The sequence below is a fragment of the Pseudarthrobacter naphthalenicus genome (genome assembly GCF_029076445.1).
GTDB classification, from domain to species: Bacteria; Actinomycetota; Actinomycetes; order Actinomycetales; family Micrococcaceae; genus Arthrobacter; species Arthrobacter naphthalenicus.
This window is the reverse complement of sequence record NZ_JARESG010000006.1, coordinates 113173-169089: the sequence shown is the minus strand read 5'-3', so window position 1 is coordinate 169089 and position 55917 is coordinate 113173. Positions and strand designations below refer to the sequence as shown.

The following is a 55917-nucleotide window of genomic DNA, read 5'->3' as shown; positions in this document are numbered from 1 at the left end:
TCCCCGCTTCAGGGCGGCCTCCTCGGCGGGGTGCTGAAGAAGGAACGCGCCGGCGTCCGGCGCATGGAGGGGCGGGCCCTGGAGACGCTGAAGAGCCATCGGGAACAGATCCAGCAGTTCGAAGACTTCGCGGACGAGCTGGGACACGAACCCGGGGACGTCGCCCTTGCCTGGCTGCTCCACCAGCCCGGCGTAACCGCACCGATCGTGGGTCCGCGGACGCAGGAACAGCTCGACGCCGCCATCCGTGCTTTGGATGTCAGGCTCGATGACGCAGCACTCAAGAAACTCGATGTGATCTTCCCGGGCCACCGACCCGCTCCGGAGGATTACGCGTGGTGACGGCATTTGGCCCTAACGCCGGTACTGCGGCACCACGGAACCTCCTCTTCCTCGGCGGCACCGGGGTAATCAGCGCGGCAGCGGCCCAACACGCCGTCGTGCTCGGCCACCGCGTGACAATCCTCAACCGCGGGACAGTCCGGCAAACCGGTGCCCGACGGCGCGGAAGTGCTGCAGGCAGACATCCGCGACCCGGAGGCTGTACGGGGCGCACTTGCCGGACGGACGTTCGACTCCGTCGCCGACTTCATCACCTTCACCCCGGACCAGGCGCGGGCCAGCGTGGAGCTCTTCCGCGGCCGGACCGGCCAATACGTCTTCATCAGCACAGCATCGGCATACCAAAAGCCGCCCGCCCGGCTGCCGATCCTGGAATCCACGCCGTTGAAGAACCCGTTCTGGCAGTATTCACGGGACAAAATCGCCTGCGAGGACGTGCTGTTCGAGGCGTACCGTTCCGCTGACTTTCCGGTCACTGTGGTGCGCCCCTCCCATACGTATGACCGCACCCGGATTGGCCTGATCGGCGGCTGGACAGACATCCACCGCATGCGCGCCGGCCGGCCGGTCGTGGTGCACGGCGATGGCACCTCCCTTTGGACATTGACGCACGCGCGGGACTTCGCGAAGGCTTTCCTGGGGCTGCTGGGGAGGCCGGAGGCGGTGGGTGACAGCTACACCATCACCTCCGACGAATACCTGCCCTGGGACCGGATCTACGGCCTGTTTGCCCGTGCGGCCGGGGTTTCCGAGCTGGAACTCGTCCACATCGCTTCAGAAACCATTGCCGCGCAGAGCACCGCATACAGTCCTCACCTTGGGCCGAGCCTGCTCGGGGACCGGGCCCACTCGGTGGTGTTCGACAACAGCAAGATCAAGGCCCTGGTTCCGGGCTACACGGCCACCATCCCCTTTGCGGACGGCGCCCGGGAGATCGTCAATTGGTACGACACCCATCCTGAACTTCAGGTGGTGGACCACAAATTCATGGAGTTGAGTGACCGCCTGGTCCGGTGGTCGCGGAGCGCGGGCTAGGCCTTTTCCACCCGCGCTCCGGGCCCGTTCGGGCGCTGCGCAACTGCCTGTTTGCGGGCAGACTGGGGTGATGACAATTTCACCGCTCATCACGCTCAATGACGGCCACTCCATCCCGCAATTGGGGCTCGGCACCTGGCCGCTGGACGACCGCCAGGTGGCGACCGCCGTCGTGCATGCCCTGGAGGCCGGGTACCGGCACATCGACACCGCCGTGAAATACGGCAACGAGGAGGGCGTGGGGAACGGCATCCGCGCCAGCGGAATCGACCGTGGCGAACTGTTCATTACCACCAAGCTGGACGGGGAGTTCCAGGGCCAGGACCGGGCTGTGGCGGGGCTTGAGGGGTCACTGAGCCGCTTGGGGTTGGACTATGTGGACCTGCTGCTTATCCACTGGCCGCTCCCCGGACGCGACGAATTTGTCTCCACCTGGAAGACGTTTGAACGGCTGCAGGCCGAGGGGAAAGCCCGGTCCATCGGCGTCTCCAACTTCAAGCCAGCCCACTTGGAACGGCTTCTGGCCGAGACGGACGTTGTGCCGGCCGTAAACCAGATTCAGCTGAGCCCGGCCGTCACCCGCACAGCTGATCGCGAATTCGATTCGCGGCACGGGATCGTCACCGAGTCCTATAGCCCGCTGGGAGGTTCCGGAGCAAGCCTCTTACAGGCGCCCATTTTGACTCAACTGGGTGAGAAGTATGGCAAAACACCTGCCCAGGTGGTGTTGCGGTGGCATATTGAGCAAGGACTTGTAGTTATTCCAAAATCGGCTAATTCCGAGCGCATGCGGCAGAACCTGGAGGTCTTTGACTTCGCCCTGAGCCCGCAGGATCTAGCGGAACTTGCGGACCTGGACGAAGGTCCGGGAGCCGGGAATGATTCAGACCGGACAGGGCACTAAACGGCCCTGAACGGGCCCTCCACCGGGATCCGGAGTGGCGAAAAGAAACTAAGCATGATTAGTATTGAGGCAGAGGGATGAAGCGTACCCGGGATCCGGGCACCTCCCTGACTTAGGAAGAGGGAACGACAAAAATGGGCTTCTTTGGATTTCTGATTCTTGGCCTTATTGCCGGTGCTATCGCTAAGGCGATCCTTCCCGGCCGGCAGGGTGGCGGCATTTTCATCACCTTGCTGCTCGGTGTAGTCGGAGCGTTCCTCGGCGGCTGGCTTGGTGGCCTGCTCTTCAATGCGCCGCTGCAGGATTTCTTCTCGATCCAGACCTGGCTGCTCGCGATCGTCGGTTCGATCATCGTGCTGCTGATCTACGGCCTGGTCACGAAGCGCAGCGCTCGCAGCTAACTTCGTTACCGGCCTGAAAACCGGCCCCGGGACACCTCCCTGGGCCGGTTTTCTTTCCCCCGGCTATTCAAGCCGGAGCGTGACACCTTCTTATCGGGCAGGAGTTCATCATGAAATCGAAACTTCTTTTGGGCATTGGCATTGCAGCAGGCTACGTCTTGGGATCCCGGTCCGGACGGGCAGCTTACGACAAACTCAAGTCAAGGGCGGCGGGCATCTGGGACAGTAAGCCCGTCCAGGACAAGGTCAGCGCCGCCACGGAGGCCATCAAGGAAAAGGCTCCCGGGGTTGCCGACCAACTTGGCGAGGCGGCCCGCCGTGCGGGCACCATGATCGGGTCCGCGGCTCACCATGATGCGTCCGGCAACGGCAAGGCAAAGACGTCCGACGCCGGCGCCCCACAGAGTGCGTCCGGCACCGCCGGGGACCAGACCGGCGCCGCCGGGGACCAGACCAGCGCCGCCGGGGACCACATCCCCGCCCACAGCACGCACCCTGAAACGGTGAACCTGGGCACCTCTGATGTTGAATCGGACCCGGCCCTCAACGACAACCAGGGCCAGGACTGGTCCGATGAGGGTGGCGCCACTCCTGCCGGCGCAGCCACGAACGTTGACCACCGGCGGGAGTGACCTGTGTCTTTCTGACGGGTACGGAACGGCTCCGCCGCCGCAGGGGAACAATGGCCTGCGGGAACTGTGCTAAAACTAATTGACCTTGCTGGCCGTCGCGATCCTTGGGGGACGCGGCGGCCGGTGGCGTCTCAGGTGATGGCAACCACCGGGGCCTAACGGGCCGGCCGGGATATTCGGGGGTACGCATGAGCACTTCAGGCAACATTCCGGCTGCACCCCCGGGGTGGTACACGGATCCTGCCGGCACTGGACGGCTCCGCTGGTGGGACGGTTTCGCTTGGACCGACCAGTTCAGCACACCCGCCCAGCCGGTCCTTCAGGGATGGCCGGCCGCTACCAGCCCCTACGCGGGGACCAACCCCTACACCCAGGCTGGTTATCCCGGCGGTCCTCATGCGAACGTCGGTTTTACCTCTGAGCGTCCGCTCCTCAGGCGTGACGCCCCCGTCTACAACCCGCTGATTTGGGTCATCACCCTGCTGCCCCTGCTGTCCACGGTTCTTCTGCTGCTCTGGACCCCGGAATTCAGATTCATCCGAGTGGGTCGGCAGCAGACGCTGGACCCTTGGTCGCTTTTCACTCCGGCCTATTTCCTGCTCCTTTTCTCGGGCTTTGCCGCCTACGCGGCTTCAATTGTGCTTGCGTGGTTCGACTCGCAAGGGCTCACCAGGGACGGCGTTGTCAGGCCGTTCCATTGGGCATGGAGCTTCCTCAGCAGCGCCGTGTATGTCATCGGACGCTCCGTCATCATGGCGAAGGTAGCCCGGGGGCGGGGACTGGTGCCCATCTGGGTCCTGATCGCCGTTTTCGTCCTCAATATCGTGGTGACGAACATCAAGATGTCCGCCCTGATGTCGTCGATGATCGAAACCATTCCGGCCTGAGCCTTCAGCCGTGGCCTCCGGACAGCTCCAACCGGCGAAGGCTCTGGGATCACTGAACAAGGGCCGGTACAAATCAGCTGACCCTCGGGAGCTGCGCGGGAAGGTTCGACGCCGGCAATAATGTCAGACCCCTACGGCAGAGTATTCCTATGGAGGCTTTGACGGAGCGGCTCATGGGGAATGGCGGCAGCGCCGCCGTTCCGGCGCCCGTGAGCTTGGCGACCGCCATCGCCGTAGTCAGTGCCGCGCTGGCTGCGGTTCCGGGGCAACTGGCCATGGCGGACTACGCCGAGGCCGCCGAATTCGCCGCCCAGGCCGAGGAGCTCTCACGGTCCGTGGACTACCTCCAGATTCTCGCCGCCGGAACTGTGGACCGCACTCGCACCCAGGCCATCATTTCCGCCGCAACAACCCGGGCTGCCAGGACCTGGGTTACAGGCTGGGATAACGGCACCGAAACCCTGAATGAAACCGACGCAGCGTGGCCCGCCATCGGCCCCGCCCTGCCTGCTGCCGCCATACCGGTCCCCACATCGCCTGCCGATGACGGTTGCAAAACTACCGCCGAGTTCCTGCGAGTCCGGCTGCGGATCGGGCTCGGCGAAGCCAAACGGCGGCTCCACCTCGCCCATGCCATCCTGCCCGAAACCACGCTCACCGGGGACCGGATTGCGCCGGCACACGAACACCTCGCCGCAGCTTTTGCACCCGCCAGCACCGCAGAAGCCAGCACCGAAGACGTCAACCAACTCGCCGCGCCGGCAAGCCCCGGGCCGGTATTGTCCTCGCGGACCGGAACCATCATCAGCGCCACCCTGGACCGCCTTAAGCACCACACCACCGCCGAGACCCTCCACCGGATCGAACACGACCTAACCCGGACAGCCGCTACTGCCGACCCGGATTTCGTCGCCCGAGTCGCCCGGCGCTGGGCCGATACCCTCGATGCCGATGGCACCGAACCCACCGAAGAAGCACTTCGCCACACCCAGGGCGTATTCATCCGTCGGCCCCGCCACGGCCTTCATCACCTCGAAATCTTCGCCACCACTGACCAATACGAATATTTCGCCACCATCATGAACGCAGCCACCAACCCCCGCACCCGCCAATCTGCGCCCGACCACGCGGCCAGCGGCAATGATGCAGCTAACGTTGGAGGCGGCCAGGAAGATGCCGGGGCACGTGCAGGCGGCAGCGCGTGGGAGGGCAGCGGCCCGGACCTTGACCGGCGCACCCGCTCCCAGAAACAACTCGACGGGATCGTCACCGCCTTCAAGGCAGCGCTCACCACGGACAAATTGCCCACAGCCGGCGGAAACCGACCCCAGATCCTCGCCACCATCAACTACCAGGACCTCCTCCCCCACATCCCGTCCGCCGCTGGCCCTGGCGCCGGAGCCAGCCCCGCATCCGGCCCGGGCATCACCCCGGGCGCCGGCCAAGGCACCGGTCAAGGCACCGGTCAAGGCACCGGGAGTTATGTCTTCACCGGGCCTGTGGCAGCGGCCACCATCAGAAAACTTGCCTGCGACGCCGATGTCATCCCCGTACTCCTCGGCACCCACGGGGAAATCCTGGACCTTGGCCGCAGGAACCGGCTCTTTACTGCCGCGCAACGCCTCGCCCTCACCGCTCGCGACCAAGGCTGTGCCTTCCCCAACTGCACCATCCCCGCCCCATGGTGCGAAGCCCACCACATCACCTACTGGTCACAAGACGGACCAACCAATGTCAGCAACGGCGTACTCCTGTGTTCCCATCACCACCACCTCATCCACAAAGAACAGTGGACCATCCAAGCCGGCCACGGCACCCCCTGGTTCACACCGCCACGCCACATCGACCCGGCTCAAAGACCCCGACAAAACCAGTACTTCAAACCGCCCCCGCCGCCGCCCCGGCAACGCGAATAAGCAGGGTCGAGCAGGGGTAACTCCGTTGCCGCGCCGGCATGGGCCCCTGCCGGCGCAATCCTGCAAACTGTTAAACGCAAACGGTTAGACGCGAACTGAGTAACCGGGAGCAGCGCTTAGCCTTTTCGGCCGACCGCTACGGTGCCGTCGAGTTCTTCTGACCTGACAATGCGGACGGCGAGTCCGGCAGCGGACATGATGGATGCTGTGTCTCCGGCCTGGCGATCACTTGTTTCAATGATGAGATGCCCTCCGGCCCGCAGCCACTCCGAGGCCCCCTCTGCCACCCGGCGATGAAGATCGAGGCCGTCCGCGCCGCCGTCGAGCGATAGCAGAGGCTCGTAGTCCCGTGCCTCGCGGGGCATGGTAGCGATCTCAGCCGTCGGAACATACGGGGCATTCGCTGTCAGTACGGAAATTTTGCCCCTGAGGGAAGCAGGAAGGGCGTCGTAGAGATCACCCTGGTGAACTGCCCCACCCACTTTCGCAACGTTGCGGGCCGCACACGCTACGGCAGCCGGGTCAACATCCGCACCATGCAGTTCGAGCCGTTCAAGCCTGGACGCGATGGCAGCGCCGGCCGCACCGGACCCGCAGCACAGATCAACAACAACAGCGGCTCGTGCGGGAATCTGCTGCCTCGTCACCCGAGCAGGGGACCCGTGAACCGCATCCTTGGACAAGAGCGCCACGGCTTCGTTGACCATGAGTTCGGTGCGGCGCCGTGGAACGAAAACGCCGGCGTCGAGTTCAATCCTCAGGCCAGCAAATTCTGCCCACCCCACAATGTACTCGAGCGGATAGCCGGACACCCGACGCTCCACGAGAGCGGCAACGTCAGCGGGAGACCCCCCGGCGGCCACCAGGAGCCGGGCCTCATCCTCGGCAAATACACAGCCGGCCGTCCGCAGCCGGTCCTCGATGGCCGCAACGGACACTGCACTGGAAGCGGATTCACAGCCCACAGAGCCTGCCATGGCAACCCTTCTCAACTCAGGACTCAGGACTATGCCCAAGATCGGAAATGAGTCGGCGGACGGCATCCTCGGCGGTGGGAGGCGTCCCGAAGAACTGCTGTTGCAGGGTGGTGTCGGCAACATAGCGCCCGGTCTGGAACCAGTCGATCATGGCTTCCATGTCTTTGGCCATCGGGTTGACCGGGGCCAGCACTGTCCCTGCGGCCCGCAGCAAACCGGCGGGCACCGAACGGACGCGAATGGTCTTGCCAGTGAGCCGTCCCGCAATGTCTGCAATTTCCTGCATGCTTACCGCGCGGTCCCAGCCGATATCGACGCGCCGGCCTTCCATCCCGGGAATATCGACGGCGGCGGCGAGATAATCTGCCAAATGCGCAGTGTGCACAAACGTCAACGGGATCCGGGCCGAACCGAACCAGATGAGCCGCCGCTTGTCGATGGGGTCCCCGCCGAAGCGGGTGACCTGGTCCAGGAAAGCACCCGGACGAAGCGCCACGAACGGAACACCGAGGTGCTCCAGACGGTCCTCCGCGAGTTTCTTGTGCCAGAAGTGCGGCACCTGAGGAGTCTGGTCGCAGGTGAGGATGCTGGTGAGGACGAACCGCCGTATCCCCGAGCGGCTAGCCGCCTCCACAAGGTTGGTGTTGCCTTCACTGTCGGTGGCACTGGTATCACCCTTGCGGTGCCGGGTGTACCCGGCCGCCGTGGTGATGACGGCGTCGGCGCCCTCCATGGCCCGCGACAGCGACGCCGGATCCATCATGTCGCCGCGGGCAACCTGTGCGCCGGCTGCTTCCACCCGGGAGGCGTCTGACCCCGGCCGCACCAGAGCCCGGACTTTTTTACCGCGGCCGAGGAGCTCTTTGACAACCTGGCTCCCCAGCATGCCGGTCCCGCCCACCACCAGTACTGGTCCGTCGCCCATGTGCTTCCTCCCGTGCAGCCGCCGAAGGACTTTCCGGCCGGTTGCTCACATTCTCGCCCCGGCCCGGGGCTGGCCGCCAGCCCCCAGCGGTACCGGGCCCTACCTGCCCAATGACTCCGACACTGCGGCGAGGAGCGAGTTGAACCTGGCGTTGCCTGGGAGGTCATCGATGAACACGGGCTTGCCGGCCGGGTCACCCAGCGGAACCTGCCAGTTCGGATAGAGCGCTTCGGTGGTGCCGGGCTGGTTCTGCACGCGCCGCTCCCCCACCGCGTCAACCAACGCGACGCCGAGCAGTATCGACGGCGTCTGGGCAAGGAGGCGGTGCAGCGCCTCGATGGTGCGCTCCTCGCTCCCGTGGTCGTCGCCAACGCCGCCGTCAGGCAGCAGCCCGCGTTCGCGCAGCAACCCCATCATCTTCTCGAGGGTGGCATCATGGTCCGCCCGTTCCTCGGCTTCGGACCGTTCCAGCAGCCCCAGCCTGCTCCGGAGCGCCACATGGTCCCCTGCAAGATAGCCGGCTGTGGGCGGCAGGTCGTGGGTGTTGACGCTGGCGAGCGCCTGCGTACGGTACCGCTCCGGCGGCAGCGGAGAGTCGCCGTCGTTCTCGAACCAGAGAATGGACGTGCCCAGGATGCCGCGGTCAGCGAGGTAGTCGCGCACCCACGGTTCGAACGTCCCCAGGTCCTCCCCGATCACCACGGCCCCGGCGCGCTGGGCCTCCAAGGCCAGGATGCCGATCAGGGCGTTGTGGTCGTACGTGACGTAGGCGCCGTCCCGCGGTGAGTTTCCGGCCGGCACCCACCAGAGGCGGAAGAGTCCCAGGATGTGGTCCACACGGATGCCGCCGGCATGCCGGAGCACGGTGGAGAGCATGTTGCGGAACGGTGCGTAGCCAGCCTCCGCGAGGCGTGCAGGGTGCCAGGGCGGCTGGTTCCAGTCCTGGCCCTGCTGGTTGTACATGTCCGGCGGCGCACCAACACTGACCCCGGGCGCCAGGACACCACGGAGCGTCCACGCGTCGGCACTGCTCAGGTCAACACCCACGGCCAGATCGTGCACCACGCCCAGCCGCATGCCCGCCCGGCGCGCGGTCTGCTGCGCGTATTCGAGCTGTTCGTCGCAGATCCACTGCAGCCAGCGGTGGAATCCGATCCGGTGGGCTAGCTTTTCCCTGAGCGCCTCGGCCGCCGGTGACCCCACAGCGCAGTCAGGGTCCATCCACAGCGGGTCCTCCGGCGCAAGGTCTTCCCGAATGGCCGACCAGAGAGCAAAATCGTCCAGGCCCGGCCCGGAACTCCTGCAGAATTCTTCAAACGCTGCCTGCCGGGCCGGCGAGCGGCGGGCGTGGTAGAGCAGTTCCAGGGTCTGGAGCTTCGCCGCGAACACGGCGTTCCGGTCAAGCCGTTCGGCGTCGGCGTTCAGGCCCTGGACCTGCTCCTGGAGCCTGTCAATCGTGGCGCGTTTGCGCGGCTTCAGGTAGGCGAGTTCGGGTATGGCTTCCACCCGGATGTACAGCGGGTTGAAGAAGCGGCGTGTTGATGGTGAATACGGCGAGGGCTGGACCGGCGGGACGGGCTCCGCCGCGTGCAGGGGATTGACCAGGACATAATCCGCGCCGCGTTCACCACTGAGGGCCGCCAGGTCCGCCAAGTCCGCCAAGTCACCGATGCCCCAGGAACGTTTCGACCGGACCGAGTACAGCTGCGTGGACAGGCCCCAGCCGCGTCGCTCCACCAAGGAATCGGCAGTGTTCAGCCGCGCCGGGACGACCACCAGCGCGCACTCGGCTGTGATGCCGTCGGACTCGGCGTGCAGCGTGTGCCAGCCAAGCGGCAGTCCCTCCGGTACGGCGAACGTCGCCCGGCCGGTGGGCACACTGTCCACATCGCGCGGCGGGACCCACACATCCTGCTGGACCGCCTCCACGGGCTCGCCCGCACCCGATTCGGGCAGCACGGTCACCTTCGCGGTGGCACCGTCCGGGACGTGGACGGGGACCAGCGGAGTTTCGCCGTGTTGGAGTACGACGGCGGGGGGCAGCATCCGGCGCCACGGCGCCAGTTCGGCCTCGGCCAGGGCAGCTTCGATCAGTTCGTTCGTGTCCGCCCTGACGCCCAGCGCGGCGAGGACTTTGACCAGGGTGCCGGGGGCGACACTGTGCGGCAGTCCGTCCCAGCCGTGGAAGGACGTGCCGACACCATGGGCGTCCGCCAGACGCCGGAGGAGGTCCCGGTCCACAGACGCAGGCTCGGCCGTATCACCGGCGCCCGGGGGACGCTGGGTTCCGGAGAACTGAGCGTACTGCTGGTCTGGAGCCTTCATGGATGTCCGCCTCGTCTGGTGGGATGGGCCTGAACTTACATTGCGTCCTGTTTGACCGGGGGCTTCCTCGGCCCCGGACAACTATCGGTTCCGATTATTGCAGGAGGACGCGGCTTACCCCGGGCAGCGTCCTTGCCGAGCCCGGAACCCGAACGGCTTCCCGGCGTCGGGAACCCTGCGTTGGTGGCCCGTCCGCGCCAAAAATCACGGGCGGCCTGGCGGCTTGGGTGTGATGATCCGGGCGATGGAACCGGCGGCGGCCATCACCGCATTCCGCGGAGCTGCGCCGGTATCCAGCATGGCGAATTGACCCATAAGCCGCGAGGACAGCACCAGCCGTTGTGTTCGTTTCCTGCGGGCTTTGTTATACGCGGCGAGGCCCGCTTCGACAGACGGTGCCAGCGCCACGCACTGTCCCAGCGTTGCCCCGTCAATTATGGCTTCGCAGGCACCCCGGCCGAGGAAAGGCGCCATGGCGTGGGCAGCATCCCCGACCAGTACTGTCCGGCCCCTGAAGAGAGAGGCCAGCTTTGGGGTCTCGAAAAGTCCGTGATGCAAAATCGTGTCCTCGTCGATCTGGTCCAGTAAATGGCGCACACCCTGGTGCCAGGAACCGAAGTACCTCTGAAGGTGCGGAAGGTGGGGTCCTGCAAAGGTCTGGCCGGAGCGAAGGCTGGCGTACCAGTTGGTGCTTTGGGGGCCTGCCGGTGTGATGCCAAACAGTGCGCCCGGGGCCCACGTCTCACCGTATTCCGGGACCGATGCCTGAACTGTTCCGCGCCAGGCAACGGCCCCGAGCGGACGCGCAGCGAACCGGGCACCAAAAATTTCCTGCCGGGTGCGGCTGAAGGTGCCGTCCGCGCCGACGACGAGGTCGGCGTCACTGATCTGTCCGGATTCAAGCACGTGGGTACTGAAGGTGATGTCCACGTCCTGGGCGAGGGCGGCGAGCAAGGCCGGCCGGGAGACCAGATGCAGTTCAGCTCCGCCGGGGACTGTGAGGAGCGTGCGTCCGGACGGCGTCCACAGCCGGGTGGAGGTATTTGCAGCAGCAATGTGCGCCCAGCCATCGGTCCGGCGTGATGCTTCCATGACCCCGAGGCGCCCCAGTGCCTCCAGCGCCGCTGGCCACATTCCCAGCATGGTGCCCGAGGCGGGCAGTCCGGGGCTCTGTTCGAGGACCACCACCGACCAGCCATGGCGTTTGAGCGCCCGCGCTGCGCTGAGGCCACCGATGCCCGCGCCGATAATGACGGCTGCCTGCTTCACCCCCTCAGACTACAGAACAGGCGGCACCGCTCGGCTCGGCCAGCATGTACGGACCAAGCCCCGGCCAAAGCACGGCCGCCAGTCAGCCCTTGGCAGCTTTTGCCGCTGCCTTCGCTGCCTGCTTGCTGGCCCGCACTTTTACAAGGGACTCCGGGTCCACGATGTCTGCGACCGAAAGGAACGAATCCTGCTCGCCGTAGTGCCCGGCCGCCTCGCGCCAGCCCGGCGCCTTCAGGCCGCATTGCTTGCCGAGGAGGGCGAGAAAGATCTTTGCCTTCTGCTCCCCGAAACCGGGCAAGGCCTGCAGGCGGCGCAACACTTCCTTGCCGTCGGGATCGCCCTTGGTCCAAATCTGCGTGGCGTCACCGCTCCAGTCGTGCTGGACAGCCTCAGCGAGGGCCTGGACCCGGGCCGCCATGGAACCGGGGAACCGGTGTACCGCCGGCCGTTCCTTGAAAACCTCGACGAAAGCTTGCGGCTCGTAGGCGGCAACGGCCGCCGGCTCGATCGAGCCGATGCGTGAGCGGATCTTTTCAGGGCCCGCGAAGGCGGATTCCATTGTCACCTGCTGGTCCAGCAGCATCCCGGTCAGCAGGGCGAACGCGTCGTCCGTGAGCAATTGGTCAGAAGCAGGGTCACCGGTGATGTGCAGTTCCATGGGCTTTATCTTTCCACCTCCTGCTGTCTGCGTCATGGACGGGCCGTTCTGCGGTAATTGGGCGCCGCCGGTGTTGCAGGGCCAAGTACTACCTAATCTCAAATTCGAGTACCGATTACCCGTTTGCCTACGCCCATGCGCCAACTACCTTCGATCTAGAGCCAAAGACTCGCTACCGCACGGGGTTGGATGTCTCACTAGGGGGTGTGAGAAGGAATGAATACAGGACTTTGCAGCCACGTTTTCCCGGACCTTCAGGGCCGGGAAGTAAGCGGGGCCGGCGACGAGGAGGTCTTCGAGACCAAGGCCTCTCCCCCAGCCGTCGCCGGCCCTCTGACCGCCGGGTTCCGGCCGTCCTTACCCGGGTTCACCACACTCCACATGCACGGATGGCCCGCTGACCCCTTCCAGGGGAGCGGTGCACCCGCACGGCGGCAACGCAGGAGCCGGCCGTGAAGTATTCAACAACATCCCAGGTTTCCGCCTCTCACGCCCCGGCGGGCAGGCGCCCCGCACAGCCCCACCAGATCCAGCAGCACACGGCCGGACATGCTGCCCCGGTTCCCAACCAATCGCCGCCACCAACCGGACAAACCAACGCCGCCCCGGCACACGCGGGCACCGAGGGATTCATCCCGGATTTGGCCACCGGGGCCAAGACGCTGTCCGACTCGCTCGAAATCCTGGCCAGGACGGCGTCCGCCACCCTGAGCGGGCTCATGGATTCGCCGGTGGAAAGCGCCGCGCTCCTCAACAGGGCCAAGAGCGCCACAACCACCGCCGGCACCAGCGAGCTGACTGCCAGGTTGGCCAGGCTGGAGCAGGAAGTGCGTGAAGGGCCGCTGACGGAAGCCATCACGGGTAACGGCACCGTGGCCATGAACCACGTCGCGTCCGATTTCCGGTGGTCGCGCTACCGGCCGCAGCTTCAGGACGCCGGCTTCAACAGTGTTCTTGGGGTGCGGCTCCGGCTGGACGAGGGTGCCACAGCGGCCCTCGCCTTTTTTTCCCCCGCCGCCCAGGCGTTCCCGCTCCAGATCATCACCGAGGCCCATGCTTTCGCGGACCTCGCTGCTCGTGGGCTCAGGCTTGTCCTGGAACTGCACTCCACCAGTATCAGGGCATCGGACCTGCAATCAGCGCTTGAAAGCCGGACCTCCATCGATATCGCCTGCGGAGTGATCATGGCCCAGAACCGGTGCTCCTACGACGACGCGATTGCAATCATCGCCAAGGCGTCAAGCCACCGGAACGTCAAGCTGCGTAAGGTGGCAGAGGGGATTCTGGAGAAGCTGCCCGGCGGAGCGCCGCGCACCCACTTCGAACACTAGGTCAGCGCTCGGTGCATTGGGGGACAACGTTGCTTCGGATTTGTGCGCTTGCGGCCGCGGCAGTACTCGCCGTCCTGGCCACCTTCCAGTTGACACTCATTGCGGGCGCCCCCTTTGGCCAACTGGCCTGGGGCGGCCAACACAAGGTCCTACCGCCCAAACTACGGCTGGGCAGCGCAGCCTCCATCGCCCTCTATGGATTCTTCGCCTACATCGCGCTGGCCCTCGCACTGCTCTACCTCGGGCTGTCGATCGGCTGAACCACTTAGCCCTACGACGGGTTAAAAATGAAGCAGGCCAGGGGCTTGATGCCTCTGGCCTGCTACGTGGGTGGGCCCTGTGGGGATCGAACCCACGACCCACGGATTAAAAGTCCGATGCTCTACCAACTGAGCTAAAGGCCCCAGCCGACCGTCAAGTAACCGATCAGCCCAGTCCATTTCTGGACGATAAATACTCTACCCCACCCACGGAGCCGGTTTGACCCGAAAGGTGCGTGCCGCCGTCGTGCGTTCCTTTTTTGGCCGGATCAGGCAGTCCCGGCCGTGGGCAGCCGCGTCGACGGGCTCTCGATTTCCGCGGCGGCACAGGAGTAGCGTTGGGGCATGAGCGAGCAAGCAGGACCCAGTCAGTACGGCGGCGCCAACCGGCATCATAAGCCCAAGCCGTTCGCGCCCATCGACTTCGAGCCGTTCGCCGGAGGGCCGGACCCCGCCCGCGTCTCCGAGGCCGCCCACCTTGCCGCCCAGGCACTGGTGCGCCACGGACGCGACAGCGACGACCCCGTCATCACCGAGCGGCTGGTGAAGCTGACGGACGAACAGGGCCTGGAGGCCATCGCGGAGATGTGGGCCGAAAGCCCGGCGCGCTCTTTGCCGGGCGCGTTGTGGCGGCTTTACGCGCTGCGGGCAGCCACCGTGCAGGACCCGGAGCGTATCTCCGTTTACTTCCGCGCGGGCAAGGACACGGCACAGGTCTCGCACGTGGTGGCGGGGGCTGCCGAACCGCCCGGTGCCGACGAAATGCGGACCATGGCGGACGCGATTCTTTCGGGCGCGTTCGACGGCGAGTTCGACGTCGCGCTGGAGCGTTCCGCCGCGTTCTGCCGCGTGGTTGCGCTCGGCCAGGCCACCCTCGCCGACGGCGCGGAGCACGGGAACGAGGCCCATGCCAGCAAGCTCACGCGCAACTCGCACCAGCTCGTCAAGACCGCCGAGGATCTCGAGCACGCAGCGAATGCGTGGCGGCTGGGCGAACTCGACTGAACCAGCGGCCCCGATCTGTCAATGTTGACTTGGGCCGGGCAACGTAGAACACTGAAACTGGTGCCGAGCCGCGAAACCCCCGGGCTTCAACATTTAGCCGCCTAGAGCGGCCTACCGCCGAGAGGCGTATCCGGTTCGGCACCATTTTCTTGCGCGTTTACAGGCCGCAGGCAGCAGCCCGGTAGACTCGAGACCAGTTGCAGGCCTGCGTCAAGTCACAGTGGGCGGCCCCAGTCCCAGTACAACGCCCGGAGACCGAAACTCAACGTGAAGCTGCGCCTTTTCCCCCAGGAGCCCGCCGGGCTGGTCCTGCTGTCCCAAATGGCCCAGCAGATAGTGCACGCCAGCGCCACCATGGCAGAGATCCTGGGAGTGCCGGCCTCCGAGCACGCCAACCTCGTGGACGACATGCACAACCACGAGGCGAAATCGGCCGAGCTGCACTTCGCCCTCCTGACCCACATGCGCACAAGTTTCGTGAACCCGCTCCCCCGTGAGGACATGTACGCGCTGTCCCGCTACCTGAACGAGGCCCTCGAAAAGTTGGACGGCGCCGCCGAACTCGTGTCCCTCTACAAGCTGGACCGGTTGCCCAAACGTGCCGCGGACCAGCTGGAGGTCATCAGTAGGCAGGCCGAGCTCACCGTGGACGCCATGCGCCGGCTGAACAACCTTGATGACCTCGAAGACTACTGGATCGAGATCCTCAGGCTGGCCAAACGGGCAGAGCGGACCCACCGGGTCTGGGTGGCGGACATGATTAAGGACATGAAGTGGGCGCAGTACTCCCGCAACCGGGATGTCGCCAACCAGCTCGTTGAAGTCACCAAGGACATGCGCCGGATCGCCACCCAGGTAGGCAGCATCATCGTCAAGGAATCCTGACGTGACAGCAGTGATCTTCGGCGCCGTGGTCCTGCTGACCGCAGCGTTCGCCTTCCTCAATGGCTTCAGGGACGTCTCCACCTCGGTAGCGCTTGCCGTGCGGACCCGCGCCCTCACCCCCACGGTTGCGGTCCTCCTGGCCGCCCTTTTCAACCTGATAGGTGCTCTGCTCAGCGCCAGCGTTGTGGTGGCCATCAGCCACACCTGGATTCATCTGCCGGCAGGGACCAGTGGCCTGAGCATCCTCCTGGCGGGCGTAGGGAGCGCCTGCGCGTGGGGTCTGCTGATGTGGTGGCGGGGTATCCCGGCGTCTTCCACGCATGCCCTGGTCGGCGGGCTGGGCGGGGCAGGTCTCGCAAGCCTCGCCGTGGGGGGAATGGGCGTAGGTGGCGTTGACCGGTCCCTGCTGTTCCAGGTGGTCCTTCCGCTGCTGCTCTCCCCCGTCGTCGCCTACGTGGGCGCGTACCTGGCCGTATTCCCCGCAACCTGGGCCGCCCGCTACGCCCAGCCCAACGTCATCAACCAGCGCTTCCGCCGCAGCCAGGCCATCGCCGCCGGAGCCGTCGCGTTCGGCCACGGGCTGCAGGACGGCCAGCGGGTGGGCGCGGTCCTCCTGCTGGCCCTTGCGGCCGCCGGTTATGCCGACGGCGACAGCATCCCGCTGTGGGTGGCGCTGCTGTCCGCGATCATGATGGCAGCCGGAACCCTCTTTGGCGGCTGGCGGATCTCGTACACCCTGGGTTACAGGATCACCCGGATCGACCCACTGCGGGGTTCGGTGTCCCAGACCTTCAGCGCCATCATGCTGCTTGTCGGAGCCATCGCGTTGCAGTGGCCCCTTTCCACGACCCACACGGTGACGGCATCCGCCCTGGGTGCAGGGGAAAACCAGCACTTCGCGGTGACCAACCGGAAACTGGTCCTGGAGATCCTCGGCCTGTGGGTGCTGACGCCGGTGGCGGCCGCCGCCATGGCGTTTGTCTTCGCCCTGGCCCTGTCACCGCTGAACGGCGTTTGAAGCCGGCCCCGGGTTAAACCACAATCGACTGCCCCAACAGGGCCCTTCTGAGCGGTCAGGAGGGCTTGATGGAGCAGTCGATGGAGCGCCGGTGGGTGGGCCCACAGCCGTAGGGGTCCCCTAGCGAGCTTGCGAGCTTGGGGAACGGCTGAGGATTATCCGAAGCGGCCGGAAACGTAGTCTTCGGTCGCCTTGACCGTGGGATTGCTGAAGATGTTCTGGGTGTTCCCGTATTCGATCAGCTTGCCCGGCTTCCCGGTGCCGGCGATGTTGAAGAACGCCGTCTTGTCCGAGACGCGGGCGGCCTGCTGCATGTTGTGGGTCACGATAACCACGGTGTACTGGTCCTTGAGCTCATTGATGAGGTCCTCAATGGCCAGTGTGGAGATGGGGTCCAGTGCCGAACACGGCTCGTCCATCAGGATCACCTGTGGCTGGACGGCGATGGCGCGGGCAATGCAGAGACGCTGCTGCTGGCCGCCGGACAGGCCGGAACCTGGCTTTTCCAGCCGGTCCTTGACCTCGTTCCACAGGTTGGCACCCCGCAAGGAGCTTTCAACCAGCGCGTCGGCCTCACCCTTGGAGATCTTCTTGTTGTTCAGCTTCACGCCCGCCAGCACGTTGTCCCGGATGGACATGGTGGGGAACGGGTTGGGCCGCTGGAACACCATGCCGATCTGTGACCGCACGGTGACGGGGTCAACACCGGGGCCGTAGAGGTTGTCCCCGTCCAGCAGGACTTCACCTTCAACGCGGGCGCCGGGAAGCACCTCATGCATACGGTTCAGGGTGCGCAGGAACGTGGACTTGCCACAGCCTGAAGGGCCGATGAAGGCCGTCACGGATTTCGCCTCGATGGCGATGCTGACATCCTCCACGGCGAGGAAATCGCCGTAGTACACGTTCAGGTCTTTGACGTCGATGCGCTTAGACATGGTGTTCCTTCACTTACTGGGGGTACGGATTGAAGTCTAGGGTTTGGTCGCGTGGACCGGAACGGCCTGCCGAAACTTTTTCAGCGGCCCGTCTTGGGAGCAAAGATCCTGGCGATCAGGCGGGCACCCAGGTTCAGGATCATCACCAGGATGATCAGCACCAGGGCGGCGCCCCAGGCCCGCTGCGAGGACGGGCCGGGGTTCGCAGGTGACGTGGGGTTCAGGATCTGCGTGTAAATAAACGTGGGCAGCGAAGCCATCCAGCCGCCGAAAACGTTGTTGTTGATGCTGGTGGCGAACCCGGCGGTGACCAGGATGGGAGCCGTCTCACCAATGACCCGGGCGATCGCGAGGGTGACGCCGGACGCGATGCCGGAGATCGCCGTCGGAATAACCACCTTTACGATGGTGCGCCACTTCCGCACACCCAGCGCGTACGCCGCTTCGCGCAGTTCGTTGGGAACGATCTTCAGCATTTCCTCGCTGGAGCGCACCACCACGGGGATCATCAGCACGGAAAGCGCGACGGCGGCGACCGCACCTGTCTTGGTTCCCGGCCCCACCACCGCGAAGAAGAAGGCAGCAGCGAACAGGCCGGCAACGATGGACGGGATGCCGGTCATAACGTCCACAAAGAACGTGATGGCGCGGGCCAGGCGGCCGTCGTTGCCGTACTCCACCAGATAGACAGCGGTCAGCAGACCCACTGGTACGGAGATGAGGGTTGCGACGAGGGTGATCTGAACGGTGCCCACCAACGCGTGGTAGATGCCGCCGATGACAGGCGCGCCGTCTTCCACGGCTTTGTTGTCATAGACGCCGGTAACGCCGTTCATTGAACTGGTAAGGAAGCCGGGGGAGATCAGGCCGGGGATGCCGTTGACCAGGACCGTCCAGATGACGGAGATCAGCGGGAGCATGGCAATCAGGAAGGATCCCACCACCAGGCAGGTGGCCAGCTTGTCCTTGGCCTTGCGGGACCCTTCGACAATGGCACTCCAGCTCACCAGGCCGACAGCGAAGAGTATGGCCGAGACGACGCCCCAGCCGAAGGCATTGAAACCGATCAGTGCCAGGATTGCGGCGCCGATGATGAGCGCGGCCGCGAGGACCGCGTACGGGGCGAAGGAAGGCAGCTGGCCCTTGGTGAGGGCTGAGCGTTTGCTGCGCACCGGGGTGAGGGTGGAGGTCATTTAGTTGGCTCCCGAGAATTCTTTGTGCCGGCTGATGATCCAGCGGGCGATCATGTTCACGGCGAGGGTGATGAGGAACAGGACCAGGCCCGCCGCGATCAGGGTGCTTACCTTCAGGCCGCTCGCTTCAGGGAAGTTCAGCGCGATTTCGGCAGCAATGGTCTGGTTTCCGGACGTGATGAGGCTGGCAGTGAGTGCGCCCGAGGAGAGGACCAGAGCCACGGCCATGGTCTCGCCGAGTGCCCGGCCGAGGCCAAGCATGACGGCGCTGATGATGCCCGGACGGGCGAAAGGCAGGACCGCCATCTTGATCATCTCCCACCGCGTGGCGCCCAGTGCAAGGGCGGCTTCCTCGTGCAGCTTGGGGGTCTGCAGGAAGATTTCACGGGTCAGAGACGTGATGATGGGCAGCACCATCACGGAGAGCACAATGCCCGCGGTGAGGATGGTCTTGCCGGTGGCCGAGGCGGGGCCTTCGAAGATGGGCAGCCAGCCCATGTTCTCGGCAAGCCAGTTGTAGGCCGGGGAGATTTCCTTGGCGAGGAAGGCTGCGCCCCACGCACCGTAGATCACGGAAGGAATGGCCGCCAGGAGGTCAACGACGTAACCCAGGCCGGTGGCGAGTCCGCGGGGCGCGAAGTGGGAGATAAAGAGGGCCACGCCGATCGCAACGGGCGTTGCGATGACCAGCGCGATGACCGCCGCGATGAGCGTGCCAATCACAATCGGCCAGATGTAGGCGAAGAAGCCCGCTCCGCCTTGAATTTCAGCGGCCGGGGCGGTCAATGCCGGGATGGCCTGCACAACAAGGAACAAGGCCACACCGAACAGGACGGCGAGGATGAGGCAGCCGGCTGCGAGGGCGGCGCCGGAAAAGATCTTATCCCCGGCGCGGCCTGCGCCCTGGGAACTGCTCAGGGGGGTGGCGGTCATTCCAGACCCTTCGGTTTGTGGGTGGTGCCAACATCTAGCTTACAAAGCCAAGTTCCCCGCCCGCCTTTCGGCGTGGCGGGGAACGTGGTTGCAGGGACAGGTACTAGGACTTGACCTTGACGGATTCGATGGCCTTGGTGGCCTTCTGGGCGAGAGCCGCGGAGAGCGGTGCGGACTTCGCGGAGTCGGCAGCGGCCTTCTGGCCGGCGTCCGAAACTACGTAGCTTTCGAAGGCCTTGACCAGGTCAACGGTTTCCTGCTTGTCGTAGGTGGAGCAGACAATGTGGTAGGAAACCAGGACAACCGGGTAGGCGCCCTTTGCCGTGGTGGTGCGGTCAAGCTTGATGGCGACATCGTTGGCGGAGCGGCCTTCGACCGGCTTGCCCGCTTCGACAGCCTTGGCGGCGGCGTCGGCGGAGATCTTGACGAATTCTTCGCCAACCTTGATCGAAGCAGTGCCGAGCTTGCCGCCAACGGCGGAGTCATCAGCGTAGGTCACGGCGCCCGGGGTGTCGGTGACCGTCTTGACAACACCGGAGGTGCCCTTGGCGTTCTCGCCCTGCAGGGATGCGGGCCATACGCCCGAAGCCTTGTCGGTCCAGACGTCGGCAGCAGCGGCGGCCAGGTACTCGGTGAAGTTGGTGGTGGTACCGGAATCGTCAGAGCGGTTGACCGGGGTGACCTTGGTGTCCGGGAGGGTGACGCCCGGGTTCAGCGCGGCGATGGCCGGATCGTTCCAGGTGGCAACCTGGCCGCGGAAGATCTTGGCCACGGTCTTGGCGTCAAGCTTCAGATCGGTGACGCCCGGGAGGTTGAAGGCGACGGCGATCGGGGAGATGTAGACCGGGATGTTGATGGCGCCTTCGGGGCCGCACTTGGCCTTGGAGCTGGCCAGCTCTTCATCCTTGAGGTAAGCGTCGGAGCCGGCGAACTGGGCCGAACCGTCAATGATGGCCTTGCGGCCTGCACCGGAGCCGTCCGGGGAGTACTGCACGGTGGCGCCGGAGTTGGCGGCGGCGAAGCCGGCCTTCCAGGCGTCCATGGCTGCACCGGTCGAAGAAGCGCCGATGCCGGTCAGCGTGCCGGTGACCTTGGGTCCGCTGGCGGACTGGCTGCCAGCAGGAGTGTTGCCGGTGGCGTTGTCTGAACCGCAGGCGGTGAGCGCGAGAGCGCCGGCAGCGATTACAGCAATAGCCGCGTGGCGGCCGAAACGGAGTGCCTTCACTAGATGTGTACCCCTTCCAGGGATATTCAATAGCGGACAGGGCCGGAGACGCCCTGCAGCGCGATGCGTACGTTTTGTACCTTCATCGAATTTAGGGGCGTCAGGTAAAGGGATTGGCTGCCGAAAGTGAACAGAACATTAACGGCAGTAACATTTTCCCTTACAACTGCAGCGTCGGCATTGCGCAGGTCACACTTGCGGCCGTAGGGGGCGGCCGGCAAATAGACTGAAAGGCATGGCCGCAGCAGGAGGACTCTTAGCAAGCAGGCGATTCCTGCGCGGTCGCATCCGCACGGGCCTGATCCGGAGCCGGAATTCACTGCTCCCCGCAGTCCAGATGACGGCGTGCGCGGTGGGTGCCTACGCCTTCGCCGAGTACGTGCTGGGGCATTCCGGCCCCCTTTTCGCCGCCACCTCGTCACTGATCGCCTTGGGCTTCTCGAGGGATCCCCGCCTGCGCCGCGTCATGGAGGTGGGCCTGGGCTGCACCATCGGCATTGCGGTGGGTGATCTGCTCCTGCACTGGCTGGGCAGCGGAATCTGGCAGGCCGCCGTCGTCCTTCTTTTCTCTATCCTGTTGGCCCGCTTCCTGGACAGCGGCACCATCTTCACCACCCAACTGGGGCTGCAGTCCTTGCTGGTGGTGCTGCTGCCGGCGCCCGCGGGGGGCCCTTTCACCCGGAGCCTGGACGCCGTGGTGGGCGGCCTGTGCGCCCTGCTGGTGACCGTGCTGATCCCGAAGGATCCCCGCCGCGAGCCCCGCGAGGATGTCCGGAAGATCCTGCACGAGCTCGCCGAGGTGCTCCGCGAGTGCGCCTCCGCACTGCGGGAAAGCGATTCCACCCAGGCCTGGCACGCGCTGATCCGGGGCCGCAACTGCCAGCCCTTGGTGGATCGTATGCGGCAGTCGCTGCGCGCCTCGAACGAGGTGGCCACCCTCGCGCCGGCCTACCGACGGCACCGGGACGAGTTGGACCGGCTGGACAGCTCCCTGGACTTCATTGACCTGGCGCTCCGTAACAGCCGGGTGTTCGCGCGGCGGTTGACCAGTGCCATCAACCATGCGGCGCTGTCCGACGAGGCCACGGAGAACATTTCCGACGTCCTCGAGGAAACCGCGGCTGCCATCGATGAGCTTTCGCTTGGCCTTGCCGAGACGCACGACGGCGTCCGCCGCGCCCACCTGCGCACCGCCCGCCACGAACTCAGTGAGGTAGCCCTGCGGCTGCATCCCAAGCTGCTTGAGGTCCAGCGGCTGGAGGGTGAGACCGTGGTGATGCTGTTCCGGCCCCTGATGGTGGACCTCCTGGAAGCCACCGGAATGGACGCGCGCGAGGCCCGGGACATACTGCCGGGCCTGTAGCGCGGCCCGACGGGCTGGTGGGGGAGGATTGTCGGTGCCCGCCGATAGGGTGGAACCCATGGCAACAAAGACTTCCCGCGCTTCCAAAGCGCCTGCATACAAGTGCGCAGAATGCGGCTGGACCACGGTCAAGTGGGTGGGGCGCTGCGGTGAGTGCCAGGCGTGGGGCAGCGTTGAGGAAACCGGCGCGGCCGTGGCGCGTACGACGGCGGCCACAACAGTTCTGGAACCGGCGCGGCGGATTGCCGAGGTGGACGCCACCACCGCGGCGTTCCTGCCCACCGGCGTGGATGAACTGGACCGTGTCCTGGGCGGCGGCCTGGTCCCCGGCGCCGTGATTCTGCTGGCCGGCGAGCCCGGCGTGGGCAAGTCCACGCTGCTCCTGGACGTCGCCGCGAAATTCGCCCGGACTGCCCAGGACGTGCTCTACGTGACCGGGGAGGAGTCCGCCGCCCAGGTGAAGCTGCGCGCGGAGCGGATCGACGCCGTCGCGGATTCCCTGTACCTATCAGCGGAAACGGACCTCGGCCAGGCACTGGGGCAGGTCGAAAAGATTGAGCCGCGGCTGCTGATTGTGGACTCGGTCCAGACCCTGAGCAGCGCGGACGTGGACGGCAGCGCAGGCGGGGTGTCGCAGGTGCGTGAGGTGGCGGCCTCCATCATCGCGGCGGCCAAGAGGCGCAACATGACCACCCTGCTGGTAGGCCATGTGACCAAGGACGGATCCATCGCCGGGCCGCGGCTGCTCGAGCACCTGGTGGATGTGGTGTGCCAGTTCGAGGGCGAACGCCATTCCCGGCTGCGCATGCTGCGCGCGGTAAAGAACCGCTACGGGCCCACGGACGATGTTGGCTGTTTTGACCTCAACGAGAAGGGCATCGAGGGCCTCACGGACCCCAGCGGACTGTTCGTCAGCCGGACCAAGGAGCCCGTTTCCGGCACATGCATCACGGTGACCATGGAGGGACGGCGGCCGCTGCTGGCCGAAGTGCAGTCGCTGCTGGCCGAGAGCCCCAACTCCCAGCCCCGCCGCGCCACCAGCGGTTTGGACAGCTCGCGGGTTTCCATGCTCCTCGCCGTCCTGCAGCAGCGCGCCGGCTTGCTGTTGCACAAGGACGATTCCTACGTGGCCACGGTGGGCGGGGTGAAACTCAGCGAACCTGCCACGGACCTTGCCGTTGCGCTGGCGGTGGCGTCCGCCAAGGCGCGGAAGCCACTGCCCATCCGGCTGATCGCTTTTGGTGAAGTGGGCCTGGCCGGCGAGGTCCGCCCGGTGCCCGGCATCAACCAGCGCATCCAGGAAGCCCACCGTCTGGGTTTCACCCACGCCGTGGTTCCGGCCAGCCACAACGGTCCCGGGCCCGTTCCCGCAGGATTTACGGTCCGCGAGGTGGAGCATCTTACGGAGGCGCTGAGCCTGCTGATCGGCTAGCTGCCCGGGACGCCGGCCTGACGGTCCCGGCGGTCCGGTGAACCCAGCGGGCCGGCTTCGTTCCGGTGGGCCGGCCCGGCGACCTCGGCGGATCCCGTCCGCCCCTACGGCATCGGCATCTCCGACGGCTCGGAATACACGTGCACTGCTATGCCGACACGGCAACCAGTCGGTGTGCCAACCAGCCGATAAGTGCCGCCTCGAGCCAGAACTCAGGCCGCGCGGTCCCGCTCACGGACTGAGCCTCCCGCTTGATTGTCAGACCCCCTTGGCATGATGGATACATGATTAACCCGGCAGTAGCACAGGCGTTTGCGGACATCACCGCGGCCGTTTCTGTGCTCACCGGCGTGGTGAACGAACACGGTTCCGATGCACTCTCTCCGGAGAGCGATCCGGTGCGGGGATTGTCCGAGGATTGCCTGGATATTCTGACCGGCGCCGCGGCAGCGGATGCGCAGATGGCTGGTTTGAAAGCACTAACAGCCGTGACCTACGCGGACACGGTCCATGCTGCCGTGCCGCCCGACGAGCCGCTCCAGGCGCAGGAGATGGCGGTCACCGCCGAGGTTGGCTGCGCCCTGACCATTGGTGACCGGGCGGCAAGTTCGTTCCTGGCGGTCTCCCACGCCCTGACCAACACATTGCCCCTGACCCTGGCCGCCCTGCAGTCCGGCACCATCTCCTGGCAGCACGCCCGGGTCATGGCCGACGAAGCCGCCACCCTCGACCGGGCCGGTGCCGCCGCCCTGGAGGCCCATTTCCTGGACCCGGACGCCCCGGGCGCGGCCGGCGGGTGTCCCGCCGGGGAGATGCCGGCGTCCCGGTTCCGGCACAGGGCCCGTACGTGGCGCGAACGCCATCACAGCGAGAGTATCGAAAAACGCCACGCCACAGGTGTCCTGGACCGGCGGGTCGAATACGTGCCGGACCAGGACGGCATGGCTTGGCTCTCCGCCTACCTCCCCGGGGACCAGGCGGTGGCGATCTGGAACCGGACCACTGCCATCGCCCGCGGTTTGCAGGGCCCGCACGAGTCCCGCACTCTCACCCAACTCCGCGCCGACGCATTCGCCACCGCCCTCCTCGCGCGCGGCAACCAGGGCGGTACCAACCGAACCAGCGGACCCGACAGACTCAGCGCAGCCGACGGGCTCAGCGGATGCGACGGACTCAGCGTCGAGGGCGATGAGGACATGAACCCCGCAGGATACGATCCCGGGCAGGTTCCGCCGCCGCGGGCCCAGGTGCTGGTGACGGTGCCGGTTTTCTCGCTGCTCGGCGCCACCGAGGAACCCGCGATGCTGGATGGTTACGGGCCGATCCCGGCGTCGATGGCCCGGGACCTGGTGGCGGACGGGGCCGACTCGTTCCACCGGGTCCTGGTCGACCCGCGGGACGGGGCCCCGCTGGAGATCGGGCGGACCAGTTACCGGCTGACCAAGGCCATGCGGCAATGGTTGCGGCTACGGGACGGCAAATGTCCCTTCCCGGGCTGCAGCAACAACTCACTGGACAACGAAGCCGACCACCTCCTCGCCTGGGCCAAGGGCGGCACCACCGGCATTGCGAATTTGGGACAGCCATGCCCCAAACACCACCGCCTAAGACACACCAGCGCCTGGCGGCCCACACCAGCCACCAAGAACGAACCACCGGGCTGGATCTCCCCCTCCGGCAGGCGCTACACAAGCGAACACCAGGACTGGGAACCACCCCACTGGCCCGCCCCGGCAAGACAACAGGAACGACCGCCGGGCGGCTGCCCGGACCTGGTCCACACCGGACGTTCCCTCGGAGAAGACGGCCTGGAGCATGCCCTTCACGCCCTCGCCTGACTCACATGCCCGGAAAGCAGCGTTGCCCGCACGCAGCAGCCAGCCGGCCCTAAAGCCACCGCGTGGTTGATGGGGCGGGCCTCAGCTCCGCGTAGTCAGGATCAGGCCCCCGTAATCACCAGCGCAACGCTGTGGCCGCCGAAGCCGAAGGCGTTGACCAGGCCGGCCGGTGCGGTGCTCGGCGCCAGGGCGTGGGCCTTCTCGGTGACGACGTTCAGGTTCACTTCAGGATCCAGCGCCTCGATGTTAACCGTTCCCGGCAGCTGCCCGGTCTGCAATGCCTGGACCACCACCACGGCGGCCAGTGCACCCGCGCCGCCCAGCAGGTGGCCGGTGTGGCCCTTGGTCGACGTCACCGGGACGTCCGCGCCGAAGATGGCGTTAATGGCCTGCGCCTCAAGCCGGTCCCCCACCGGGGTGGACGTGGCATGGGCGTGGACGAAGCCGATCTCGGCGGCCGTCATGCCGGCCGAAGCCAGCGCCTTCTGCATGACCCGCTGCTGCATGGCCGGATCGGCTGCGACGATGTCGTTGGCGTCGGAGGTGACTGCCCCGCCGGCCACGGCGCCAAGGACGGCAGCACCGCGCGCCCGGGCGTGCGCTTCACTTTCCAGCACCACAATCCCGGCGCCTTCAGCGAGCACAAAGCCGTCGCGGGCGCCGTCGAACGGGCGCGATGCCCGCTGCGGATCCTCGTTGCGCGTGGAAAGCGCGCGGATCTGCGAAAAACCGGTGATCACCAGATCGTTCACCGAGGCGTCCACACCGCCGGCAATGACGACGTCGGCCGCTCCGGACCTGATCATTTCGGCGGCCTGGACAATGGCTTCGGCACCGGACGCGCAGGCGCTGACCGGGGTGCGGGCACCGCCGCGGGCACCAAGGTCGATGGAAACCCACGCGGCCGGGCCGTTGACCATCAGCCGGGTGAGCGTGTGCGGAGATACGCGGCGGGGACCGCCGCTGGCCAGGGCCCGGTCCTGCTCAAGGGTGGAGCCGAGGCCGCCGTAGGCAGAGCCGATCACCACGGCAAACCGCTCAGGATCGACCTCCGGGGCGCCGGCCTGCTTCCACGCCTCCCGGGCAGCAACCAGTGCCAGTTGTCCGCACCGGTCCATCCGCTTCAGCTCGCGTGTGCTGAGATGCTCGGACAGGTCGGCGGTGACCTGCCCGGCCATACGTACGGGCAGTTGTTCCGCCCATTCCTCATCCAACGCCGCGATTCCGGACTTCCCCGACAACAGGCCGGACCATGTCTCGGCCACGGCTGAGCCGAGCGGGTTGATGGTGCCAATTCCGGTGATCAGCGCACGGGGCTGGTTCTGAACTGCTTTCATGTGTCGCTACTTCGCGGGGTTGTGGGTGCCAATCGGCACCAGGGTCAGATCGGGGTGGTTCTTCTCGATCCGGCGCAGGGCCCAGACGTCGTTGAACAACGCGAGGTATTCGCCGTCGGACCTCAACAGCACCTCGGCGCCGGGTACGTTCGCCAGCGTGGGCATGGCGTCCGCCGTCGAAATCCTGGCAATGGAATAGGGCAGGCGTTCCAGCCGCATGGGTGCGCTGAAGTCGTGCGCCATGCGGTCCTCCACCACTTCAAACTGCATGGGGCCGACGGCGGCAAGCACCGGCGCCTGGTCGCCGCGGACGTCGGAGCGGAGCACCTGGATGACGCCTTCGTGCTCGAGCTGCTCGATGCCGCGGCGGAACTGCTTGAACTTGCTGGGGTCCTTGGACCGGGCAACCTGGAAGTGTTCCGGGGCGAAGAGCGGGATGGCGGGGTACTCCACTGCCTCTTCGAGGAAGAGGCTGTCGCCCACACGCAGGGAGGAGGCGTTGACCAGGCCCACGACGTCGCCGGGGTATGCCTCGTCGATCACCTCGCGTTCGCGGCCGAAGACCTGCTGGGCGTACTTGGTGGCGAAGGACTTTCCGGTCCGGGTCTGGGTGACCACCATGCCGCGTTCAAATACGCCGGAACAGACGCGGATGAAGGCCACATGGTCCCGGTGTGCTTTGTTCATGCCGGCCTGGACTTTGAAGACGAAGCCGGAGAACGGCGACTCCACGGCGCGGGGACTGCCGTCAACATCCGGGCGGGGTGCTGCCGGCGGCGCGAAATCAACCAGGGCGTCCAGGATTTCCTTCACGCCGAAGTTCAGGGCGGCGGAGCTGAACAGGATGGGTGTGGCAGTGCCCGCATGGAAGGCCTCGACGTCGAACTCGAGGTTGGATTCGATCACCAGGCCCGCTTCGTCCACGGCGTCGGACCAGTTGTTGCCCTGGCTTTCTGCAGCTTCCTCCGGAGTGAAGTACTCGGTCAGGGCGATGTTGGCGCCGGCGTTGTTGCGCTGGAACCGGGCAAAGCGGTCATTGCGCAGGTCCCAGACGCCGCGGAAATCGCCGGAGATGCCCACGGCCCAGGTCAGCGGCATGGGCTGCAGGCCGGTGCGCTCGGTGATCTCGTCCATCAGGGCCAGCGCATCCAGGCCGGGACGGTCCCACTTGTTGATGACCGTGATGATGGGTAGGTTGCGCGCCTTGCAGACCTCGAACAGCTTCATGGTCTGGGTTTCCAGGCCTTTGGCCGCGTCAACCAGCATCACTGCGCAGTCGACGGCGGCCAGGACTCGGTACGTGTCTTCGGAGAAGTCGGCGTGGCCGGGGGTGTCCAGCAGGTTGATGACGGTGTCGCGGTAGGAGAACTGGAGCGCGGCTGAGCTGATGGAAATACCGCGGTCCTTTTCCATCTGCATCCAGTCCGAGACCGTTTCCTTGCGGTTGGCCTTGCCGCTGGAGGCGCCGGCAGTGCCGATGACCTTCGCGTGCAGCGCCAGGGCCTCGGTCAGCGTGGACTTGCCGGCGTCGGGGTGCGAAATAACAGCAAAGGTCCGACGCCGGGCCGCCTGTTTGTGAATCTCGTTGACCCGGGCGGGGCTAAGGACATCTTGGGACACGGTGCTACTTTCGCTGCGGTGGGGACAACTCCGGCCGGGACAACCCTGGCGCGTGAAGGAATAGGACTGGCTGAACGCCAAGTTCCAAGTTTATCGCAGTGCCGGGCCGGCACCGAAGAGTAGGCGGCCCTGCTACGTGCCGCCTACTCCGACGCTCCTTCTGCCTCCGGCATCTTCCGCGTCACCCAAGTACACAGGCATCCAGGCTTCAAGGTGGGCAAAAGGCTTTCCGGACAGCCGCCGTCGGACGCGTTCGCGATGCACTTTTCCGCAACCCCCTATGGGGCACTTTAGGGCTTATCCGTGCGGTTGTTGCCAATTCTTACCTCTATCATTGAGCTTGCAGGAAACTGAGTACTTTTCATCCTGCCGGCGGAGGCGAAATCCGCCGCTCCTGCGGGCGCCAGTCCGCACCTTTGAAGGGAACACCTATGGCGCGGAGCCCCGAAGAATCGCTCAAGGCGACTCTGGGCAGAGTGGCTCCGGGAACGCCGTTGCGGGACGGACTCGAACGGATCCTCCGGGGACGCACCGGCGCACTGATTGTTCTGGGGATCGACCGCACCATCGAATCCATCTGCTCCGGCGGCTTCGACATCGGAATCGACTTCTCCCCCACCAGGCTGCGGGAGCTCGCCAAGATGGACGGCGCCATCATCTGCGACAAGGACGCCGGAAACATTCTCCGGGCCGCGGTCCAGCTCGTCCCGGATTCCAGCATCGAGACCCAGGAATCCGGCACCCGGCACCGCACGGCCGAACGTGTGGCCATCCAGACCGGCGTGCCCGTGATTTCAGTCAGCCAATCCATGCAGATCATCGCCCTGTACGTCAACGGGCTCCGGCACGTCCTGGAGGGATCCGAAAAAGTACTGGCCCGCGCCAACCAGGCCCTCGCCACCCTGGAGCGGTACCGGTCCCGGCTCGACCAGGTCACCAGTTCACTTTCGGCCCTCGAGATCGAGGCCATGGTGACCGTCCGGGACGTCGCCGTGACCCTGCAGCGGCAGGAAATGGTCCGCCGTATCTCCGAGGAAATCTCGCAATATGTCCTCGAACTGGGCGAGGACGGCCGGTTGCTGTCGCTCCAGCTGGATGAACTGACGGTGGGCCGCGGCCCGGGCAGCGACGTCATCATCCGCGACTACGCCGGCCCCGACGCTTCGGCCGCGGACATCGAAAAGGCCGTCAGCGCGCTGGTGAACCTGGGCCCCACCGAGCTGATCGACCTCGGCAAGATCTCCGGAATCGTCGGTTTTGCAGGCGGCGAAGCCAACCTTGACGCCGTGGTGCAGCCCAGGGGTTACCGGCTGCTGTCCGGCCTTAAGGCAGTCCCCAAAGCAGTGGCCGACCGCCTGGTGGACCATTTCGGCGGACTGCAATTCCTGATGGCCGCCACCATCGATGACCTGATGACTGTTGACGGCATTGGCGATCAACGTGCCCGCACCGTCCGTGAGGGCCTGAGCCGCATGGCCGAAGCCAGCCTTCTGGACCGCTTCCTCTAATCCCCCATCGATTGCTCCAAGGGCGTCAGTTGAGCTGGAAGACAGCCTTCGGGCTCGCTTTCGAACCCAGCTTGGCCGTGAAAATGTAGTAGGCTCCGCCGCCGCCGGGCTTCGTGGTGATGACCTGGCATCCTTCGAGCGTGCGGTTCCGGGCCCATTGGAAGTTTGCCGTCTCGGTGGCGCCCGGTGCCAGCGTCTTTATCAGGTCTTCACTCTTGGCCTGGCAGTCCTTGGACGAGAAAATCCGGTCCGCGCCGCTGGTGACCACGAATTCCATCTGGGACGTGCCGATGTTCACTTCACAGGGCATGGTGCCGCCGTTGGTCACCTTCAGGCTGAGCAGCGGCTTCTCATCAGGGCCGTAGGCCGGTTTATCCGTAGACGCCGAAACGGTCACCAGGTTCTGGTTGCACGTGGGGGTCGGGGTGGGCGTCGGGGTGGGTGTGGCGCTGGGCATTACCGACGCCGGATCGCTGGGCGCAGGCGCTGATTCGCCGGTGGCCGGTCCCGGTCCGGCGGCGTCCGTGGTGCCGTTGCCGGTGGAGGACGCCTGCTCAGTGCCGTTGAAAGCACCGGCAAGGGCGAAGCTGCCGAACGCCAGGCACACCGCGATAAGCAGCGCTATTCCCACAAACAGACGGCGGCGGCGGTAAACGGCGGGGCTCGGCCTGCGGGGCGCCCCGGAGCCGGCCCGGGAACCGGATGCGGATGCCGTAGTGCGCTGTGATGAATTGCCTTGCCTGCCCATCCTCCTAGGCTAGAGAACACGCCGGATTATGCCTGGCCACCACGCCGCAGCCCGGCCAATGCCCAGGTCACAGTTTGCCGTCAGGTGGCACTTGGCATGCGCGCCGAACCATCCACTACAGTGTGGGGATCGACGCTACAACCCTTTCCCCAGCCCCACCCGCGGGCCGTGCGCCTGCGCCCTCCCCCGGCCCGGCCCACGGCACCGGGCGGGAACTCCAGCGCCTGCACCACCGGATCACGGGCTGGTTCGCGGCGACGGCGAGGGAGCTTCCCTGGCGCGAACCGGACTGTTCGGCCTGGGGTGTCCTGGTCAGCGAGGTCATGCTGCAGCAGACCCCGGTGGTGCGGGTACTCCCGGTCTGGCAGGAGTGGCTGGAGCGCTGGCCCACCCCGGCAGGGCTGGCAGGTGAACCCGCCGGCGAGGCAGTGCGATCGTGGGGCCGGCTTGGCTACCCGCGCCGGGCACTCCGCCTCCATGCCGCCGCTGCAGCCATCGTCCGCGATCACGGCGGCACTGTCCCCGGAACGTTTGCTGAGCTGCTGGCACTGCCGGGCGTGGGCAGTTACACAGCCGCCGCCGTCGCCGCCTTTGCCTACGGACGTCGGGAAACGGTGGTGGACACCAATATCCGGCGGGTTCACGCGCGCCTCTTTTCCGGCGTCGCGCTCCCCTCCCCTTCCCTTAGCGCAACGGAGATGCGCCTCGCGGCGGAACTGCTGCCGGACGACGCCGGAACCTCCGTGCGCTGGAATGCCGCGGTTATGGAGCTGGGCGCGCTGGTGTGCACGGCGCGGGCGCCGAAGTGCACGGACTGCCCTGTCCGGGACTCCTGCGCGTGGCTGGCAGCCGGCGAGCCGCCGCCGTCGTACGTCCCCAAAGGTCAGGCGTGGCACGGCACCGACCGCCAGGTCCGCGGCGCCGTGCTGGCCGTTCTCCGGCTGGCAGACAGCCCGGTGCCGCCGGAAATGTTCCAGCGGGAACCTGCGGACCTGGGCTTTGCGGCGGAGGGAATCGGGGTCCCGCTCGCGGCCCTGCACCGGCTGAATTCCGCCGCTGAGCAGCTCGAACGCGCACTGGCCGGGCTTCTCGGCGACGGTCTGGCCGAGCTCCACGAGGGCGGCTACCAACTGCCGGCGTGAGTCGTTTAGGGGAGGTGCGCCCCCGGTGGCATACTTTCTGAGGACTCGAACCGGGGGAAATTTATGAGAATCGTGCTGTACCTTATAGCCGCGTTGTTCGTGACAGGCGTGATTTTCGCGCTGCTCCACACGTTGCGGAAGACCAAGCGTCACGAGAAACTCATCGCGGGCTGGCCCAAGGTCCAGGCGACCGTGACGGGAAACGTCGGGGGCTGGAGCAATGGCGGCGGCGGATCAACCAGGAGCCGCCGCTTCTACCCCACGTACCAATTCACAGGCCCCAACGGGATTCTGTACGCCGGAGAATCAGAGGTTTCGTACCGCAACCAGCAGGTCCCGGGAACGCTGGTGCAGGTGGCCTACAACCCCGCGAATCCCAACCAGTCCTTCCAGATGTCGTCCGATTCCAAGACAATGCTCGGGTGTCTGGTGCCGTTCTTCGCGCTGTTTTCGTTGCTGCTGTTCTGGGTAGCCGGCAACTTCCCTCTGGGCTGACGCGTGGACCCGCTCAAGCTGATCTTTGTCCTGCTGCCCGCACTCTTCCTCGTTTTGGGCTTGACCCTGGTTGGCCTGTCCCTGGCGAAATCCCTCCGCCGGAGCCGCGCCATGACGGGCTGGCCGCAGACCGCCGCCGTGGTGACCGGGAACCTGCACGGCAAGGACGGGACAGGAAGTAACGGCAGGGACCGGTTCGCTGCCTCGTACGAATTCGAGGACGCCGGCGGCAAACGTTGGCTTGGCCAGTCCGATATCTACAGCCAGGACCAGGCCATCATCGGGCAACCCATCGGCGTCCGGTACAACCCGGACAATCCGGCTGAATCAACCCTCCCCGTGTTCTTCGTGTCCAGAGGACGGTTGGCCACAGGTCTCGTTCTGATGCTCTTTGGCGCCGGAGGCATAACAATGTTCGGCACACTTCTCCGGTAGTCAGTCCGCGGGCGGGGCACCGTCCTAGGCTGGAGTATGCGCAAGTCCGGGCTGCTTTTGGCACTGCTGACGACCACCGTCCTCACGTCCGGTTGCTTCCCCTACCCGCCGGGTACCCAATGCCCCGCAATTGCGCAGGCGTCCGTGGTCTCGGTGACGGTCCCAGCCTCCTATGTGCCGCACGTGCGGACGCTGCGGCTGCGGGCATGCCAGGACGGGGTATGCAAGGAAGACGCCGTGGAACTCCGCCCGGGCTCTGTGTCAGTGGATCAAGGCTGCAGCCCTGACGGGGTTTGCTCCGCCACGGCATCGCCCGACGGAACGCTGATCGGCATGCTGTTCCTGGGCTCACTCACCGAAACTCCCATGGCCGTGACAGCCACCGGAACAGGTGCGGACGGGCTGGCACTGCCGGTCCGCACGGTCGAGTTCCGGCCCCGCGGCGCTTTCCCTTATGGCGAACAGTGCGGACGGTTTATCACCGCTTCGGTGGTGCTCGATGCCGAGGGTTTGCGGGAGAAACCGGCGTAAGCCGGCCCATTCATGGGGGCTCGCAGGGGCCTTCCGAGGCTGGTATTCCGGGCTTCAACGGGTCCTTTGGCCATCGCTAACGCGGGCTCTTGACTTCCTCTGACAAGACTCTTAGCGTCAGCTTTACTAACAAAGTGAATGTTAGATTTTGAGTTCACAGGACGCCAGACGGGGGTTCCGATGCCACTATCAGATCGGGAGCGCAAACAGCTGGAAGAGTTGGAGGCGGATCTGGCGGCCAATGATCCGCAGCTCGCGCAAAGACTCTCGTCCGGGTCCGTGAGGCTTCGTGGAAAGGCCTATGTCGGTTTGGTCCTGTGCCTGCTTGGGCTGATTTTGCTCATTACGGGGGTGAGCACGCAACTCATCGTCGTCGGAGTAGGCGGCTTCCTCGCGATGGGAACAGGCGCCTATCTAGCATTGGGCTCCCGCCCAACAGGGCTCCGCTGAGCTCCCGGCGCCCACGCCTTACGCAACGCCCACCGGCTGGCCTTCCCGTTCATCCAGGTCTGGGGCTCGTCCGGGTCCGGGGCGCGTCCGGCTCAACGGTTCTTTCTTGCCTCTAGGGTTCGCCGAAGCCCGCCTGCACGAGGCCGCCGACGTAATTCAAGGCACGCTCCGCATCCGGTCCCCACGCCTCGACGTGGAGCATGGATCCTTTGCCGGCACCGAGCGTCATCAGAGCGGTCATGGAGGCGCCGTCAACCCCGTTGATGGTGACGTCGGCGTTCATGGATGACAGCCCGCCGGCAACCTTGGCTGCCGGGCGGGCATGCATGCCGGCCTGGTTGATGAGTTCAAAGTCCCCGGTGAAGTCCGGTCCCGCACCGGTCACCGAGCCTTCCGCGACTTTGCTTACCGGCGATGCACCGGCAGCCCCTGAACCGTAAACATCCTCGGCCGCCTGCTTGACGGCCTGGGCGTCGGCCCCGGCCTGGGCGGCGACTGCGGCAGCCACCAGGCCCTCGACCAACGGCGCATCCGCAAGCAACACGGCGGCCGGGTCCTCCGCGAGTTCCTGTGCCGATTCCGCCGTCATCACGGCAGAGCCCAGATCGGTCAGGACCACCACACCCTCACCGCCGTTGGCCTGGTCCAGCGCGGACATGACCTTCTCCAGGCTTGTGCCGATCCTGCCATCCGAAGTTCCCCCCGCCGCGATCATCACAACGTCGGGCGCCATCTGCGCGGCAAGCTCCACGGCGCCGTCGGCGATCTTTTCGCTATGGGATACCACCACGAGGCGTACCGTCATGCAGCAGCCCCGACGGCGGCCCGGAGGATCAGGGCGCTGGAGGCAGCGCCGGGGTCGCGATGGCCGGCGCTCCGCTCCCCCAGGTAGCTGGCGCGGCCTTTGCGCGCCACCAGCGGGTCGGTCGCCACGGCGCCTGCTTCAGCGGCCTCGGCGGCGGCCACCAGCACAGCCAGAACATTGCCATTCCCGTCCGCGGCTGCCGCCTGGGCGGCTTCGACTGCAGGGGTCCAGGCGTCCACCATGGTTTTGTCGCCTGACTCGGCTTTGCCCCTGGCCACAATGCCGTCCCGAGCGGCCACCAACGCCGCGGCCAGCTTTGCGGGATCAACCTCGAGGGCATCGCCCAGTGCAGTGGCCGCCCGCAGGAAGGCCGTTCCGTACAGGGGGCCGGCCGCCCCGCCCACCTTGGACATCAGTGTCATGGCCGTCAGCTTCAGGGCTGCTCCGGGCGTCTCAGGCGGCGATTCCGCGAGTTTCTCCAGTACGGCCTGAAACCCTCGGTCCATGTTCTCGCCGTGGTCCGAGTCGCCTATGGGGCGATCCAGCTCAATGAGCCAGGCCCTGTTTTCGGCCATCGCCTCCGCGCACAGGGTCAGCCATTTGACGGCCCATTTAACATCGAGCAGCATCGTTACACGCCCCAACGCAGCGCTGCCGTGTGGACGGGGGCGTCCCACAGTTGCGTCATTTCATCATCGAGCCGGAGCACCGAGATGGAGCAGCCCTGCATTTCCAGGGACGTGATGTAGTTTCCCACCAGCGAACGCTCCACAGTGGCCCCGCGTTCCTTGAGCACCTGCGCGGCGCGGCGGTAGACGATGTACAACTCGCTCAGCGGTGTACCGCCCATGCCGTTGACAAAGAGCAGGACCTTATCGCCACTGGCAAGGCCGAGGTCGCTGAGCACGGGTTCCAGCAGCCGGTCAGTGATTCCGTCCGCATTCTCCATGGGGATCTTGTGCCGTCCGGGTTCGCCATGGATCCCGATGCCGATTTCAATTTCATTGTCCGCCAGTTCGAAGCTCGGCGCCCCTGCGTGCGGTACAGTGCAGGCGGACAGGGCGACGCCCATGGTGCGCACATTGCTGTTGACCCGGTCGCCGATTTCAGCCACGGCATCCAGGCTGTCGCCCCGCTCGGCGGCGGCGCCGGCAATCTTCTCCACCAGGACAGTGCCCCCGACGCCGCGGCGTCCGGCGGTGTAGAGCGAATCCTCCACGGCGACGTCGTCCTTGACGAGGACAGTGCGGACCTCCACGCCTTCGGCCTGCGCGAGTTCGGCGGCCGTCTCGAAGTTCAGGACGTCACCGGTGTAGTTCTTCACAATGTGGACGACGCCGGCGCCTGAGTTAACCCCGAGCGTCGCCGGAAGGATCTGGTCCGGTGTGGGTGAGGTGAATACCGCCCCCGGCACAGCCGCATCGAGCATTCCCAGCCCGACAAAACCGGCGTGGAGCGGTTCATGGCCGCTGCCTCCGCCGGAAAGGAGCCCGACTTTTCCTGACACAGGCGCGTCTTTGCGCGTGACGTACTTCGGATCGGCGTTGACTGTGACGAGGTCAGCGTGGGCCAGGCCGAAGCCCTCCACTGACTCGTCTACTACCGAACGTGGATCATTGATGAGCTTTTTCATGGCAGAACTCCTGGGTGTGGGCTCGTGCTAGAGGATTGCACTTTGACCCTACTACCGCGGCATGTAACTCGGATAGCCTCCGGGTTCGGGCATAGGTAAGGGACAGCCCCCAATGACTGTCCCTTACCTGCAGGCCCCAAACTGCGGCCCGCCCAGTTTATCCATCAAATCGACTAAAACAAGGGTTTTCGTGGTGACATTACGCCGCACGACGCCGGCGGCCAGGCCCGGGGGCGCAGGGGAACCGCCACTTTGCGGGCGGTGGCCCTTAGAGGAACTTGATCATGCGCGTGTTACCGAGAGTGTTTGGTTTGACCCGGGCCAGGTCCAGGAACTCGGCGACGCCTTCGTCGTGGGAGCGGAGCAGCTCGGAGTAGACCGCCGGGTCCACCGCTGACTGGTCCGCCATCACCTCAAAGCCGTGGCGCTTGAAGAAGTCCACCTCGAAGGTGAGGCAGAAGACGCGTGCGACGCCGAGCGCCCGCGCTTCCTCGAGGAGGCTTTCCACGAGGACGTGGCCCACGCCTTTGCCGCGCCAGGCGTCGGAGGCGGCCAGTGTGCGCACCTCGGCCAGGTCTTCCCACATCACGTGCAGGGCGCCGCAGCCGACGACGTCGCCGTCCGCCGATTCTGCGATCTTGAACTCCTGCAGGCTCTCGTAATACGCGACCGTCTCCTTGGCCATGAGGATCCGCTGTTCCGCCAGCGGTGCCACCAGTCTCTTGATGGCGTGGACATCGCCAGTGCGGGCAGGACGGATATGGAAAGTCTCGGAATCGGTCACACCGACAATCCTACGAGGCCGAGCTGCGACACCGGCAGCGATGCGGGTTTGGGGCGCGGGTTGGGGCGCTCCCGTACAGGCGCCATTTGCCGCTTGCTGCTCGTACCTCGCTCTGACGCAAGCTACACAAATGACCCCGGCACGCTCGCTTCACAGAAACGCGCACCCGCGCACGAGGCGCCAGGTATCAGGGATTTATGTAGGCGCCGTCAAAGCGACGAAGGAGCAGGCGCCGGGAAATCTCTGATATCTGGCACCGGAATCGGCCACGACTGCCTTAACGCGCGAAGCCCCGCCGCTCCTTTGCGGAGTGACGGGGCTTCGGCGGTTACTGGTTAGACGCTCGGGGCGATTTCCGGGATGCGCGGCTTGGCGTTGCCGGCGAAGGTGAACTTGGCGTCGTCGCCTTCGCCGTCCACATCCACCACCACGATGTCGCCGGCGTGGATGTCGCCGAACAGGATCTTCTCGGAGAGCTGGTCCTCGATCTCGCGCTGGATGGTGCGGCGCAGCGGCCGGGCACCCATGGCGGGGTCGTAACCGCGGGTGGCCAGGAGCACCTTGGCCGCGGGCGTGAGCTCGATGCCCATGTCCTTGTCCTTGAGGCGCTTCTCCAGACGGCCCACGAACATGTCCACGATCTCGATGATCTCGTCCTGGGTCAGCTGCGGGAACACCACAACGTCGTCCACACGGTTCAGGAACTCGGGGCGGAAGTGCTGCTTGAGTTCCTCCGTCACGCGGGCACGCATCCGGTTGTAGCCGGTCTGCGTGTCGGTGCCGGACTGGAAGCCGGTGGCAACACTCTTGGAAATGTCCCGGGTACCGAGGTTCGTGGTCATGATGATCACGGTGTTCTTGAAGTCCACAACGCGGCCCTGGGAGTCGGTCAGGCGGCCGTCCTCCAGGATCTGCAGGAGCGAGTTGAAGAGGTCAGCGTGTGCCTTTTCCACTTCATCGAACAGGACCACGGAGAACGGACGACGGCGGACCTTCTCGGTAAGCTGGCCGCCCTCTTCGTAGCCGACGTAGCCCGGAGGGGCACCGAAAAGCCGCGAAACGGTGTGCTTCTCGGAGTACTCGGACATGTCCAGCGTGATGAGGGCGTCCTCTTCACCGAACAGGAACTCGGCCAGTGCCTTGGCCAGTTCGGTCTTGCCGACGCCGGTGGGGCCGGCGAAGATGAACGAGCCGCCGGGACGCTTGGGGTCCTTCAGGCCTGCACGGGTGCGGCGGATCGCCTGGGAGAGGGCCTTGATGGCCTCGTCCTGGCCCACTACGCGCTTGTGCAGTTCGTCTTCCATCTTCAGCAGGCGCGAGGACTCTTCCTCGGTCAGCTTGAAGACCGGGATGCCGGTGGAGTTGGCCAGCACCTCGGCGATGAGATCCTCATCCACCTCGGAGATGTCGTCCATGCCGCCGGACTTCCAGTGGCGTTCCTTCTCGGCACGCTCGGTGATGAGCTTCTGCTCCTTGTCACGGAGCGATGCGGCACCTTCGAAGTCCTGCGCGTCGATGGCCGATTCCTTCTCCATCTTCAGCTGGGCGATGCGCTCGTCCATGGCCTTCAGTTCCGGCGGGGCAGTCATCCGGCGAATGCGCAGCCGGGCACCGGCCTCATCGATCAGGTCGATGGCCTTGTCCGGCAGGAAGCGGTCCGAAATGTAGCGCTCGGCGAGGCTGGCAGCCGAGGCGAGGGCGCCGTCGGTGATGGTCACGCGGTGGTGCGCCTCGTAGCGGTCACGCAGGCCCTTAAGGATCTCGATCGCGTGCGCGACGGAAGGTTCCTTGACCTGGATCGGCTGGAAGCGGCGCTCCAGCGCGGCGTCCTTCTCGATGTGTTTGCGGTACTCGTCCAGGGTGGTGGCACCGATGGTCTGCAGTTCACCGCGGGCCAGCATGGGCTTCAGGATGGACGCGGCATCAATGGCACCTTCAGCAGCGCCGGCACCCACCAAGGTGTGGATTTCGTCGATGAAGAGGATGATGTCGCCGCGGGTGCGGATTTCCTTGAGGACCTTCTTCAGCCGCTCTTCGAAGTCACCGCGGTACCGGGAGCCTGCCACCAGGGACCCGAGGTCCAGGGTGTAGAGCTGCTTGTCCTTGATGGTCTCGGGGACGTCGCCGCGGACAATCGCCTGGGCGAGGCCTTCGACGACGGCGGTCTTGCCAACGCCGGGCTCACCGATCAGCACGGGGTTGTTCTTGGTACGGCGGGAAAGGACCTGCATGACGCGTTCCATTTCCTGCTCGCGGCCGATCACAGGATCCAGCTTGTTCTCGCGCGCAGCCTGCGTCAGGTTGCGGCCGAACTGGTCCAGTACCACGGACCCGGCGGGGGTGCCTTCGGGCTGGCCGGCCCCGACGCCTGCGCCGGTGGTTTCCTTGCCCTGGTAGCCGGAAAGCAGCTGGATGACCTGCTGGCGGACCCGGTTGAGGTCGGCGCCGAGCTTGACGAGCACCTGGGCAGCCACACCCTCACCCTCGCGGATGAGACCCAGCAGGATGTGCTCCGTGCCGATGTAGTTGTGGCCCAGCTGCAGCGCCTCACGCAGGGAGAGCTCCAGCACCTTTTTGGCACGGGGCGTGAAGGGAATGTGGCCGGACGGAGCCTGCTGGCCCTGGCCGATGATCTCCTGCACCTGCTCACGCACGCCGTCGAGCGAAATGCTCAAGGACTCAAGAGCCTTGGCGGCAACGCCTTCACCCTCATGGATCAGACCCAACAGGATGTGTTCGGTACCAATATAGTTATGGTTCAGCATGCGTGCCTCTTCTTGGGCAAGCACAACGACGCGACGGGCACGGTCCGTAAATCGCTCAAACATTTCGCCACACTCCTAGCTACAACGTACTTTGATGCTACGTGCCCGATCCCCTCTTGTGGAGCGTGTTCGCCACAGGGGAAACATGACGCGTTCAACCTCCCGTAACCATGGCCCGCTTCGATCCGCTCAACGCCGTCAGCAAGGGGAACGTCATGGAATTCATCACTGCGCTCGTGACCCTGGCGACCGTGACGCTGGCCGGCATCGGCGGTCTCTATTACCCGTACGCGTGTTCCGTGATGCCCGGATTGCGTGGCAGGGATGCCGGCCACTATTGCCCTTGCCTGTTACACCGCCACGTTGGCCATTACCGCACTCGTGAATATCCCCCTGAATAACAGGGCTTGCCGGCGCGGCGGCCTCGGAACACGCGGCGACCGGCAGGGAATTATTCGAACGACAGTGGACACGCTGCAATATTTACCGGACCTGGTGGTCGCTGGCGGCCCTGGTAGCCCCCTGTATTGCGTTGGCCATGCTTTGACCGGCACTTTAGCCGGGACATCCGTATTTCCGGGCCGAGGTCCGGAGGTGTTATTCAATTGGCAGCAAAGAACCCTGTTCCGCCGCGAGGCGAAACAGGGTTCTTTGCAATCTGAGTCAGGCAGGTTCCTACGAATTCGCCTTCTGGTAGGCTTCCTGGATTTCAGCTTGAATTCGGCCTCGGCTGTTGACCGTGTAGCCGTTGTCACGCGCCCACTGACGGATCTGTGCCGAGTCGTTGCCACGGCCTGTAACGGCGGCTTTGGTGCGTGTAGTGCGGCCGGCCGAAGTTTTGCGGGCGGCAGCAATAAAACGCTCCAGGCTGGAACGCAGTTCGGCTGCATTTGCGGCCGACAGATCGATTTCATAGCTGGCCCCGTCAAGGCCAAACCGGACATTCTCGTCCGCGGATCCCCCATCCAGATCATCTACGAGGATGATGTTTACTTTCTGTGCCATTTAAAGACTTCCTCTTTGAGGTTCGGGGTGTGCAGAAAAGCAGGATGTTTCTACAAAAAGTATGAACCTCATTATGGCACCACGTCAAAGTGACAATAGACCGCTGGGGATAATCACAGAAACTACAGGTGGTTTACTTATCCGGATCGGCGTCCGGGCCGTCCAATGGCATATCGGTCCGGGCGTCGGCCTCGGCCTGGGCGCGCGCCTCCGCCTGCCGTTCGGACTTATCGGCATTAAAGATCGATTTCATGGCGAACCAAAAGATCAGCCCCACCACTAATGACGGCAGCAGTACAGCTACGTATTCCATAATCAGTGCCCTTCGGGCTTCAGGAGCGGGAAGAGGATGGTTTCCCGGATGCCTGCTCCGGTGAACAGCATGACCAGACGGTCGATTCCCAGCCCGATCCCGCCCATGGGCGGGGCGCCGTATTCGAGGGCGCGGAGGAAGTCCTCATCCAGTTGCATGGCCTCATCATCACCGGCAGCCGCGTGCCGCGACTGCTCGGTGAGCCGCTCACGCTGAATGACGGGGTCGATCAGTTCGGAGAAGGCGGTGCCGCGTTCCATGCCGCCGATGATCAGGTCCCAGGCCTCGATCAGCCGGCCGTCTGCGCGGTGCGGGCGGGCCAGCGGCTGGGCGGAGGGCGGGTAGTCATAGACAAACGTGGGGTTGAGCAGCGTGGGCTCCACGATTTCACCGAAGAGTTCCACGGCCAGTTTCTCGGCGTCCCACTTGGTGTCCACCTTGACCTCGTGCTTGGCGGCAATTTCGCGCAGTACCTCCAGCGAAGTGTCCGGCGTGACCTCCTGGCCAACGGCGTCGGAGAGCCCCGGGTAGACCGAAACCCAAGCCCAGTCGCCGTCGAGGTTAATCTCCCCGGCTTCGGTCTGGAGGGTGCGTCCGGCACCTACGGCGTCGGCGGCGTCGAGGATGATCTCCTTGATGCGGTCAGCCATGACGAACTGGTCCGCCCATGCTTCGTAGCACTCGAGCGTGGTGAATTCGGGGCTGTGGGTGGAGTCCACGCCCTCGTTGCGGAAGACGCGGCCCATGTCGTAGACGCGGTCGATCCCACCCACCACTGCGCGCTTGAGGTAAAGCTCGGTGGCGATGCGCAGGGTCATCTTCTGGTCGAACGCGTTCATGTGCGTCTCAAACGGACGCGCCAGGGCGCCGCCGTGGACCAACTGCAGAATGGGAGTTTCCACTTCCACATAGTTGTGGCGGTGGAGGCTTTCGCGGATGGAGCGGGTAATGGCCGCACGGGTATAGACCATTTCGCGGGCTTCATCGCGCACCATCAGGTCCACGTAACGCTGCCGGACCCGGGTTTCCTCGTTCAGTTCCGCGTGCAGCACGGGCAGCGGGCGCAGGGCCTTGGAGGCCATGGACCAGGATTCGGCCATCACGGACAGCTCACCGCGGCGGGAGGAAATCACCTCACCCTTAATGAACACGTGGTCGCCCAGATCCACCAGGGCCTTCCACTCGGCGAGCGCTTCCTCGCCCACGTTAGCGAGGCTGAGCATGGCCTGCAGCCGGGTGCCTTTGCCGTCAAGGCCGCCCTCCTGGAGGGTTGCGAAACAGAGCTTGCCGGTGTTGCGCACAAACACCACGCGGCCGGTGACGCCAACGGTGTCGCCCGTGGTGTCATCCGCTTCGAGGTGCACGTACTTTTCGCGGATTTCCGTCAGGGAGTGTGTGCGTTCCACGCCCACCGGGTACGCCTCGGTGCCGCGTTCGATCAGCTTGGCGCGCTTTTCCATGCGGATGCGCATCTGCTCGCTGGCATCGAGCGGCTCTGGGGCGTTTTTGGGGGTGGGGGTGTTTTGGGAAGTCACAATCCCCAAGTTTACCGGGAGTTGCGCCAGCCGGGTTCCGGCCGCCGCCCGGGCATAGACTCGGGCTGTGGAGTCCTGGAAACTAGAAACGGCGGACGGCGGACACCTGGAGGTGCATTCGTTCCTCACCCCTGCGGGACAAGACGCGACGACGGCGGGACCTCCCGGCGTCGTCATCGTCCACGGCACGCTGGTCACCGACGCCCTCTACCGCCCCTTTGCCCGGAAACTCAGCCTCCTGCTGGGACGCCCGGTGCACTGCTATAACCGGCGCGGCCGGGCGGGGTCCTCGCCGCAGCCGGACGATTACTCGGCTGATACCGAGATCGGCGACCTCGCTGCGGTGATGGAAAAGACCGGCTCCACGAATGTCGTGGCGCACAGCTACGGCGGTTTTGTAGCCCTCCAGGCTGCGCGGACGTTGCCGATCGGCAGGCTGGTGACCTATGACGCGGCGGTGTCGCTGTCCGGGAACCTCAGCCACCGGTGGCGGCCCGAGCTGGAGGACGCGGTCACCGCCGGCCAGCTGAACCATGCCTGGGCTCACCTGGTCCAGGGCCTGGGCACGGCCGGGCCGCTGTCCTACCTGCCGCTGGGCGCACTGCGGATGCTGAGTATCCTCTCCGCGAGGACAAACCTCGGAACAGAGATGCGGCAGCTGCTGCCCACGGCAGTGAAAGAGATGCGCGCAGTGCTGGCCGCCGACGCTGAGCTGGACGACTTCACGGCCCTCACCACCCCCATCCTCATGCTTTCTGGCGGCTGGAGTCCGGCGTATTTCGCGGAAACGGGCCGGCAGTTGGCAGCCGCCGTGCCGTCCATCGAGTTCCGGGTGGTCCCCGGGCAGCTGCATGAGGGCCCCATCCGGCCCGGCAAGGGACTGGCGGTGCGGATTGCCCGGTTTATCAGCGCCAGCGACGGCCAGATCCAGAAACTGGGCCGGCGCCGGTAACGGGCCCGGACTCAGCCGGCGCCCAGCCGGGGCTCAGGACCGTCCCCCTAGGATGGGAACCGTGAAAGAGCAGGAAGTGCCCACGCACGACGGCGGCCGGCTGGCTTTATACAGCTACGGCACCCCGGACGCGCCGGGAGAACGCCGGGTGGTGGTCATCGGCGGAGCCTTCCTCACCGCGCTCATATACCGGCCGTTCTCCGTCGCCCTGGCCGATGGCCTGGGCGACGGATGGGCCGTGGACGTTTACGACCGGCGCGGCCGCGGCAAGTCAACCGAACAGCCTCCCGGTTACTCCATGGCCACGGAAATCGCTGACGTCCGCACCATCATGGATGTCACCGGCGCCCGCAACCTGCTGGGCCACAGCCTGGGCGGCTCTGTGGCCCTCAACGCCGTGCAGGAGTTCGCGGGCACTCCGCACGAACCGGACAAGCTGGCGGTTTACGACGCGGCTGTGAACATCGAAGGCAGCATCGACACCTCGTGGCTGGACGATTTCGAAACTGCGGTCAACAGCGGGAAGTTGGGGCATGCCATGGCCCACCTGAAGAAGGGAATGCAGCCGGCCACGCCGTTGTCCAAAATCCCGGAACCTGTCCTGGCCGGACTCATGGCACTGGTGTCCCGGACCAAAGTCAACAAAATGGCGCGGGAGCTGATGCCTACCGGCGTGGGCGAGCTTCGCGCCGCGTACGACGAGGCAGAGCATGCCCGGGACTTCGCCGTGCTGCCCGCCGGCACCCATTTCATGGCGGGCGGCAAGAGCCCCCGTTATTACAAGGTCACGGCCCAGCGCCTTCACGCGGCAGTGCCCGGGAGCACTTTTGAGCTGTCCCCGAAGGGCTACCACGGCTCCATCCCTGCCGCCGTGAAGGAACTGGTCAGCGACATCGCCGGGTACTTCAAGGGCTAAGGCATTCCGCAGGATGCTCGGCTAGGCTCGGATCATGACGCGCGAGACAATTACAACCCCAGACGGCGGCACCTTGGAGCTTTTCACCACGGGTGCGGAACTGGCCTCGGCCGGCTCCGGCGTGGTTGTTGTGCATGCCTCCATGGTGACCGCTGCCGACTACACCCGCTTTGCGCAGAAACTCAGCGCCGCCCTTGGCCGGCCGGTGCACACCTTTAACCGCCGCGGCCGGGGATCCTCCTCGCCGCAGGCTTTGGACTACACCCTGGACGCCGACATCCGGGACCTGGACGCCGTCATGAAGCACACGTCCAGCACTGACGTGTTCGGCCATAGCTTCGGCGGTGCGCTGGCCCTGCACGCGGCCCGGACCCTTCCCGTGGAGCGCCTGGCCGTTTACGACCCCGCCGTTTCCGTGAATCACAGCGTCACGGCCGACTGGACACCGGAATATGAACGCGCAACCGCAGCCGGGGACGACGACCGTGCCCTCGCCGTCCTCACGAAAGGCCTGGAAACCGGCGGCGCCTTCTCCCGGATGCCACTCTCCATGCTCACCATCGCCAACAAGCTCACGGCAGGCACCCATCTGGGCAAGCAGATGCGCGACATGATGCGCACGGGCGTCCGGGAAATCAAGGCGATCATCGCTGCGGACATGCCAGCGGAACCCTTCCTTGAGTTGCCCCTGGAGACCCTGATTGTGGTGGGCGAAAAGAGCCCGGCCTACTTCGGTGTGGCGTGCGGCCAGATCCACGATGTCCTCTCCGGTTCCAGCTACACCATCCTCCCCGGCTTCGGCCACGACGGCGTGATCAAGGCGCCGGAGAAACTCATCACCGAGCTCAGCGACTTCTTCGCCGGCTGAGCCGGGCAGGTGACGAACCTCCGGGTCTTCGTTGGTGCTGCAGCAATCGCCGCAGCCGCCACGGCGGGCTGGGCAACAGTGCACATCGCGAGATCCCTGGTCACCCCGGCGGGCAGGCATCGGGAACGAATCAGGATCCTGGCTTCCGACGCCGGCACGGTGACCCTCAGCGCCAGCCGCGACACGCTGGCTCCCGGCGTCTTCAGCCTTTACTGGGGCAACCGGGCCGGGCACGCACGCATCGGCCGCGTGTTGTCCACCGACTCAGAAGCCCGCACCGTCATCCGCCGGGTGGAGGCCATTTATGCGGGCCGGCTGGAGCCGGGCACCTCGGGCTACTGGTCCGGGTACGTTTACCCAAGCCCGGGCGCAGCCGGACTCCCTTATGAGGACGTTACCCTGCCGGGACCCGCGCCGGCCTGGCTCGTTCCCGGCACCCTCCAGCGCTCCTGGGTCATCCACATCCACGGCCTGGGCGGACGCCGGACAACGGGGCTTCGCACGGCGCCGTTCTTTCACGCGCAGGGGCTCACCCAGCTGCTGATCTCGTTCCGGGGAGACGGCGACGCTCCCCCGACAGCCGATGGCAAACACCACCTTGGCGTCAGTGAACTGGCCGACCTTGAAGCGGCCCTGGCATTTGCGGCGGGGCGGGGCGCAGCGTCCATCATCCTGTCGGGCTGGTCGATGGGCGCAGTCATGGCCCTGGCCGCCGCACACACATCTGAGCACAGGAACCTGATTACGGGCCTCATCCTGACCGCACCTGTCCTGGACTGGAACCGGACCCTGATTTCCAACCTGGCGTCAGCGCGTCTGCCGTCCGTTCTGGCACACGGAGTTTCGCGCATCCTCGGCAGTCCCCTGCACCGGTTCGCCGGATTGCATCAGCCGCTTGACCTGCGGTCCCTGGTCTTTACCGGGGTTGCGCCGCCGGTCCCGGTCCTCATCCTTCATGGTGATGGCGATGCCAGGACACCCATCCGGATCAGTGAGGACTTCGCCGGCCGTTTTCCGGAGCTTGTGCGGCTGGTCAGGTTTCCCGCCTGCAGGCACACCCAGGAGTGGAACAGCTGGCCGGCGCTCTGGGAGGACTCGGTGGCCGGCTGGCTGCGGGGACTTACCCCAAGTAGGTAGCAGTATGTGTCGTTTTGAGCGCTCAAAACGACACATAGTGCTACCCAGTTGGGTGAGTGCGCTTAGTTGGGTCAGTGGGCGGCGTGACCCGGCGCGGCACCTTCCGTTTTGCGCATCATCGCGGAAAGCACGACGGCGGCAAAGGCTATGACAGTCGCCGTCAGGAAGGCGGCACTCATGCCCGCCACCAGCCCGGAGGACGCCGACACCACCGCAAAGATGGACACCAGCAGCGCCGTACCGGCGGCGCCGGCAACCTGCTGCGAGGTGCTCATGATGGCGGACCCGTGGGAGTAGAGATGCGGCGGGAGCGGATTCAGGCCGGTGGTGAACGCCGGTGTGAACAGCAACGCGAGGCCGAAGCTCAGGACGACGTGCAGGGTCACGATCCACCACACCTCAGTGCCGGCGTCGAGCATGGAGAACTGCCAGAGGGTAACCACCATCAGGACCGAGCCAGTCACGGTCAGCGGCAGCGGGCCCACTTTGTCGAACAGCCGCCCGATGAACGGGCCCAGCAGGCCCATCGCCAGGCCGCCCGGGAGCAGCACGAGGCCCGTCTCCAGCGAACCCAGGCCGCGGACTTCCTGCAGGTACAGCGGCAGCAGGATGACAGTCCCGAACAATGCCATCATGGCCACCACCATGAGCAGCACCGACACCGTGAACATGCGGAAGTTGAAGGCCCTGAGGTCCAGCAGCGGAGCATCCGCCTTCTGCAGCCTGAGTTGGCGGAGCACAAAGACCGCCAGGCTGGCCACGCCGATGGCCAGCGCCGCGATGGCCACTGCGCCGGGGCCGCTCTGGCCGCCGCCGATCTGGCTCAGGCCGTACACGAGTCCGCCGAAAGCGGGGACCGTCAGAAGTACCGAGAGGAAGTCGAGCTTGGTCTTTTCGGTCTCGCCCACGTTCGTCAGGTACTTCGCCCCGATGGCCAGGGCAGCCAGTGCGACCGGAAGGACAAAGACAAACATAAAGCGCCACGTGAAGTGCTCCAGGATCAGCCCGGAGACGGTGGGGCCCATGGCCGGTGCCACGGAGATCGCGATGCTGACGTTACCCATCACTGCGCCCCGCCTGCCCAGCGGGACAAGCGTAAGGATGGTGGTCATCAGCAACGGCAGCATGATGGCGGTGCCGCCGGCCTGGATGATGCGCGCCAGAAGCAGGATTTCAAAGCCTGGTGCCACGGCAGCGAGCGCAGTGCCCGCGGCGAAGAGGCCCATGGCCAGCATAAAGACGGCACGGGTGGACAGGCTCTGCAGGATGAACCCGGTGGTGGGGATGACGACGGCCATGGTGAGCATAAAGCCGGTGGAGAGCCACTGCACGGTGGGCGCGTCCACTCCGAGGTCCACCATCAGCCGCTGCAGCGCAACGTTCATGATGGTCTCGTTCAGGATCACCACGAAGGTCGCCACGAGCAGGGTGGCGATGATGGTCACCGACTCCCGGGACAGCTTCTCCGGCGCGGCGGACTTCGACGCCGAGGCCTGTGCGGGCTCGCCGGTTTGGCCGGACTGCCCGGGCGGGCCCGGCTGACCGGAGGCGTTCGAAGAGACTTCTGTAGACATGGGTGTTCCCTCAGGGAGTAAGAATGAAGTGGCGCGCGAGCATCGTCGCTGCAGATTCCAACACTGTACTCGCCGCAGCCATTCCTGCGCACGGGGTTTTTCTTTGCTGCGCGTAGGCTGTTTGGCGTGGACACCCGGAAACTGAAGTATTTCCTGGCCGTTGTTGACCATGACGGATTCAACCGGGCTGCGGAGCACCTGCTGATCGCCCAGCCGTCGCTGTCCCAGACCATCGCCAGCCTGGAAAAGGAACTGGGCGTACCGCTCTTTCACCGGATCGGCCGCCGAGCTGTGCTCAGTGACGCCGGCAAGGAACTGGTGGGGCCGGCCCGCTTGGTCATGCGGGACCTGGACGCCGCACAGTCAGCCGTCCAAGCCCTGCGTGGCGTCCGCAGCGGAAAGCTCGACATCATCACCATGCCGTCCCCCGGCATCGAACCGCTGACGTCCATGATCGCCGGCTTTACCCGGGTTCACCCGTCCGTACGGCTCAACGTCAGCGCTGCCTTCACCCCGGAAGAAGTAATCGAATCGGTCCGGAGCGGAAGCACGGAAATTGGCCTGGCGGGATCCCCCATGCCCATCAGGGTGCCGGGCGTCAACGTCCTGGACCTGGAGCGCCAGCCACTGATCCTGATCGTTAACCCGCAGGCGGACACCTTCCGCCCGGGGCCGGCCATCCAGCGCGAAGACCTGGGCGGTCACCGCCTGATTGCCAGCCAGCGGGGATCGCTGATGCGGTGGCTGGTCGACGACGCCCTGGCGCACGGGGTCCAGGTAGAGATCGTCGTCGAAGTGGCACACCGGACCTCCATCCTGCCGCTGGTGCTGGCGGGCGTCGGACACGCGGTGATGCCCTCGTCCTGGGCGCCCACCGCCCACAAAGCCGGGCTCCGTACGCTGCTGATCGAACCGGTGTCCCATCTGGACGTGGCCATCCTGAGCCGGAAGGACGGCCTGACCCCCGCGGCGCAGGCCTTCCTGAAAGTGGCCGCCGAGCACGTGGACTAGCTCCCCCCATCGATTGCTCCAATATGGCACTTTCGAGTGCTCATAACGGCAGTTACGGAGCAATCGATGAATTTATCGGTAGGTAAAACCTATCTAGCGGATCGGATCTTGGTCTTGGACGCTGCCTGCCCGCCGCCCGTCTACTTGAAGAGGAAGAACAGTGTGACCCGCACAACAGGCTCACTGCTAACAAACTCAACGAGGAGGTAGGCACATGAGCGCCACCCAGAAATTCAGCATTGCATCGATCCCTGCGGACGGTGTGGGCAAGGAAGTTGTTTCGGCCGGCCGCCGCGTCCTTGAGGCCCTTGCAGAGAACTCCAACGGCAAGTTCGCTTTCGACTGGACCGAGTTCCCCTGGGGCTGCGACTACTACCGGAAGACCGGCCAGATGATGGACCCCAAGGGCCTGGAAGCACTCAAGGACTTCGACGCAATCTACTTCGGCGCCGTCGGCTGGGAAAACGTCCCGGACCACATCAGCCTCTGGGGCCTGCGACTGAACATCACGCAGAACTTCGACCAGTGGGCCAACATCCGCCCCGTGAAGTTCCTGCCCGGCATCCAGTCCCCGCTGCGCAAGGCCGACAACACCGAGCTTGACTGGGTTGTGGTCCGCGAAAACAGCGAAGGCGAATACGCCGGCCTGGGCGGCCGCAACCTCAGCGGCCGCGGCCCCGGCAACGAGGTGGCACTGCAGACCGCGCTGTTCACCGAGAAAGGCTGCGAGCGCATCATGCGCTTCGCCTTCGATCTCGCCCGGACCCGCACGGTCAAAAAGGTTTCGTCGGTCACCAAGTCCAACGCCCAGCAGTACGGCATGGTCCTCTGGGACGAAGTCTTCAATCGCGTGGCACTGGATTACCCGGACGTGCAGACCGAAAGTGTCCTGGTGGATGCCATGAGCGCCAAGTTCATCCTCAAGCCCGAAGAGCTCTCCGTGGTGGTCGCATCAAACCTGAACGCGGACATCCTCTCCGACCTCGGTTCCGCCCTGGCCGGCAGCCTGGGCCTGGCGGCGAGCGCCAACCTGAACCCCGAACGCCGCTTCCCGTCCATGTTCGAACCAGTCCACGGCTCCGCTCCGGACATCGCCGGCCAGGGCATCAGCAACCCGATCGGCGCCATCGCCAGCGCCGCCCTCATGCTGGACCACTTCGGCCTGCACGGGGAGGCCCGCCGGGTGGAGGCCGCCATCGAGGCAGCCACCGGCTCCGGCCACCTGACCCGCGACGTCGGCGGCGACGCCCGGACGGACGACGTCACCGAGGCCATCATCAAGGCACTTACTCTCGCACCCGCCGCGGTCTAAAAAGACTTCATTTCCCACGCACCAGAACGTCCGACGGCGGCTGTCCGGCCGCCGTCGGACCCTCCCCGCGGAAGTCCACGCGGCGTCCCACCACCACCTTCCAGCGCCATTCCCCAATGAGGTAGGAATCATGGATTACAGCACCACCACGGGCCCGGCTGCAGCAGCGCCGGCCCCCAAGACACGTTGGTACCGGCAGCTCTACTTCTGGGTACTGACCGCCATTGTTATCGGCATTCTGGTCGGCTGGCTCGCACCCACCGCCGGCATTGCCATGGAACCCATCGGCACCACCTTCGTGAACTCCATGAAGATGCTCATCGGGCCCATCGTGTTCCTGACCATCGTGGGCGGCATCGCCAGCGTCGCCGACCTGAAGAAAGTCGGCATGACGGGCCTGAAAGCCCTGACCTATTTCCAGGTGGGCACCATCTTTGCCCTGATTTTCGGCCTGGTGGCCATCAACATCTTCCGCCTTGGCGAGGGCATGAACGTGGACGCCAGCACCATTAAGACCTCGGATTCCGCCGCCAAGCTGATCGACGCCGGCCAGCACCAGGAGTGGTGGCAGTTCCTCGCCCACATCATTCCCAACAGCGTTGTGGGGCCGTTCGTCGAGGGTGACATCCTTCAGATCATCTTCATCGCCGTCGTCTTCGGCATCGCCCTGAACGCCATCGGCAAGGTGGGCGCCCCCGTCCTGGACGGCGTGCAGCGACTCACCGGGGTGATGTTCAAGATCCTGGGCTTCATCATGAAGGCAGCCCCGCTGGGAGCCTTCGGCGCCATGGCCTTCGCGGTGGGCAAGTACGGGGTGTCCTCCCTCACCAGCATGGGCGGGCTGATCGCGCTCTTCTACGTCACCTCAATCCTCTTTGTGGTGGTGGTCCTCGGTTCCGTGATGGCCTTCCTCAAGCTGAACATCTTCACCATGATCCGCCACCTCAAAGAGGAGTACATGCTCATCCTGGGCACCTCCACCGCCGAGCCCGCCCTGCCCGGGCTGATGCGCAAGCTCGAGCACGCCGGCGTCAAAAAAGAAACAGTGGGCCTGGTGGTTCCCACCGGCTACAGCTTCAACCTCGACGGCGCCGCGATCTACCTCTCCCTGGCCGCCCTTTACATCGCGCAGGCCACCAACACGCACCTGAGCATCGGACAGCAGCTCGGCCTGCTCGCGGTCATGCTGCTGACTTCGAAGGGCGCGGCGGGAGTGGCGGGCGGCGGTTTCATCGCCCTGACCGCTACCCTGACGACGCTCGGTACCATCCCCGCGGCCGGCATCATGCTCATTTTCGGCATCGACAAGTTCATGTCCGAGTGCCGGGCGCTGGTGAACTTCACCGGCAACGCGGTGGCCACCCTCTTCATCGCCTGGTGGGACCGCACCCTGGACGCTGACCGGGCCCGCCGGGTCTTTGCCGGAGAATACGTGGAGCCCATGCCGGCAGTAACTGAAGGTCCGGCACCCGCGGCACCCTCCGCCGTCGAGCCTTCCACCGCCCATGATCGCCGCCCGGCCTACTCGGAATCCGTCTGACATGAACAACACCACCGCCCCAAAAAACGTCCGCACCCTCATCGCACCCGACAAGTTCAAAGGCAGCCTCACCGCCGGCGAAGTGGCGGACGCCCTGGCCGCAGGACTCCGGTCAGCAACCGGCGCCGGGACGGTCCACTGCGAAATCCTTCCGCTCGCGGACGGAGGTGACGGCAGCGTGGACGCCGCCGTCGCCTCCGGCTTCACCCGGCGGAGCTACACAGTGGCCGGACCCACCGGCCAGCCGGTCCAGGCGAGCATCGCGTACGACGGCGTCACGGCAGTTGTGGAGGTGGCGAACACCTGCGGCCTGGGTCTCCTGCCCGGCGGACGGCCCGAAGCCATGGCCGCTTCCAGCCGCGGATTCGGCGAAGCGGTCCTGTTCGCCTTAAGCCTGAACCCGGCCACCGTAGTGTTGGCGCTCGGCGGCAGTGCCAGCACCGACGGCGGCATGGGGATGCTTACCGCCCTCGGATTCACTTTTCGGGACGCCGATGGACGGCAGCTGAACGGCTCCGGCAGTTCCCTGGCCCGGATCCACTCCGTGGACCGGGCAGCCTTCCCTGAACTCGCCGGCACCAACCTGATCATCGCCAGCGACGTATACAACCCGCTCCTCGGCCCCCAGGGCGCACCGGCCGTTTTTGGGCCGCAAAAGGGAGCCGGACCCGCTGAGATCCTGGCACTCGAGCAAGGTCTCACGCATTTTGTCACGCAGCTGACCGAGGCCGGATTCCCGGGCGCCGGGTTCCCGGGCGCACGGGAATCCGGCCCCGCGACGCTGGCCCGGCATGAGGGCTCAGGCAGCGCCGGCGGCATCGGCTTCGCCTGCCTGCTGCTCGGGGCCCAACAGGTCTCGGGGGCAGACTTCTTCCTGGACCTGCTGGACTTCAACAGCCGTAAGGAGAGCTGCGACGTGGTGATCACCGGCGAGGGAAGCCTTGACGAACAGACCCTGGCCGGAAAGCTGCCGGCCGCCGTCGCCCGCCGGTCCGGAGCCCGGCCGATCATCGCCGTCGCCGGACGCTCCCTGCTCCCGCGCGAGCGCTGGTCCGACCTAGCGCTCACCGGCGTTTACACGCTCGCCGAGTACACGGACCAGGATTCTTCCAAGGATCCCGAACTGTCTGCGGCCCTGCTCCGGCAGATCGGTCGGGACATCGGCGCCAGCCTGCTCTAGGCGCCGGGCCCGGCGAGCCGCCGCAACCGGATCCGACGCAGAAGAAGCTGGCCGCCTCAGGCGGCCAGCTTCTTCTGTTGTTTGCGAACGCTCGGACGCTTGGTTGCCGCCACGTCGGTCCGGCGCCGCGGCTGGGCGGCGACGCGGCCGCCGTCGGGCACCCTGCTGTCGGCAGCGAGCCGGGCGCCGTGCCCAATGACGGCACCGGCGCCGATGCGTGAATGGCTGCCGATGTGCACTCGGTTCCCGATGATTGCTCCGTTGCCCACGCGCACGGCGTCGCCGATAATGGTCCGCTCCCCCACCTGCACCTGGCGGTCGATCCAACTGCCGTGCCCTACCCGGGTGCATGCCCCGATCCGCGCATGCGGCTCCACATACGTCATGGGCCCCAGACGGACCGAGTCGGCCACAACAGCGCCGCGGCCAACGAAGCCCCCGCCATTCTGGTGCCGGTGGTAGTACACCACTGCACCGGAATCGTCCTCAAACGATTCAACCTGCCTGGTCATGCCAATCCCTAGTCATCCTCTATCAATAGCCGGGCCGTCCCCCGCTTTAAAAGTGTTAACAGCGGCGGGACGGGGCAGATTCCTTAGGCAGTCTGGCCGGCGTGCTGACCTTCCGAGATTTCCTCCACCAGTTTGCTGTTGAAGGCGGGAAGGTCGTCCGGGTTGCGGCTGGTGACGAGGCCCTGGTCCACCACCACTTCCTCGTCACTCCAGTTGGCGCCCGCGTTCTTCAGGTCCGTCTGGAGCGTGTGGTACGAGGTGACGTTACGGCCGCGGATCACGCCGGCATCGATCAGGAGCCAGGGGCCGTGGCAGATCGAGGCCACGGGCTTGTGCTGTTCAAAGAAGCTGCGCGTGAAATTCTGCGCGTCCTTGTCCACGCGGAGATGGTCGGCATTCACTACCCCGCCCGGAAGAACCAAGGCGTCAAAGTCCGAAGCGTTGGCATCCGCCACAGTGAGGTCGATGTCGAAGGTATCGCCCTTGTCCGTCCCGTTGTAGCCCTGCAGCCGGCCGCTGCCCGGAGCCACCAGCGTCGGCACGCCGCCGGCGTCCTTGACTGCCTGCCAGGGGCTGGTGAGCTCCACCTGCTCCACTCCGTCCGTCAGCAGGAAAGCGACCTTCTTGCCCGTGATGTTGTGTTCTGACATTTTTCCTCCTTTAGCGACGCGGTCCGGGCGCATTGCAGCTCCGCTTGACCGCTTCGAGAGTTGTGTGTCTGACAGCATCCAGCCTAGGAAAGCCGCAACTGATAAGCAAGCTGACTATTCGGCGGCTGCTGACTATTCAGCGGCTGCTGACTATTCAGCGACTGTGGTGCTGGATCAACCAGCCGGCCATCTCCTGGGCCCGGCTGGCAGACTGCGTATCGCCTTCCGAGGCAGAGACAATGGACCCCTTCATCAGGATGTGCCACGACCTGGCAAAATCCTCCGGACGATCAAGGCCTGCCTGCTCCGCGAGCGCCTGCACGTGGCCCCTGATCCGGGCGAGATAATCGATGCTCGCCAGGCCCAGCGGATGCGACGGACCCATCTCCAGCAGGATGTTGATGAACGAGCAGGCTTCAAAATCGTCCCGGCGGAACCATTCGCCGAAGACGTCGAAGATGGCCAGCAGTTGCTCGGTGGGCTTGCTGGCCCGCTGCTTCGCCTGACCAACGATCGCGTCCACGGTCCAGAGCTGGTCCCTCAGCTCCAGGAATGCCAATACGAGGGAATCCTTGGAGGGAAAGTGCCGGTAGAACGTTGCCTTGGCCACCCCGGAACGTTCGATCAGTTCGTTGACCCCGACGTCCCGCACTCCCCGGCGGGAGAACAGCTGGTACGCCACCGCGAGGATCCGCTCCCGGGAATCGGCAGGACGGATGGCCGCCGCTGCAATACTTTCCGCCGGCGGCAGGGTGGCTTCTCCATCGGAAATCATCGTGATATCAGTTTACTCCGGGGTGCAGACAGACCGGTCTTCCTACATGTAGTGTCTTTTCAAACGCAAGTGCTTTGACGCTCCGGGGCTTCCCAAGAACCGGCAGCATGGTGCAAGGAGGCCCCAATGTCAGCAGAGCGAATGTTCGAGTTCATCCCCTGTGACGATCCCGATCCGGACCCGTGGGTTGAGTCCGCGGCCGCCACCGCTGAGGTCCGGCAGTTCGCCCGCGAGTCACTGCGGTGGCAGGCACAGGAAATCATCGACGAAGTGCTGGGCGGGACTGATCCCGGCGAGGAGCTGGCCCGGGCCAGACTCCGCCGCTGCGTGGCACAGAATCCCGGCCGGCCCGAACGCGCCCTCCTCCAACAGCTGATGGTCAACCGGGACCACCATGGCGGGTCAACTCTGTAGGAGGCCCGAGCGCGAGGAGTCCCGGGCTCGGCAGGAGTCCCGGGCTCGGCCGCCCGGGACCGCAGAACGCTTTCCGGTGCGGCGGCTTACAGCGTCAGGCTGCGGTCCACGATGCTGCCGGCTGTCACCTGAAGGCTCTGGTTGTTGGCTCGCGCGTAGTTGCGCAGCCGGTTGAACGCCGCGTCCATGTCCACACCCGCTGTGTGGGCGATAACTCCCTTGGCCTGCTCGATCAGCACCCGGGTGTTCAAAGCCCGCTGAAGCTGCTCGTTGACAAGCGC

55 protein-coding genes, 1 tRNA gene and 1 pseudogene (2 of these 57 cut by a window edge) are annotated in these 55917 nt (G+C 65.5%); 31 read left to right on the top strand and 26 right to left on the bottom strand.

The window, feature by feature from the left end:
- From PY310_RS08325 to PY310_RS08295, 7 genes and pseudogenes are all read left to right on the top strand, one after another.
- Positions 1 to 342: the final stretch of an aldo/keto reductase gene (locus tag PY310_RS08325; protein WP_275213916.1), read on the top strand. It extends 630 nt beyond the left edge of the window; 342 of the gene's 972 nt are visible here — the last part of the coding sequence; its start codon lies beyond the left edge, outside the window; its stop codon occupies positions 340 to 342.
- Positions 339 to 1377, top strand: a pseudogene (locus tag PY310_RS08320) (NAD-dependent epimerase/dehydratase family protein). The gene PY310_RS08325 and the pseudogene PY310_RS08320 overlap by 4 nt, the downstream one beginning before the upstream one ends.
- A gap of 70 nt (positions 1378 to 1447) precedes the next feature.
- Complete coding sequence (locus tag PY310_RS08315; RefSeq protein ID WP_275213915.1) at positions 1448 to 2281, top strand: aldo/keto reductase; 834 nt, start codon at positions 1448 to 1450, stop codon at positions 2279 to 2281.
- Positions 2282 to 2415: 134 nt separating this feature from the next.
- A complete protein-coding gene (locus PY310_RS08310) occupies positions 2416 to 2682 on the top strand; it encodes a GlsB/YeaQ/YmgE family stress response membrane protein (RefSeq protein ID WP_275213914.1) in 267 nt (88 codons plus the stop codon).
- A gap of 110 nt (positions 2683 to 2792) precedes the next feature.
- Positions 2793 to 3314: a hypothetical protein gene (locus PY310_RS08305; protein WP_275213913.1), complete on the top strand. Its 522-nt coding sequence runs from the start codon at positions 2793 to 2795 to the stop codon at positions 3312 to 3314.
- 188 nt (positions 3315 to 3502) lie between these two features.
- Positions 3503 to 4201, top strand: coding sequence for a DUF2510 domain-containing protein (locus PY310_RS08300; RefSeq protein ID WP_275213912.1), 699 nt, complete (start codon positions 3503 to 3505; stop codon positions 4199 to 4201).
- 149 nt (positions 4202 to 4350) lie between these two features.
- Positions 4351 to 6117, top strand: coding sequence for an HNH endonuclease signature motif containing protein (locus PY310_RS08295; RefSeq protein WP_275213911.1), 1767 nt, complete (start codon positions 4351 to 4353; stop codon positions 6115 to 6117).
- A gap of 116 nt (positions 6118 to 6233) precedes the next feature.
- On the opposite strand, the gene PY310_RS08290 is transcribed toward PY310_RS08295, so the two are convergent.
- The 5 genes from PY310_RS08290 to PY310_RS08270 all read right to left on the bottom strand — a co-directional run bounded on the left by PY310_RS08290 (position 6234) and on the right by PY310_RS08270 (position 12271).
- Positions 6234 to 7094: a putative protein N(5)-glutamine methyltransferase gene (locus PY310_RS08290; RefSeq protein WP_275213910.1), complete on the bottom strand. Its 861-nt coding sequence runs from the start codon at positions 7092 to 7094 to the stop codon at positions 6234 to 6236.
- Positions 7095 to 7110: 16 nt separating this feature from the next.
- A complete protein-coding gene (locus PY310_RS08285; protein ID WP_275213909.1) occupies positions 7111 to 8019 on the bottom strand; it encodes an SDR family oxidoreductase in 909 nt (302 codons plus the stop codon).
- Positions 8020 to 8118: 99 nt separating this feature from the next.
- A complete protein-coding gene (malQ, locus tag PY310_RS08280) occupies positions 8119 to 10344 on the bottom strand; it encodes a 4-alpha-glucanotransferase (protein ID WP_275213908.1) in 2226 nt (741 codons plus the stop codon).
- Positions 10345 to 10548: 204 nt separating this feature from the next.
- Positions 10549 to 11613 carry an FAD-dependent oxidoreductase gene (locus tag PY310_RS08275; RefSeq protein ID WP_275213907.1) on the bottom strand — a complete coding sequence of 355 codons (1065 nt, stop codon included), beginning with the start codon at positions 11611 to 11613 and terminating at the stop codon, positions 10549 to 10551.
- An 82-nt stretch (positions 11614 to 11695) separates the two neighbouring features.
- A complete protein-coding gene (locus PY310_RS08270) occupies positions 11696 to 12271 on the bottom strand; it encodes an HhH-GPD-type base excision DNA repair protein (RefSeq protein ID WP_275213906.1) in 576 nt (191 codons plus the stop codon).
- 452 nt (positions 12272 to 12723) lie between these two features.
- Here PY310_RS08270 and PY310_RS08265 point away from each other — a divergent pair, with 452 nt between their 5' ends.
- Together PY310_RS08265 and PY310_RS08260 are read left to right on the top strand one after the other, a co-directional pair.
- Positions 12724 to 13602, top strand: coding sequence for a GAF and ANTAR domain-containing protein (locus tag PY310_RS08265; RefSeq protein WP_275213905.1), 879 nt, complete (start codon positions 12724 to 12726; stop codon positions 13600 to 13602).
- Positions 13603 to 13631: 29 nt separating this feature from the next.
- Positions 13632 to 13862 (top strand): hypothetical protein, encoded by a 231-nt coding sequence (locus PY310_RS08260; RefSeq protein ID WP_275213904.1) that lies wholly within the window; start codon positions 13632 to 13634, stop codon positions 13860 to 13862.
- Positions 13863 to 13933: 71 nt separating this feature from the next.
- Here PY310_RS08260 and PY310_RS08255 read toward each other — a convergent pair.
- Positions 13934 to 14006 (bottom strand) — tRNA-Lys (locus PY310_RS08255).
- 201 nt (positions 14007 to 14207) lie between these two features.
- On the opposite strand from PY310_RS08255, the gene PY310_RS08250 reads away from it, so the two are divergent.
- The 3 genes from PY310_RS08250 (at position 14208) to PY310_RS08240 (ending at position 16770) form a co-directional block, all read left to right on the top strand.
- On the top strand, positions 14208 to 14867 hold the full coding sequence (locus PY310_RS08250) for a hypothetical protein (protein WP_275213903.1): 660 nt from the start codon (positions 14208 to 14210) through the stop codon (positions 14865 to 14867).
- Positions 14868 to 15134: 267 nt separating this feature from the next.
- Complete coding sequence (locus PY310_RS08245) at positions 15135 to 15752, top strand: DUF47 domain-containing protein (protein WP_275213902.1); 618 nt, start codon at positions 15135 to 15137, stop codon at positions 15750 to 15752.
- A 1-nt stretch (position 15753) separates the two neighbouring features.
- Entirely contained in the window at positions 15754 to 16770 is a 1017-nt protein-coding gene (locus PY310_RS08240; RefSeq protein WP_275213901.1) for an inorganic phosphate transporter, read from the top strand.
- 155 nt (positions 16771 to 16925) lie between these two features.
- On the opposite strand, the gene pstB is transcribed toward PY310_RS08240, so the two are convergent.
- From pstB to pstS, 4 genes are all read right to left on the bottom strand, one after another.
- Positions 16926 to 17705 (bottom strand): phosphate ABC transporter ATP-binding protein PstB, encoded by a 780-nt coding sequence (pstB, locus tag PY310_RS08235; RefSeq protein WP_275213900.1) that lies wholly within the window; start codon positions 17703 to 17705, stop codon positions 16926 to 16928.
- A gap of 80 nt (positions 17706 to 17785) precedes the next feature.
- Positions 17786 to 18898 (bottom strand): phosphate ABC transporter permease PstA, encoded by a 1113-nt coding sequence (pstA, locus tag PY310_RS08230; protein ID WP_275213899.1) that lies wholly within the window; start codon positions 18896 to 18898, stop codon positions 17786 to 17788.
- The gene (gene pstC / locus PY310_RS08225; protein WP_275213898.1) at positions 18899 to 19831 is read right to left on the bottom strand and encodes a phosphate ABC transporter permease subunit PstC; all 933 of its coding nucleotides are present in this window, start codon (positions 19829 to 19831) and stop codon (positions 18899 to 18901) included. It lies immediately after the preceding gene.
- Positions 19832 to 19934: 103 nt separating this feature from the next.
- A complete protein-coding gene (pstS, locus tag PY310_RS08220; protein WP_275213897.1) occupies positions 19935 to 21056 on the bottom strand; it encodes a phosphate ABC transporter substrate-binding protein PstS in 1122 nt (373 codons plus the stop codon).
- Positions 21057 to 21291: 235 nt separating this feature from the next.
- On the opposite strand from pstS, the gene PY310_RS08215 reads away from it, so the two are divergent.
- The 3 genes from PY310_RS08215 to PY310_RS08205 all read left to right on the top strand — a co-directional run bounded on the left by PY310_RS08215 (position 21292) and on the right by PY310_RS08205 (position 25689).
- Complete coding sequence (locus tag PY310_RS08215; protein ID WP_275213896.1) at positions 21292 to 22419, top strand: FUSC family protein; 1128 nt, start codon at positions 21292 to 21294, stop codon at positions 22417 to 22419.
- Positions 22420 to 22477: 58 nt separating this feature from the next.
- Positions 22478 to 23851: a DNA repair protein RadA gene (gene radA, locus PY310_RS08210; protein WP_275213895.1), complete on the top strand. Its 1374-nt coding sequence runs from the start codon at positions 22478 to 22480 to the stop codon at positions 23849 to 23851.
- 284 nt (positions 23852 to 24135) lie between these two features.
- Entirely contained in the window at positions 24136 to 25689 is a 1554-nt protein-coding gene (locus PY310_RS08205) for an HNH endonuclease signature motif containing protein (protein WP_275213894.1), read from the top strand.
- 101 nt (positions 25690 to 25790) lie between these two features.
- Here the strand turns inward: PY310_RS08205 and PY310_RS08200 are convergent, their stop codons facing one another.
- Positions 25791 to 27026, bottom strand: coding sequence for a beta-ketoacyl-[acyl-carrier-protein] synthase family protein (locus tag PY310_RS08200; protein ID WP_275213893.1), 1236 nt, complete (start codon positions 27024 to 27026; stop codon positions 25791 to 25793).
- 6 nt (positions 27027 to 27032) lie between these two features.
- Positions 27033 to 28646 carry a peptide chain release factor 3 gene (locus PY310_RS08195; RefSeq protein ID WP_275213892.1) on the bottom strand — a complete coding sequence of 538 codons (1614 nt, stop codon included), beginning with the start codon at positions 28644 to 28646 and terminating at the stop codon, positions 27033 to 27035.
- A 431-nt stretch (positions 28647 to 29077) separates the two neighbouring features.
- Here PY310_RS08195 and disA point away from each other — a divergent pair, with 431 nt between their 5' ends.
- Positions 29078 to 30154: a DNA integrity scanning diadenylate cyclase DisA gene (gene disA / locus PY310_RS08190; protein WP_190990159.1), complete on the top strand. Its 1077-nt coding sequence runs from the start codon at positions 29078 to 29080 to the stop codon at positions 30152 to 30154.
- Positions 30155 to 30179: 25 nt separating this feature from the next.
- Here disA and PY310_RS08185 read toward each other — a convergent pair whose 3' ends face one another.
- On the bottom strand, positions 30180 to 30902 hold the full coding sequence (locus PY310_RS08185; RefSeq protein WP_275213891.1) for a hypothetical protein: 723 nt from the start codon (positions 30900 to 30902) through the stop codon (positions 30180 to 30182).
- Between the two features lie 323 nt (positions 30903 to 31225).
- On the opposite strand from PY310_RS08185, the gene PY310_RS08180 reads away from it, so the two are divergent.
- The 5 genes from PY310_RS08180 (at position 31226) to PY310_RS08160 (ending at position 33955) form a co-directional block, all read left to right on the top strand.
- Positions 31226 to 32044 carry an A/G-specific adenine glycosylase gene (locus PY310_RS08180; RefSeq protein ID WP_419095460.1) on the top strand — a complete coding sequence of 273 codons (819 nt, stop codon included), beginning with the start codon at positions 31226 to 31228 and terminating at the stop codon, positions 32042 to 32044.
- A gap of 63 nt (positions 32045 to 32107) precedes the next feature.
- Complete coding sequence (locus PY310_RS08175; RefSeq protein ID WP_275213890.1) at positions 32108 to 32539, top strand: DUF3592 domain-containing protein; 432 nt, start codon at positions 32108 to 32110, stop codon at positions 32537 to 32539.
- Positions 32540 to 32542: 3 nt separating this feature from the next.
- Complete coding sequence (locus PY310_RS08170) at positions 32543 to 32974, top strand: DUF3592 domain-containing protein (protein ID WP_275213889.1); 432 nt, start codon at positions 32543 to 32545, stop codon at positions 32972 to 32974.
- A gap of 36 nt (positions 32975 to 33010) precedes the next feature.
- Positions 33011 to 33505, top strand: coding sequence for a hypothetical protein (locus PY310_RS08165; protein ID WP_275213888.1), 495 nt, complete (start codon positions 33011 to 33013; stop codon positions 33503 to 33505).
- 180 nt (positions 33506 to 33685) lie between these two features.
- A complete protein-coding gene (locus tag PY310_RS08160; RefSeq protein ID WP_275213887.1) occupies positions 33686 to 33955 on the top strand; it encodes a DUF3040 domain-containing protein in 270 nt (89 codons plus the stop codon).
- A gap of 112 nt (positions 33956 to 34067) precedes the next feature.
- On the opposite strand, the gene dhaM is transcribed toward PY310_RS08160, so the two are convergent.
- From dhaM to PY310_RS08135, 5 genes are all read right to left on the bottom strand, one after another.
- Positions 34068 to 34760 carry a dihydroxyacetone kinase phosphoryl donor subunit DhaM gene (gene dhaM, locus PY310_RS08155; RefSeq protein WP_275213886.1) on the bottom strand — a complete coding sequence of 231 codons (693 nt, stop codon included), beginning with the start codon at positions 34758 to 34760 and terminating at the stop codon, positions 34068 to 34070.
- Positions 34757 to 35389, bottom strand: a complete 633-nt coding sequence (gene dhaL / locus PY310_RS08150; RefSeq protein ID WP_275213885.1) for a dihydroxyacetone kinase subunit DhaL — start codon at positions 35387 to 35389, stop codon at positions 34757 to 34759. The genes dhaM and dhaL overlap by 4 nt, the downstream gene beginning before the upstream one ends.
- Before the next feature lie 2 nt (positions 35390 to 35391).
- Complete coding sequence (gene dhaK / locus PY310_RS08145) at positions 35392 to 36393, bottom strand: dihydroxyacetone kinase subunit DhaK (RefSeq protein WP_275213884.1); 1002 nt, start codon at positions 36391 to 36393, stop codon at positions 35392 to 35394.
- Positions 36394 to 36661: 268 nt separating this feature from the next.
- Entirely contained in the window at positions 36662 to 37177 is a 516-nt protein-coding gene (locus tag PY310_RS08140; RefSeq protein WP_275213883.1) for an amino-acid N-acetyltransferase, read from the bottom strand.
- A gap of 335 nt (positions 37178 to 37512) precedes the next feature.
- Complete coding sequence (locus PY310_RS08135; protein ID WP_255769186.1) at positions 37513 to 40005, bottom strand: ATP-dependent Clp protease ATP-binding subunit; 2493 nt, start codon at positions 40003 to 40005, stop codon at positions 37513 to 37515.
- A gap of 107 nt (positions 40006 to 40112) precedes the next feature.
- Here PY310_RS08135 and PY310_RS08130 point away from each other — a divergent pair, with 107 nt between their 5' ends.
- Entirely contained in the window at positions 40113 to 40343 is a 231-nt protein-coding gene (locus PY310_RS08130; RefSeq protein WP_275213882.1) for an anthrone oxygenase family protein, read from the top strand.
- A gap of 274 nt (positions 40344 to 40617) precedes the next feature.
- On the opposite strand, the gene PY310_RS08125 is transcribed toward PY310_RS08130, so the two are convergent.
- The 3 genes from PY310_RS08125 to lysS all read right to left on the bottom strand — a co-directional run bounded on the left by PY310_RS08125 (position 40618) and on the right by lysS (position 42795).
- Positions 40618 to 40947, bottom strand: coding sequence for a histone-like nucleoid-structuring protein Lsr2 (locus PY310_RS08125; RefSeq protein WP_275213881.1), 330 nt, complete (start codon positions 40945 to 40947; stop codon positions 40618 to 40620).
- Between the two features lie 133 nt (positions 40948 to 41080).
- Positions 41081 to 41260 (bottom strand): hypothetical protein, encoded by a 180-nt coding sequence (locus PY310_RS08120; RefSeq protein ID WP_275213880.1) that lies wholly within the window; start codon positions 41258 to 41260, stop codon positions 41081 to 41083.
- A gap of 2 nt (positions 41261 to 41262) precedes the next feature.
- The gene (lysS, locus tag PY310_RS08115; protein ID WP_275213879.1) at positions 41263 to 42795 is read right to left on the bottom strand and encodes a lysine--tRNA ligase; all 1533 of its coding nucleotides are present in this window, start codon (positions 42793 to 42795) and stop codon (positions 41263 to 41265) included.
- A gap of 67 nt (positions 42796 to 42862) precedes the next feature.
- Between lysS and PY310_RS08110 the strand changes: the two genes are divergently transcribed.
- Genes PY310_RS08110 through PY310_RS08095 form a run of 4 tightly spaced genes read left to right on the top strand, consistent with a single transcriptional unit; the run spans position 42863 to position 46668 of the window.
- A complete protein-coding gene (locus tag PY310_RS08110; RefSeq protein WP_275213878.1) occupies positions 42863 to 43747 on the top strand; it encodes an alpha/beta fold hydrolase in 885 nt (294 codons plus the stop codon).
- A 52-nt stretch (positions 43748 to 43799) separates the two neighbouring features.
- Complete coding sequence (locus tag PY310_RS08105; RefSeq protein WP_414004252.1) at positions 43800 to 44663, top strand: alpha/beta hydrolase; 864 nt, start codon at positions 43800 to 43802, stop codon at positions 44661 to 44663.
- Positions 44664 to 44697: 34 nt separating this feature from the next.
- Positions 44698 to 45531 carry an alpha/beta fold hydrolase gene (locus PY310_RS08100; RefSeq protein WP_275213876.1) on the top strand — a complete coding sequence of 278 codons (834 nt, stop codon included), beginning with the start codon at positions 44698 to 44700 and terminating at the stop codon, positions 45529 to 45531.
- A 9-nt stretch (positions 45532 to 45540) separates the two neighbouring features.
- The gene (locus PY310_RS08095; RefSeq protein ID WP_275213875.1) at positions 45541 to 46668 is read left to right on the top strand and encodes an alpha/beta hydrolase family protein; all 1128 of its coding nucleotides are present in this window, start codon (positions 45541 to 45543) and stop codon (positions 46666 to 46668) included.
- 71 nt (positions 46669 to 46739) lie between these two features.
- Here PY310_RS08095 and PY310_RS08090 read toward each other — a convergent pair whose 3' ends face one another.
- Positions 46740 to 48242, bottom strand: a complete 1503-nt coding sequence (locus PY310_RS08090; protein ID WP_275213874.1) for a DHA2 family efflux MFS transporter permease subunit — start codon at positions 48240 to 48242, stop codon at positions 46740 to 46742.
- A 126-nt stretch (positions 48243 to 48368) separates the two neighbouring features.
- Between PY310_RS08090 and PY310_RS08085 the strand changes: the two genes are divergently transcribed.
- From PY310_RS08085 to PY310_RS08070, 4 genes are all read left to right on the top strand, one after another.
- Positions 48369 to 49253: a LysR family transcriptional regulator gene (locus PY310_RS08085; protein ID WP_275213873.1), complete on the top strand. Its 885-nt coding sequence runs from the start codon at positions 48369 to 48371 to the stop codon at positions 49251 to 49253.
- Between the two features lie 214 nt (positions 49254 to 49467).
- Positions 49468 to 50565 (top strand): tartrate dehydrogenase, encoded by a 1098-nt coding sequence (locus PY310_RS08080; protein WP_275213872.1) that lies wholly within the window; start codon positions 49468 to 49470, stop codon positions 50563 to 50565.
- A 130-nt stretch (positions 50566 to 50695) separates the two neighbouring features.
- Positions 50696 to 52105, top strand: a complete 1410-nt coding sequence (dctA, locus tag PY310_RS08075; protein ID WP_275213871.1) for a C4-dicarboxylate transporter DctA — start codon at positions 50696 to 50698, stop codon at positions 52103 to 52105.
- Position 52106: 1 nt separating this feature from the next.
- Positions 52107 to 53285, top strand: coding sequence for a glycerate kinase (locus PY310_RS08070; RefSeq protein ID WP_275213870.1), 1179 nt, complete (start codon positions 52107 to 52109; stop codon positions 53283 to 53285).
- 56 nt (positions 53286 to 53341) lie between these two features.
- Here PY310_RS08070 and PY310_RS08065 read toward each other — a convergent pair whose 3' ends face one another.
- The 3 genes from PY310_RS08065 to PY310_RS08055 all read right to left on the bottom strand — a co-directional run bounded on the left by PY310_RS08065 (position 53342) and on the right by PY310_RS08055 (position 55222).
- On the bottom strand, positions 53342 to 53797 hold the full coding sequence (locus tag PY310_RS08065) for a transferase (RefSeq protein WP_275213869.1): 456 nt from the start codon (positions 53795 to 53797) through the stop codon (positions 53342 to 53344).
- An 83-nt stretch (positions 53798 to 53880) separates the two neighbouring features.
- Positions 53881 to 54447, bottom strand: a complete 567-nt coding sequence (locus PY310_RS08060) for a type 1 glutamine amidotransferase domain-containing protein (protein WP_275213868.1) — start codon at positions 54445 to 54447, stop codon at positions 53881 to 53883.
- 154 nt (positions 54448 to 54601) lie between these two features.
- Positions 54602 to 55222, bottom strand: a complete 621-nt coding sequence (locus tag PY310_RS08055) for a TetR/AcrR family transcriptional regulator (protein ID WP_275213867.1) — start codon at positions 55220 to 55222, stop codon at positions 54602 to 54604.
- Positions 55223 to 55348: 126 nt separating this feature from the next.
- Here PY310_RS08055 and PY310_RS08050 point away from each other — a divergent pair, with 126 nt between their 5' ends.
- Positions 55349 to 55636 carry a hypothetical protein gene (locus PY310_RS08050; RefSeq protein ID WP_275213866.1) on the top strand — a complete coding sequence of 96 codons (288 nt, stop codon included), beginning with the start codon at positions 55349 to 55351 and terminating at the stop codon, positions 55634 to 55636.
- A gap of 86 nt (positions 55637 to 55722) precedes the next feature.
- Here PY310_RS08050 and PY310_RS08045 read toward each other — a convergent pair whose 3' ends face one another.
- Positions 55723 to 55917, bottom strand: partial view of a GAF and ANTAR domain-containing protein gene (locus PY310_RS08045; RefSeq protein ID WP_275213865.1) — the final stretch only. It continues 516 nt past the right edge of the window; the window shows 195 of its 711 coding nt (coding positions 517–711); its start codon lies off the right edge, out of view — the gene reads right to left on this strand; its stop codon occupies positions 55723 to 55725.

What these genes read in the sequence shown, in the direction of transcription:
- PY310_RS08175 (WP_275213890.1), top strand. Translation starts at nt 32,108, where the DNA reads ATGAGAATCGTGCTGTACCTTATAGCCGCGTTGTTCGTGACAGGCGTG.
- PY310_RS08205 (WP_275213894.1), top strand. Translation starts at nt 24,136, where the DNA reads ATGATTAACCCGGCAGTAGCACAGGCGTTTGCGGACATCACCGCGGCC.
- PY310_RS08305 (WP_275213913.1), top strand. Translation starts at nt 2,793, where the DNA reads ATGAAATCGAAACTTCTTTTGGGCATTGGCATTGCAGCAGGCTACGTC.
- PY310_RS08285 (WP_275213909.1), bottom strand. Translation starts at nt 8,019, where the DNA reads ATGGGCGACGGACCAGTACTGGTGGTGGGCGGGACCGGCATGCTGGGG.
- dctA (WP_275213871.1), top strand. Translation starts at nt 50,696, where the DNA reads ATGGATTACAGCACCACCACGGGCCCGGCTGCAGCAGCGCCGGCCCCC.
- PY310_RS08130 (WP_275213882.1), top strand. Translation starts at nt 40,113, where the DNA reads ATGGCCCGCTTCGATCCGCTCAACGCCGTCAGCAAGGGGAACGTCATG.
- PY310_RS08050 (WP_275213866.1), top strand. Translation starts at nt 55,349, where the DNA reads ATGTCAGCAGAGCGAATGTTCGAGTTCATCCCCTGTGACGATCCCGAT.
- PY310_RS08295 (WP_275213911.1), top strand. Translation starts at nt 4,351, where the DNA reads ATGGAGGCTTTGACGGAGCGGCTCATGGGGAATGGCGGCAGCGCCGCC.
- PY310_RS08105 (WP_414004252.1), top strand. Translation starts at nt 43,800, where the DNA reads ATGGGAACCGTGAAAGAGCAGGAAGTGCCCACGCACGACGGCGGCCGG.
- PY310_RS08090 (WP_275213874.1), bottom strand. Translation starts at nt 48,242, where the DNA reads ATGTCTACAGAAGTCTCTTCGAACGCCTCCGGTCAGCCGGGCCCGCCC.
- PY310_RS08300 (WP_275213912.1), top strand. Translation starts at nt 3,503, where the DNA reads ATGAGCACTTCAGGCAACATTCCGGCTGCACCCCCGGGGTGGTACACG.
- PY310_RS08070 (WP_275213870.1), top strand. Translation starts at nt 52,107, where the DNA reads ATGAACAACACCACCGCCCCAAAAAACGTCCGCACCCTCATCGCACCC.
- dhaK (WP_275213884.1), bottom strand. Translation starts at nt 36,393, where the DNA reads ATGAAAAAGCTCATCAATGATCCACGTTCGGTAGTAGACGAGTCAGTG.
- PY310_RS08125 (WP_275213881.1), bottom strand. Translation starts at nt 40,947, where the DNA reads ATGGCACAGAAAGTAAACATCATCCTCGTAGATGATCTGGATGGGGGA.
- PY310_RS08315 (WP_275213915.1), top strand. Translation starts at nt 1,448, where the DNA reads ATGACAATTTCACCGCTCATCACGCTCAATGACGGCCACTCCATCCCG.
- PY310_RS08290 (WP_275213910.1), bottom strand. Translation starts at nt 7,094, where the DNA reads ATGGCAGGCTCTGTGGGCTGTGAATCCGCTTCCAGTGCAGTGTCCGTT.
- PY310_RS08165 (WP_275213888.1), top strand. Translation starts at nt 33,011, where the DNA reads ATGCGCAAGTCCGGGCTGCTTTTGGCACTGCTGACGACCACCGTCCTC.
- dhaM (WP_275213886.1), bottom strand. Translation starts at nt 34,760, where the DNA reads ATGACGGTACGCCTCGTGGTGGTATCCCATAGCGAAAAGATCGCCGAC.
- PY310_RS08080 (WP_275213872.1), top strand. Translation starts at nt 49,468, where the DNA reads ATGAGCGCCACCCAGAAATTCAGCATTGCATCGATCCCTGCGGACGGT.
- PY310_RS08185 (WP_275213891.1), bottom strand. Translation starts at nt 30,902, where the DNA reads ATGGGCAGGCAAGGCAATTCATCACAGCGCACTACGGCATCCGCATCC.
- PY310_RS08065 (WP_275213869.1), bottom strand. Translation starts at nt 53,797, where the DNA reads ATGACCAGGCAGGTTGAATCGTTTGAGGACGATTCCGGTGCAGTGGTG.
- radA (WP_275213895.1), top strand. Translation starts at nt 22,478, where the DNA reads ATGGCAACAAAGACTTCCCGCGCTTCCAAAGCGCCTGCATACAAGTGC.
- PY310_RS08135 (WP_255769186.1), bottom strand. Translation starts at nt 40,005, where the DNA reads ATGTTTGAGCGATTTACGGACCGTGCCCGTCGCGTCGTTGTGCTTGCC.
- PY310_RS08215 (WP_275213896.1), top strand. Translation starts at nt 21,292, where the DNA reads ATGGCCGCAGCAGGAGGACTCTTAGCAAGCAGGCGATTCCTGCGCGGT.
- PY310_RS08060 (WP_275213868.1), bottom strand. Translation starts at nt 54,447, where the DNA reads ATGTCAGAACACAACATCACGGGCAAGAAGGTCGCTTTCCTGCTGACG.
- PY310_RS08250 (WP_275213903.1), top strand. Translation starts at nt 14,208, where the DNA reads ATGAGCGAGCAAGCAGGACCCAGTCAGTACGGCGGCGCCAACCGGCAT.
- PY310_RS08270 (WP_275213906.1), bottom strand. Translation starts at nt 12,271, where the DNA reads ATGGAACTGCACATCACCGGTGACCCTGCTTCTGACCAATTGCTCACG.
- PY310_RS08310 (WP_275213914.1), top strand. Translation starts at nt 2,416, where the DNA reads ATGGGCTTCTTTGGATTTCTGATTCTTGGCCTTATTGCCGGTGCTATC.
- PY310_RS08055 (WP_275213867.1), bottom strand. Translation starts at nt 55,222, where the DNA reads ATGATTTCCGATGGAGAAGCCACCCTGCCGCCGGCGGAAAGTATTGCA.
- pstA (WP_275213899.1), bottom strand. Translation starts at nt 18,898, where the DNA reads ATGACCTCCACCCTCACCCCGGTGCGCAGCAAACGCTCAGCCCTCACC.
- PY310_RS08200 (WP_275213893.1), bottom strand. Translation starts at nt 27,026, where the DNA reads ATGAAAGCAGTTCAGAACCAGCCCCGTGCGCTGATCACCGGAATTGGC.
- PY310_RS08120 (WP_275213880.1), bottom strand. Translation starts at nt 41,260, where the DNA reads ATGGAATACGTAGCTGTACTGCTGCCGTCATTAGTGGTGGGGCTGATC.
- pstC (WP_275213898.1), bottom strand. Translation starts at nt 19,831, where the DNA reads ATGACCGCCACCCCCCTGAGCAGTTCCCAGGGCGCAGGCCGCGCCGGG.
- pstB (WP_275213900.1), bottom strand. Translation starts at nt 17,705, where the DNA reads ATGTCTAAGCGCATCGACGTCAAAGACCTGAACGTGTACTACGGCGAT.
- PY310_RS08160 (WP_275213887.1), top strand. Translation starts at nt 33,686, where the DNA reads ATGCCACTATCAGATCGGGAGCGCAAACAGCTGGAAGAGTTGGAGGCG.
- disA (WP_190990159.1), top strand. Translation starts at nt 29,078, where the DNA reads ATGGCGCGGAGCCCCGAAGAATCGCTCAAGGCGACTCTGGGCAGAGTG.
- PY310_RS08180 (WP_419095460.1), top strand. Translation starts at nt 31,226, where the DNA reads ATGCTGCAGCAGACCCCGGTGGTGCGGGTACTCCCGGTCTGGCAGGAG.
- dhaL (WP_275213885.1), bottom strand. Translation starts at nt 35,389, where the DNA reads ATGCTGCTCGATGTTAAATGGGCCGTCAAATGGCTGACCCTGTGCGCG.
- PY310_RS08100 (WP_275213876.1), top strand. Translation starts at nt 44,698, where the DNA reads ATGACGCGCGAGACAATTACAACCCCAGACGGCGGCACCTTGGAGCTT.
- malQ (WP_275213908.1), bottom strand. Translation starts at nt 10,344, where the DNA reads ATGAAGGCTCCAGACCAGCAGTACGCTCAGTTCTCCGGAACCCAGCGT.